34 protein-coding genes and 2 pseudogenes (1 of these 36 running past the window's edge) are annotated in these 42290 nt (G+C 74.5%); 18 read left to right on the top strand and 18 right to left on the bottom strand.

The annotated features are described in order from the left end of the window. Together ABTY61_RS28390 and ABTY61_RS28385 are read right to left on the bottom strand one after the other, a co-directional pair. Nucleotides 1-2056 (bottom strand): annotated as a pseudogene (locus tag ABTY61_RS28390) (MMPL family transporter); the annotation flags it as partial. A gap of 222 nt (nucleotides 2057-2278) precedes the next feature. Beyond that, complete coding sequence (locus ABTY61_RS28385) at nucleotides 2279-4306, bottom strand: NHL repeat-containing protein (RefSeq protein ID WP_350507939.1); 2028 nt, start codon at nucleotides 4304-4306, stop codon at nucleotides 2279-2281. A gap of 283 nt (nucleotides 4307-4589) precedes the next feature. Between ABTY61_RS28385 and ABTY61_RS28380 the strand changes: the two genes are divergently transcribed. The 6 genes from ABTY61_RS28380 (at nucleotide 4590) to ABTY61_RS28355 (ending at nucleotide 10952) form a co-directional block, all read left to right on the top strand. After that, entirely contained in the window at nucleotides 4590-5432 is an 843-nt protein-coding gene (locus ABTY61_RS28380) for an SAM-dependent methyltransferase (protein ID WP_350507938.1), read from the top strand. Nucleotides 5433-5686: 254 nt separating this feature from the next. Next, nucleotides 5687-6778 (top strand): vWA domain-containing protein, encoded by a 1092-nt coding sequence (locus ABTY61_RS28375; protein WP_350507937.1) that lies wholly within the window; start codon nucleotides 5687-5689, stop codon nucleotides 6776-6778. A 252-nt stretch (nucleotides 6779-7030) separates the two neighbouring features. Further along, nucleotides 7031-8131, top strand: a complete 1101-nt coding sequence (locus tag ABTY61_RS28370) for a YncE family protein (protein WP_350507936.1) — start codon at nucleotides 7031-7033, stop codon at nucleotides 8129-8131. 100 nt (nucleotides 8132-8231) lie between these two features. Further along, the gene (locus ABTY61_RS28365; RefSeq protein WP_350507935.1) at nucleotides 8232-9068 is read left to right on the top strand and encodes a maleylpyruvate isomerase family mycothiol-dependent enzyme; all 837 of its coding nucleotides are present in this window, start codon (nucleotides 8232-8234) and stop codon (nucleotides 9066-9068) included. 424 nt (nucleotides 9069-9492) lie between these two features. Further along, entirely contained in the window at nucleotides 9493-9903 is a 411-nt protein-coding gene (locus ABTY61_RS28360) for a peptidase inhibitor family I36 protein (protein WP_350507934.1), read from the top strand. 77 nt (nucleotides 9904-9980) lie between these two features. Further along, the gene (locus tag ABTY61_RS28355) at nucleotides 9981-10952 is read left to right on the top strand and encodes a hypothetical protein (protein ID WP_350507933.1); all 972 of its coding nucleotides are present in this window, start codon (nucleotides 9981-9983) and stop codon (nucleotides 10950-10952) included. Nucleotides 10953-11194: 242 nt separating this feature from the next. Here the strand turns inward: ABTY61_RS28355 and ABTY61_RS28350 are convergent, their stop codons facing one another. Further along, the gene (locus tag ABTY61_RS28350; RefSeq protein WP_350507932.1) at nucleotides 11195-12553 is read right to left on the bottom strand and encodes an MFS transporter; all 1359 of its coding nucleotides are present in this window, start codon (nucleotides 12551-12553) and stop codon (nucleotides 11195-11197) included. 3 nt (nucleotides 12554-12556) lie between these two features. Beyond that, nucleotides 12557-13462: a DMT family transporter gene (locus ABTY61_RS28345; protein WP_350507931.1), complete on the bottom strand. Its 906-nt coding sequence runs from the start codon at nucleotides 13460-13462 to the stop codon at nucleotides 12557-12559. 72 nt (nucleotides 13463-13534) lie between these two features. Here ABTY61_RS28345 and ABTY61_RS28340 point away from each other — a divergent pair, with 72 nt between their 5' ends. Together ABTY61_RS28340 and ABTY61_RS28335 are read left to right on the top strand one after the other, a co-directional pair. Beyond that, entirely contained in the window at nucleotides 13535-14428 is an 894-nt protein-coding gene (locus tag ABTY61_RS28340) for a LysR family transcriptional regulator (RefSeq protein WP_350507930.1), read from the top strand. A gap of 32 nt (nucleotides 14429-14460) precedes the next feature. Further along, nucleotides 14461-14811: a hypothetical protein gene (locus tag ABTY61_RS28335; protein ID WP_350507929.1), complete on the top strand. Its 351-nt coding sequence runs from the start codon at nucleotides 14461-14463 to the stop codon at nucleotides 14809-14811. Between the two features lie 197 nt (nucleotides 14812-15008). On the opposite strand, the gene ABTY61_RS28330 is transcribed toward ABTY61_RS28335, so the two are convergent. From ABTY61_RS28330 to ABTY61_RS28320, 3 genes are all read right to left on the bottom strand, one after another. Continuing rightward, the gene (locus tag ABTY61_RS28330; protein ID WP_350507928.1) at nucleotides 15009-15650 is read right to left on the bottom strand and encodes a dihydrofolate reductase family protein; all 642 of its coding nucleotides are present in this window, start codon (nucleotides 15648-15650) and stop codon (nucleotides 15009-15011) included. A 213-nt stretch (nucleotides 15651-15863) separates the two neighbouring features. After that, a complete protein-coding gene (locus ABTY61_RS28325) occupies nucleotides 15864-17204 on the bottom strand; it encodes a hypothetical protein (protein WP_350507927.1) in 1341 nt (446 codons plus the stop codon). A gap of 86 nt (nucleotides 17205-17290) precedes the next feature. Beyond that, on the bottom strand, nucleotides 17291-17986 hold the full coding sequence (locus ABTY61_RS28320; protein WP_350507926.1) for a hypothetical protein: 696 nt from the start codon (nucleotides 17984-17986) through the stop codon (nucleotides 17291-17293). Between the two features lie 134 nt (nucleotides 17987-18120). Here ABTY61_RS28320 and ABTY61_RS28315 point away from each other — a divergent pair, with 134 nt between their 5' ends. Further along, entirely contained in the window at nucleotides 18121-18663 is a 543-nt protein-coding gene (locus tag ABTY61_RS28315) for a DUF2165 domain-containing protein (protein WP_350507925.1), read from the top strand. 295 nt (nucleotides 18664-18958) lie between these two features. Here ABTY61_RS28315 and ABTY61_RS28310 read toward each other — a convergent pair whose 3' ends face one another. After that, a complete protein-coding gene (locus ABTY61_RS28310; protein ID WP_350507924.1) occupies nucleotides 18959-19780 on the bottom strand; it encodes an alpha/beta fold hydrolase in 822 nt (273 codons plus the stop codon). A 264-nt stretch (nucleotides 19781-20044) separates the two neighbouring features. Here ABTY61_RS28310 and ABTY61_RS28305 point away from each other — a divergent pair, with 264 nt between their 5' ends. Further along, entirely contained in the window at nucleotides 20045-20806 is a 762-nt protein-coding gene (locus ABTY61_RS28305; protein WP_350507923.1) for a DUF8175 domain-containg protein, read from the top strand. A 307-nt stretch (nucleotides 20807-21113) separates the two neighbouring features. Here ABTY61_RS28305 and ABTY61_RS28300 read toward each other — a convergent pair whose 3' ends face one another. Together ABTY61_RS28300 and ABTY61_RS28295 are read right to left on the bottom strand one after the other, a co-directional pair. Beyond that, nucleotides 21114-22046 (bottom strand): hypothetical protein, encoded by a 933-nt coding sequence (locus ABTY61_RS28300; protein WP_350507922.1) that lies wholly within the window; start codon nucleotides 22044-22046, stop codon nucleotides 21114-21116. 312 nt (nucleotides 22047-22358) lie between these two features. Then, nucleotides 22359-23423 (bottom strand): aldo/keto reductase, encoded by a 1065-nt coding sequence (locus ABTY61_RS28295; protein ID WP_350507921.1) that lies wholly within the window; start codon nucleotides 23421-23423, stop codon nucleotides 22359-22361. Nucleotides 23424-23550: 127 nt separating this feature from the next. Between ABTY61_RS28295 and ABTY61_RS28290 the strand changes: the two are divergent. Both ABTY61_RS28290 and ABTY61_RS28285 read left to right on the top strand, forming a co-directional pair. Further along, a pseudogene (locus ABTY61_RS28290) lies at nucleotides 23551-23961 on the top strand (helix-turn-helix domain-containing protein); the annotation flags it as partial. Between the two features lie 67 nt (nucleotides 23962-24028). Further along, a complete protein-coding gene (locus tag ABTY61_RS28285; RefSeq protein ID WP_350507920.1) occupies nucleotides 24029-24406 on the top strand; it encodes an MmyB family transcriptional regulator in 378 nt (125 codons plus the stop codon). A 72-nt stretch (nucleotides 24407-24478) separates the two neighbouring features. Here the strand turns inward: ABTY61_RS28285 and ABTY61_RS28280 are convergent, their stop codons facing one another. Then, nucleotides 24479-25696 (bottom strand): MFS transporter, encoded by a 1218-nt coding sequence (locus tag ABTY61_RS28280; RefSeq protein ID WP_350507919.1) that lies wholly within the window; start codon nucleotides 25694-25696, stop codon nucleotides 24479-24481. A 54-nt stretch (nucleotides 25697-25750) separates the two neighbouring features. Between ABTY61_RS28280 and ABTY61_RS28275 the strand changes: the two genes are divergently transcribed. Further along, the gene (locus tag ABTY61_RS28275; RefSeq protein WP_350507918.1) at nucleotides 25751-26818 is read left to right on the top strand and encodes an ArsR/SmtB family transcription factor; all 1068 of its coding nucleotides are present in this window, start codon (nucleotides 25751-25753) and stop codon (nucleotides 26816-26818) included. A gap of 384 nt (nucleotides 26819-27202) precedes the next feature. Here the strand turns inward: ABTY61_RS28275 and ABTY61_RS28270 are convergent, their stop codons facing one another. From ABTY61_RS28270 to ABTY61_RS28255, 4 genes are all read right to left on the bottom strand, one after another. Continuing rightward, nucleotides 27203-29116: an alkyl/aryl-sulfatase gene (locus ABTY61_RS28270; RefSeq protein ID WP_350507917.1), complete on the bottom strand. Its 1914-nt coding sequence runs from the start codon at nucleotides 29114-29116 to the stop codon at nucleotides 27203-27205. A 484-nt stretch (nucleotides 29117-29600) separates the two neighbouring features. Beyond that, nucleotides 29601-31229 carry a methyltransferase domain-containing protein gene (locus ABTY61_RS28265; protein WP_350507916.1) on the bottom strand — a complete coding sequence of 543 codons (1629 nt, stop codon included), beginning with the start codon at nucleotides 31227-31229 and terminating at the stop codon, nucleotides 29601-29603. Between the two features lie 281 nt (nucleotides 31230-31510). Beyond that, entirely contained in the window at nucleotides 31511-32311 is an 801-nt protein-coding gene (locus ABTY61_RS28260) for a class I SAM-dependent methyltransferase (protein ID WP_350507915.1), read from the bottom strand. Beyond that, nucleotides 32308-33693, bottom strand: a complete 1386-nt coding sequence (locus ABTY61_RS28255) for a hypothetical protein (RefSeq protein WP_350507914.1) — start codon at nucleotides 33691-33693, stop codon at nucleotides 32308-32310. The genes ABTY61_RS28260 and ABTY61_RS28255 overlap by 4 nt, the downstream gene beginning before the upstream one ends. A 364-nt stretch (nucleotides 33694-34057) precedes the next feature. Between ABTY61_RS28255 and ABTY61_RS28250 the strand changes: the two genes are divergently transcribed. After that, nucleotides 34058-35059, top strand: coding sequence for a hypothetical protein (locus ABTY61_RS28250; RefSeq protein WP_350507913.1), 1002 nt, complete (start codon nucleotides 34058-34060; stop codon nucleotides 35057-35059). A gap of 287 nt (nucleotides 35060-35346) precedes the next feature. On the opposite strand, the gene ABTY61_RS28245 is transcribed toward ABTY61_RS28250, so the two are convergent. Then, nucleotides 35347-35568, bottom strand: coding sequence for a hypothetical protein (locus tag ABTY61_RS28245; protein WP_350507912.1), 222 nt, complete (start codon nucleotides 35566-35568; stop codon nucleotides 35347-35349). 45 nt (nucleotides 35569-35613) lie between these two features. Between ABTY61_RS28245 and ABTY61_RS28240 the strand changes: the two genes are divergently transcribed. Together ABTY61_RS28240 and ABTY61_RS28235 are read left to right on the top strand one after the other, a co-directional pair. Then, a complete protein-coding gene (locus tag ABTY61_RS28240) occupies nucleotides 35614-36552 on the top strand; it encodes an alpha/beta hydrolase family protein (RefSeq protein ID WP_350507911.1) in 939 nt (312 codons plus the stop codon). A gap of 331 nt (nucleotides 36553-36883) precedes the next feature. Continuing rightward, on the top strand, nucleotides 36884-37597 hold the full coding sequence (locus ABTY61_RS28235) for a TIGR00266 family protein (RefSeq protein WP_350507910.1): 714 nt from the start codon (nucleotides 36884-36886) through the stop codon (nucleotides 37595-37597). A 252-nt stretch (nucleotides 37598-37849) separates the two neighbouring features. On the opposite strand, the gene ABTY61_RS28230 is transcribed toward ABTY61_RS28235, so the two are convergent. Continuing rightward, nucleotides 37850-38833, bottom strand: a complete 984-nt coding sequence (locus ABTY61_RS28230; protein ID WP_350507909.1) for a hypothetical protein — start codon at nucleotides 38831-38833, stop codon at nucleotides 37850-37852. 520 nt (nucleotides 38834-39353) lie between these two features. Next, nucleotides 39354-40268: an oxidoreductase gene (locus ABTY61_RS28225; RefSeq protein ID WP_350507908.1), complete on the bottom strand. Its 915-nt coding sequence runs from the start codon at nucleotides 40266-40268 to the stop codon at nucleotides 39354-39356. Between the two features lie 68 nt (nucleotides 40269-40336). Between ABTY61_RS28225 and ABTY61_RS28220 the strand changes: the two genes are divergently transcribed. Together ABTY61_RS28220 and ABTY61_RS28215 are read left to right on the top strand one after the other, a co-directional pair. Next, complete coding sequence (locus tag ABTY61_RS28220; protein WP_350507907.1) at nucleotides 40337-40975, top strand: TetR/AcrR family transcriptional regulator; 639 nt, start codon at nucleotides 40337-40339, stop codon at nucleotides 40973-40975. A gap of 270 nt (nucleotides 40976-41245) precedes the next feature. Beyond that, a protein-coding gene (locus ABTY61_RS28215; RefSeq protein WP_350507906.1) for an alpha/beta hydrolase crosses the window boundary here: on the top strand, nucleotides 41246-42290 show its 5' portion. The gene runs 617 nt beyond the window's last position; only the first 1045 of its 1662 coding nucleotides appear in the window; it begins with the start codon at nucleotides 41246-41248; its stop codon lies off the right edge, out of view.

The raw sequence follows: 42290 nt of genomic DNA, 5'->3' as shown, positions 1-42290 counted from the left end.
CCACCACGTGCTCGCACCCGACCACCGCGCCCCCCACGCACCCGATGACCTCCGCGCCGCCGCACAACCCCCGCGCGCTGACCCCCACCCCGGCCCCCCCCCCCCCCGGCCCCCCCCCCCCCCCCCCCCAGGACTCGTGGACGCGCGAGAGCAGGAAGATCTCGTAGTCCATGCTCAGCCCGAAGACGATCGCGAACATCATCATCGGCACGTAGCTCTCGATCGGGACCTTCCCCGCGACCCCGAGCGCCGGCCCGCCCCAGCCCCACTGGAACACCGCCACCACCACCCCGTACGAGGCCGCGATCGACAGCAGGTTGAGCACCGCGGCCTTGACCGCGACCAGCAGGCCGCGGAAGACCGCGAGGATGATCAGGAAGGCCAGCGCGACCACCACCGCGATGATCAGGACCAGCCGGCTGGAGACGATGTCCAGGAAGTCGACCTGGGCCGCGGTGTTGCCGGTCACGTACGTCCTCGCGCCGCTGCCGGCCACCGCGTCGGGCAGCACGGTGTCCGACAGGCGGTTGACCAGGTCGGTGGTGGCCCGGTCCTGCGGGGCGCCCGCCGGGATGACGGTGGCGAACAGCACCGCGCCGTCCGGGCTGGTCTGCAGCGGGGTGGTGCTCGCCGCGCCGGGCAGGCCGGTGAGGGCCTGCTGCACGGCGCCCTGCACGCCCGCCCGGGCCTGGGCGGGCACCGCGCTCTGGTCGACCACCACGGTCAGCGGCGCGTTCGCCCCCGGGCCGAAGGCCTGGGAGATCAGGTCGTAGGCGCGCCGGTCGGTGAAGGAGGTCGGGTCCGCGCCGTCGCCGATGTGCCCCAGCTGGATGGAGAACAGCGGGATCGACAGCACCCCGAGCGCGACCACCCCGGCGACCAGGTAGCGCCACGGGTTCGCCTCCACCCGCCGGGCGTAGCGGTGCCAGCTCCCGCCGCCCTCGCCGCCGCCCCCGGCCTCGGCGATCGGACGGCGCACCGCGAAGCGGTCCATCCGGCGGCCGATCAGCCCCATCAGCGCCGGCAGCAGGGTCAGCGCGCCGAGCACCGCCGACACCACCGTGACGGCCGCCGCCGCCCCCAGCTTGGCGATGAAGGAGATGCCCGACACCGACAGCCCGGACAGCGCGATGATCACCGTGCAGCCGGAGACCAGCACCGCCCGCCCGCTGGTGGCCACCGCCTGCCCGGCCGAGGCGACCGGGTCCACCCCGTCCATCAGGTTCTGCCGGTGCCGGGTCAGCAGGAACAGCGCGTAGTCGATGCCCACCCCGATGCCGATCATCGTCGCCAGGGTCGGCGCGACGGTGGCGAAGGTGGACAGCGCCGCGACCAGCCCCAGCGCCCCGAGCCCGACCACGGCCGCGATCAGCGCCGTCAGCAGCGGCAGCCCGGCCGCGATCGCGCTGCCGAAGCCCACCAGCAGCACCACCACCGCCACCGCGAAGCCGATCAGCTCGCTGGAGCGGTCGTCCGCCGCCGGCCGGGCCAGCTCGCCCAGCGGCCCGCCGTACTCCACCTGCACCCCGGCCTGGCGCAGCGGCGCCACCGCGGCGTCCACCCCGTCCAGGTAGTCGTGGCCCAGCAGCGCGGGGGTGGTGTCGAAGCGGACGGTGATGTACCCGGTCAGCCCGTCGGGGGCCAGCGGCCCGCCCGGCGCGGCGCTCTGCCCGGGCGGCGGCAGCGGGCTCTGCACGGCGACCACGTGCGGCAGCGCCTGGAGCGCGGTGACGGCCTGGGCGATCTGCGGCTGGAAGCCGGCCAGCTGCTGGGCGTCGTGCAGCACCACCTGGGAGCTGGTGCCCGCCGCGCCCGGCTCGTGGGCCTGCAGCACGTCCCGGCCCTGCTGCGCCTGGGTGCCGGGCAGCGAGAAGTCGTCCGAGTAGCCGCCGCCGACCGCCCGGTTGGCGGCCTGGACGCCGGCCAGGGCGACGATCCACAGCACGATGACGACCAGTGCGTGGCGCGCGCACCACTCGCCCAGGCGCCGCAGCGCCGCGCGCCTGGCGGGCTGCGGCGCCGCGGCCGGGGGGACACGGCGGGCGGAGGGCGGCATGGACGGCTCCCGGGGGTCTCCGGCGCGGTGGTGCGCCGAACCGGCGCAGTGTTCCCCGCAGGGCGGGCGGGCCCTCGGGTACCGGCGGGTAGTCGCCCCGACGGCCCCGAGGGCCCCGAGGGCCCGCCCGCCCCTATCGCCCCGACGGCCCCGACCCTTATCGCCCCGACGGCCCCCGGGGCCCGCCCCCCGGGGAGTACCGCTCCCGCCGCCGCCGACCGGTCAGGGCCGTCGGCCCCCGCCGAGCAGCGGCGTGGCCACCGGGGCCGCCGCGCCCACCAGGACCACCAGCTCGTGCCCGCCCGGATTGGCCTGGATCGGCACGGTGCGCCAGTTGTTGGCCAGCCAGACGTTGCCCGAAGGGTCGATCTGGATACCGGTGTTGCGCTCCAGCCCGTCGCTCGTGTACCCGGTGTCGGGCGGGGAGATCGGCTCCCCGGTGCGCACCCCGGGCGGGCAGGCCGACAGGTCGACCCCGCACAGCCGGGCGACCCGGTGGCCGCCGAAGTTGGCCACCCACACGGTGTCGTCCCCGTCGACGGCCACGCCCCAGGGCAGGAACAGCCCGCCGTTGGTGAAGGGCCCGGGCGCCGCAGTCCCGTCCGGCCCGATCATGGTCACCGAGGTGCCCGGCCGCGGGCCGTCCTCGCCGCCGAGCGCGTCCGCCAGGTCGGCCGCGGTGGTGTCGCCGCAGGGCACCGGCAGGATGCCGCTGTTGCTCACCCAGGCGTTGCCCCGGCTGTCGGTGGCCACCGCGAGCGGCCGGCGCAGGCCCGCCCCGGTGACGGTGCGCTCCGGGCTCCCGTCGGGGCCCACCACCTGGACGCTGTCGCTGCCGTTGCCGCTCACCCACAGCCGCCCGGCCGGGTCCACGGCCGCCCCGAAGGGCTTGTGCAGCCCGGGCACGGCGATCTCCCGGGCCCGCGTCGCGTCGCCGTCCGGGATCCGCGCCACGCTGTCCGAGCCGCAGTTGGCGACCCACACCGTGCCGGAACGGTCGGCGGCCATGCCCTGCGGCTGGACGATGCCGGCGCCGCGCCAGCCCTCGCGCGGCGACAGGGCGGTGCCGTCCGGGGCGAACTGCGAGACACTGCGCTCCAGCGGCGCCGGGTTCAGCGGGCAACCCCGGCCCTGGAAACCGAAGTTGGCGACCCAGGCACTGCCCTTGGCGTCGACGGTGATGCCGAAGCCGGCCCCGTACAGGCCGCCGCCCCGGTAGGGGGCGCCGGGGGCGTCCTGCCCGGTGGGGGTGAACTTGAGGACCGTGTCGGCGCCGCAGACCGGCACGGCCGGGTCCGCGCCGTAGCGGTAGTTGTTGCTGACCCAGGCGTTGCCGTCCGGGTCGAAGGCGATGTTGCCGGGTCCGTCGAGCTCGTGCCCGTTGCCGTCGTAGCGCAGCGCCACCGTCCAGGCGTCCGGGGCGGCGGGCAGCGCGGGCCGGTAGCGGTCGGCGGTGGCGGCCAGCGCGAACAGCTCGGCGGCGTTGTGGCCCGGATCGTGGGCGATGTCCACGGCGGCCAGCAGGGTGTTGCGCGGCCGCTCACGGCCCGGCCGGCGGGCCAGGTCCAGCAGCCGGTCGCAGGAGTCGCCGCTGACGCAGGTGGCCAGCAGGTTGGCCAGGGTGTTGAACTCGGCCAGGGTCGAGGTCAGGGCGCCGTTGGGCGCGGAGGCCAGCAACGGGGCGATGCCGCCGGTGCCGGTGTCGGCCAGGTTGTGCGCCAGGGCGGCGCCGTTCTGCAGCCCGGGGGAGGAGCCGGCCACGCCGTCCGGGCCGGTGAAACGGGCCAGGGCGTAGGCCGCGGCCACCGTGGTCCGCTCGTTGACGACGAGTTCGGGCGGGGCCCCGGCGCCACTGAGCACCGCGGCCAGCGTCACCGGCCCGCCCTGCGCCGGCCCGCCCTGAGCGCTCCCGCCCTGCGCCGGCCCGCCCTGCGGGGCACGGGCCGCCGGGCGGCCGAGGTCGGCCAGCACGTACAGCACCGCCCGCGGATCGCGCGGACGCCGGTAGTCCAGGCTGAACCGCCCGTCCCCGCCGCTGCGCCCCCGGGCCAGCACCCGCGCCCGCCCGCCCGGCCCCTCCCCGGCCTGGTACAGCGTCACCTCCGCCCCGCCGAGCGGCGCGTCACCGCTGCGCACCACCCCGCACTGCCCGGCCTCCTCCCACCCGGCGGCCGGCGCGGCGTGCGCGGGCCCGGCGGCGAGCTGGGCCAGGAGGGCGGCGGTCAGCAGGACGCCGCGGTGTCGGCGCATGGGGACTCCGTTCGATCGCAGGACGAGAAGGAAGGGGCCGGCCCCGCCGCGACCAGCGCTCGGCGGGGCCGCCGCCCTCCTACCTGCCACATCCCGGGCCGCCCGCACGCGACCTGCCGCGGGACGCGGCGGAAAATGCCCGGGACGGCCGAGCCGCACCCGCCCGAAACCGCACCCCCGCGCCCGCCGCCGATCGACTTCCCACGCGACACGGCGAGTTGGCTAGACTGCCCCGGCCCGGTGTGATCAAGAAGGGACACTGATGAGCATGGGAGGAACCTGGATGACCACGACCGATCCCGACCCGGCGGAGCCGACGGGAACGCAGATACGCCAGGACATTCCGCACAGTGCCCGGATGTACGACTACTTCCTCGGCGGCAAGGACAACTTCGCCGTCGACCGCGAAGCCGCCGAACGCGTCCTGACCGCCTTCCCCACCATGCGCACCGCCGTGCGGGCCAACCGCACCTTCATGCACCGCGCCACCCGCGCCCTGGCCCGGCGCGGCCTGCGCCAGTGGCTGGACATCGGCACCGGCATCCCCACCTCGCCCAACCTCCACGAGGTCGCCCAGGCCGTCGAACCCGGCGCCCGGATCGTCTACGCCGACAACGACCCCGTCGTGCTGGCCCACTCCCGCGCCCTGATGACCAGCACCCCCCAGGGCCGCACCGCCTACGTCCACGGCGACGTCCGCGACCCCGCCTCGATCCTGACCACCCCCCAGGTCGCCCAGACCCTCGACCTGACCCGGCCGGTGGTCCTGTCGATGGTCGCCCTGCTCCACTTCGTCCCGGACCTCGACGACGCCCACGCCATCGTCAAGCACCTCCTGGACCCCCTGCCGGCCGGCTCCGCCCTGGTCCTCTCCCACGCCACCGCCGAACTCGACCCGCCCGGCGCCTCCAAGGTCGAGGAGATCTACAACCAGGCCGGCACCTCCCTGCGGCTGCGCCCCGCGGCCGAGTTCGCGACCTTCTTCGAGGGCCTGGACCTCCTCGACCCGGGCATCGTCCCCGCCCACCGCTGGCACCCCGACGGCACCGACGAGGCCGACCTGCTGCCGGCCGGCGTCACCGACGCCCAGGTCTCCTTCTACGCCGGCGTCGCCCTCAAGCCCTGACCCGGCGACAAACGACAGGCGCCCGGCGGCAGCACTGCCGACGCGCCCGGCGAGGGGCCCGCGGTCCGACCGCGGGCCCCTCGCCGTGTGCTGTCCGGGAGCCCGCCGCACCCGCCCCGCCCGGGCCCGACGGAATGTCAGTGCCCGCCCCTAGAGTGGAGACATCGCTGGAGGAGACGCCGAAAGGCGCCGCGGGAAAGCCCGCGAAATGACTCCGGAAAAGCATCGCAAGCGCGCCGGAAAAGGGGATAGCCATGTCCACGAACAGGATCAAGCACAAGGTCAACCACGTCTCCCTCGTGGTCGACAAGTCCGGCTCGATGCGCCAGCACCAGAGCCAACTCATCCGCGTGGTCGACGAATTCGTCAAGGGCCTCCAGGAGGAATCCGACCGCCTCGGCCACGAGACCCGGATCAGCCTCTACGCCTTCGACCACGAAGTGCAGAACCTGGTCTGGGACATGGACGTCAAGCACCTGCCCTCCCTGCGCGGCCTCTACCGGGTCGACAACGGCGCCACCGCCCTGATCGAGGCCGCCGTGAAGTCCGTCGACGACCTCAAGAACATCTGGGAGGGCTACGGCGAGCACTCCTTCCTCCAGGTCGTCGTCACCGACGGCGAGGAGAACGCCTCCGGCTGCTCCCAGAGCGGCCAGATGCACACCCGCTTGACCGGCGGCAAGGGCGCCGAGGTCCTGCGCTCCTGGCTCGACCGCATCCAGGGCGCCATGGACGAGCTCCCCGACCACTGGACCTCCGCCATCCTGGTCCCCAACTCCCTGGCCAAGCGCACCGCCCAGGAGTACGGCTTCCCGGCCGGCAACATCGCCATCTGGGACGCCGACTCCAGCAAGGGCGTCGAAGAGGCCATCGGCACCGTCAAGTCCGCCGCCACCAGCTTCCTGCGCGGGCGCGAACAGGGCGTACGCGGCACCAAGAACCTCTTCGCCATGGGCCAGGACCTCAACACCGCCGACGTCAAGGCCGAACTCGACGCCCTGGACGCCGGCAAGTACATCCTCGTCCCCGTCGACGAGGCGAGCCCCATCCGCGACTTCGTCACCAGCGCCGGCCACCCGTACAAGACCGGCTGCGCCTTCTACGAGCTCTCCAAGCGGGAGAAGATCCAGGGCAACAAGCAGCTCGCCGTCGCCGAGAAGGACCCGGCCACCGGCCGCATGACCGGCCGCGTCTTCTCCGGCCCCGCCGCCCGCCGACTCCTCGGCCTGCCCGCCGCGGAGGCCACCGTCAAGCCCGGCGAGAACCCGTCCTACACGGTCTTCGTCCAGTCCACCTCCGTCAACCGCAAGCTCGTCCCCGGCACCAAGCTCCTCGTCCTCCTCTGACGGCCGCCCCCCGTCGTCCGGCCGCGCCCGCCTGGTGAATTCCTCCGGACCGCCTGCGGGCGGCGGACGGACCGTCACCACCGCGCCGCAGTGGGCGGTCACCCTACGGTCACCCATACGTTGATCAGATCTTCGCCCGTATCGGCTAGCCTGCCCCCGGCCGGTCTGCAGATCGTCCAGCACCGACGGCCTGACGGCCTGACGGGCCCGGCCCACGCTCCACCACACCACACGCTCCACAAGGGGGAACCGATGTCCCGCAAGACCACCCGCCGCACCGCCCCGGCGCTCACCACGGCAGCCGCCGTCACCGCCCTGCTCGCCCTGACCGGCACGGCCGCCGCGGCCGACGCACCGCTGTCCGGCACCGAGGCGACCATCGCCGTCGGCGCCCGCAACGCCGCGCCGGTGGTCAGCCCCGACGGCGCCCACGCCTACGTCGTGGTGACCGAGGCCGACAACACCTCCACCGTGAAGGCGGTGGACACCCAGAGCGGCGCCGTCACCGGACGCCTGTCCCTGGGCCCCCTCCAGTGGAGCGCCCACCCGGCGCTCAGCGCGGACGGCTCACGCCTGTACGTCCTCGACGGCCAGCGCCTCAGCGTGGTGGACACCGCCACCCTGACCCTGCTCGCCACCGTCGCCCTGCCCGACCAGCCCCGCCCGGCGGGCTGGACCGCGGGCTCGGCCGCCGGACTGGCCCTGAGCCCCGACGGATCCACCCTGTACGTCTCCCAGAACGGGGCGAGCGCCTACCGGCAGAACGGCCAGGGCCGGATCCTGGCCTTCGCCACCGCGCAGCGGGCGTTCACCACCTCGGTCCAGGTCCCGGCCCCCTACGTCGGCGCCCCCGCGGCCCGGCCGGGCACCGGCGAGGTGTACGTCGGCACCAGCCAGGGCGTGGTGCACGTGCGCGCGGCCGCCACCGCGCCCGCCGTGGCCGGCACCGTCCAGGGCACCGCGACGAACCTGGACTTCAACCTGGCGTTCGCCCCCGACGGCAAGCGCCTGTTCGGCCTCGCCGGGCTCGGCACCGGCGAGAGCACCATCATCGACCCGGCCACCGACACCGTGACCACCACCTTCCACCCCGCCGGCAGCGGCGACTCGCTGGACAACCCGCAGGTCAGCGCCGACGGCACCCGGCTCTACGTCGCCGACACCAACTACGGCACGAGCGCCGCCTCGGTGCTCGCCCTCGACACCGCCACCGGCGCCCCCGTCCCCGCGGACGGCGCCGACAACCTCGACGAGGAGGCGGTCACCGGCCTGGCCCTGGGCCCCGACGGCCACACCTTCTACGTGGGCGGCACCGTCGGACAGGTCGCCAACCTCCAGATCGTCGCCCACTGAGCCACCGAGCCCACCGGGCGAGCGCATGACGGCCGGCCCCCGCCCACCCACCGGGCGGGGGCCGCGCCGCACCCCTGGACAGCGGCGGGGGAGTGGGCCAGTGTTCAGCACTGTGAACGCCCCGCCGCCCCCGCCCCCGTACCGGCCCGACCCCGCGCGCACCGCGCTCCTCGAGGCGGTGAGCGCGGTCGGCGACGAGGCCACCGCCCTGCTCGCCGGCTGCCGCGGCGACACCCCGGTGCCCGGTTCGGCGTGGACGGTCGCCGAGGCCGCCGCCCACCTGGCGATGGCCAACGAGCTGATGGCAGCCCTGGCCGCCGGCGAGCAGCGGTCCTACGGGGACGGCACCCCGGGCTCGCTGGCCGCGGCGAACGCCGCCGCCCTGGCCGAGCGGCCCGAGCGGGACCCTGCCGTGCTCGCCGCGCAGATCGCCCGCCGCGCAAGGGAGTTCACCGCGGCGGCCGCCCCGCGGGCCGGCACCGAGGCGGTGTCCACCCCGCTGGGCGGGATGGACCTGGACACCCTCGGCGCCTACCTGCTCACCCACATGCTGGGCCACCTCTACGACATCGCCCTCGCCCTGGGCCGCCCGCACCCGCTCGACCGCCACCGCGTCGCCCTGACGGTGCCGTTCCTGCGCACCGCCATGCCGCGGGTGGTCGACGCCCGCGCCGCGGCCGGCCACAACGCCTGCTACCGCCTGCGGCTGCGCGGCCTCCAGGGCTTCGCGGTGACCTTCACCGACGGCGCCGCGGTGGTCGGCCAGGAGCCGCCGCGCCGCCCGGACTGCACGATCCTCACCGATCCGGTGGCCTTCTTCCTCATCGCGCTGGGCCGCTACAGCGCCACCGACGCCCTCCTGCGGGGCAAGGTCCTGGCCTGGGGCCGCCGCCCCTGGCTGGCCGCGACCTTCCCCACCCTGTTCACCGCCCCCTGACCGCCGCAGCCGGGCCACTCCCGGTGGAGGCGCCAAGTCCACTTCCCGGCACGGCAGTCGGCTCACCACCGGATCGCGGACGTCCCTCGCCCTGTCGCAGACGATCAGTCAACTGTCCTCAATAGAGAGGGAGTTGAAAGCGGAGTGCGGCTTCCCACGAACTGTTCGCCGCCGCAGCACTCCGTGGGACGGACGGCGAGCGCGCCCACCGCCACCGGGCGGGCGGGCGGGACCTGCGGGGACGCCGTGGGATATCCCGGATCCCGCCCAGGCGTGGTGGGACGCGTAGCCGGGTGACAGCTTCCTGGCAGGCGGCGACGCCAACCGGCGACCGCCCGCCGGCAGGGGGAACCGGCGCACTTCGCCGACAGGCGCAGTCACGCGTCCCCACTGCCCTCCCACGTCACAACCACGGAGGCTCAGCATGCTCGTCAAGAAGGCGGCCGCACTCCTGGCCGCGGCCACCATCGGTGGCATCCTCATCGGCACCACCCCGGCGCTCGCCAGCAGCGGCGGCTGCATCAGCGGGGACGCCTGTCTCTACTACAGCCCCAACAAGGGAGGCGCGTTCTTCGGCAAGAGCGAGACCGGCAACTACGACGGTGCCTACTTCGGCGGCGGCGGCGCGGGCGACGGCCAGGCCGTGATCAACAACGCCGCCTCGGTGGAGAACCTGAGCACCTGGTGGAACCTGCGCGTCTACTACGGCCCGGACCTGTCCGGCCCCAACCAGTACGTCCCGAAGGGCCAGTGGGTCAACCTCGGCCCGGTGCCGTGGAACGGCGGCTCGGTCGACATGCGCAACAACAACCACTCCCAGGGCTGGTGGATCTGAGTCCCCTGCGCACCGCGCCGCGCCGTCCCCGCACCCCGGGGGCGGCGCAGCACCCCGACCGCCAAGGAGTCAGCGAGATGCCCGCCCCCGCCCGGAAAGCCCCGCCGGCCCGCCCACCGCGCCCGCTCCCCGCCGCCCTGGCCGCGCTCGCCGTGCTCGTCGCGTTCCCGGCGCTCGCCGCGGGCTGCGCCGCCGCGCCGTCCCCGGCGGCGGCTCCCGCCACGGCGCCGCCGGCCATCCCCGAGCCGCCCGTCCTGACCCAGGTGGCCGACAGGTCCCTGCCCGTCGAGGCCTACCTGCTCAGCGGCGCGCAGTACCGGCAGCTGTCCACCGCCGAGGACGTCCTCGTCAGCCGGTGCATGCAGGACTTCGGCCTCCCGTACGAACGCCCGCCCGCCCCGGACGCCGAGCCGCCGGGCCAGACCGCGCACCGCTACGACCCGGTCGACCCCCGGGTCGCGGCCGTCCACGGCTACCACCCGGCCGACCCCCACACGGGCGCCAAGCCCGCCGAGCCGAGCATCAGCCCCGACGCGGCCGCCGTCCTGGGCGCCGGCACCGCCGGCGGCCCGGGCACCCCCGCCGCGCCCCGCAGCTACCGGGGCCGCCCCGTCCCGCCCGGCGGCTGCCTCGGCCAGGCCCACGCCCGGCTCACCTCCCACGGCGGCACCGGACGGGACCCGGACCTGGTCGTCGGCATCAACTTCGGCGGCTACCAGCAGTCCACCACCGACCCCCGGGTCAAGGACGTCTTCCAGAAGTGGTCCGCCTGCATGAAGGCCAGGGGCTTCAGCTACGCCACCCCCACCGACGCCGCCAAGGACACCCGCTGGAAGTCCGCCCCCGAGCCCACCCCCGAGGAACTCGCCACCGCCACCGCCGACGTCGCCTGCAAGACGGCCGTGAACGTGGTCGGCGTCTGGTTCACCGTGGAATCCGCCTACGAGACCCAGGCCATCCAGCAGAAGCTGCCGGAACTCACCCGCATCAAACAGGACAACGACGCCATGCTCGCCACCGCCGCCTCCGTCGCCGCCGCAAACCCCTGACAGCCCCTGGCATCCCCGCCGCCGACGCAGCGACCGACGCAGCGACCGACGGAGCGACCGGCGGGCAGCCGCCGGGCCCCGGCCGGGGGGAGAGGGGACGCCCCGGTGCCCGACTCCCCTGCGTGCTCGGGCCGTTGAGGCCTGTCGGGCGGTCACCGGCAGCCCGCGCCCGCCAGGTCCTGCGGGACGGACAGCAGCAGCCCCGGGCCCTCGGCGACCCGCCGGCGTCCCCCGCCCCGGGGTCATCCGCGGCCCGCTCGGCCGGCGGCCACCGGAGCGGGCGCCGGGCCCGCGCCCGGCCCGACCTCCCCGGCCTCCCCGGCCTGAGCCGGAAGCGCCCGCCGGCGGCGCACCGGGGAGAGCAGGACCGGCAGGAAGGCCGTCGCGACCAGGGCGCCACCCACCCACAACGCGACGCGCAAGCCAGCCAGTTGGCCGATCACGCCGGCGGTCGCGGAGCCGACGGCCAGGGCCCCCGACAGCAGGAAGCGGAAGGTGGCGTTCATCCGGCCGAGGAGGGGACCGGGGGTCATCCGCTGGCGCAGGCTCACGCCGAGCACGTTGTCCATGCCGATCTTGAACATGGCCAGCAGCCAGCCGCACCCGGCAAGCCACAGCCAGGCCCCGCGGCCGACCGCCGGCACCAGCAGGCCCGCCGGGGAGAGCCAGAGGCCGGCCAGCGCGAGGGAACGGCCGTGGCCGAGCCGGGCGGCGAGCGGGCGGGCGCAGCGGGCGCCGAGCAGCAGGCCCGCCCCGCCGGCCGCCCAGAACAGGCCCAGGGTGCCCGCGGACAGGCCGAGTTCGCGCAGGAACAGCAGCGGGAGCGTGGTGTTGACGATCTGCGAGCCCAGGTTGGCCAGGGTCGCGGTGAGCGCGAGCGCCCGCAGCTCGCGATGGCCCAGGACGTGGCGCAGGCCTTCCCCGATCTGCTTCCCGAGCCGGGCGGGCCGCCCGGCCGAGCCGGAAGGGGAAGCCGAGCCGGAAGGGGAGGCGGAGCCGGAAGGGGAGGCGGAGGCCGCGGGGGAGCGGCCCAGCGCGGTGAGCTGCACGGCGGAGGCGAGATAGCACAGGCCCGTGGCCGCCAGCGCCACCGGAGCCGTCAGCACCTGGACCAGGCCGCCGCCCGCGCCGCGCCCGGCGACGTTGCCCAGGGCGATGAGGCTGACCACGGCGGCGTTGGCCCGCACCAGCGCCTCCCGGCCGACGAGGTGCGGCAGTGCGCTCTGCGAGCCGACGTCGAAGAAGACGGTCGCCGCGCCGTTCAGCAGCACGACCGCGTACAGCTGCCACAGGGTGAGGGCGTGCTGCCACCAGGCGAGCGGCACGGAGGCCAGGAGCAGGGCGCGGGCCAGGTCCGCGGCGATCAGCACCCGGCGGTGGTGCAGCCGGTCCACCCAGGCCCCGGCGGGCAGGCCGATGAGGAGGAAGGCGGCGGTGCCCAGGGCCCCGAGCAGGCCGGCCTGGGCCGCGCTCGCGTCGAGGGCGCCGACCGCGATGAGCGGGACGGCGACGTAGCCGACGTTGGTGCCGAGCTGGCTGAGCGCGGTCGCGACGAACAGGGTGCGGAAGTCCCTTGCGCGCCACGGGGATCCGGATCGCATCCGCTACCTCGCCCCGGCCGGCGCGGGGGCGCGGCGCAGCCGGGTCATCGCCACCCCGGCGAGGACGACGGCCATCCCGGCGAGGGTCCGCGGGCCCAGGGGCTCGCCGAGGACGAGCGCGCCCAGCAGGAGCGAGACCACGGGCAGCAGGTAGCCGACGGCGGCGGCGTCGGTGGCGCCCTCGCTGGCGATGATCCGGTAGGTGAGGTGGAACGTCACCCCGGTGGCGAGGACGCCGAGCACGGCCACCGCGATCAGCGGCGTGGCGCCGGGGTGCGCCGGCGGCGGGCCGCCCGCGGGCAACGCCGGCGCCGCCAGGGCGGTCAGCGCGGTCGCGGCGAGCAGCTGGGCGGCGGAGAGGGAGAGGGTGGGCGTGCCCCGGCCGACCAGGTGGCGCCGCATGTAGCCGAAGGCGACGGCGTAGCTCAGCGCTGCGCCCAGGACGGCGAGCGCGCCCCAGCCCGCCGGCCCGCCGTGCCGCCAGGGGGCGAAGATCAGCAGCGTGCCGCCGAAGCCGAGCAGCAGCCCGCCCAGCCGCAGCACGCCCGGAGCGCGGTCGGTGCCGACGGCGAGACCGATCAGCAGCGACCACAGCGGGGTCGTCGCGTTCAGCAGGCCGGCCAGGCCGGAGCCGACGCTCTGCTGGCCGAGGCTGAGCAGGGTGAACGGCAGGGCGTTGCAGAAGAACGCGGCCACCGTGATGTGCCGCCAGGTCCCGGCCGAGCGCGGCAGCCGCCCGCCCCGGGCCAGGCACACCGCCGTCAGGACGAGTGCCCCCAGGGCGCAGCGGACGACCGTCACCTCGGCCGGCCGCAGGCCGTCCAGGGCCAGTCGGATCCACAGGAAGGTGGACCCCCAGAGCAGCGCGAGGACTCCCACGCGTGACCAGTACAGGCTTGCGGTTCTCATGGGGGGAACGCTGCCCGGGTCCCATTCGACAGCACAAGCGAAAAGATCTTCACTTCCCTTAAGCTGGGCTACATGCTCGATGTGAGGCGCATGCAGGTACTGCGGGCCGTCGTCAGCAGCGGCTCGGTGACCGCCGCCGCGGCCAACCTGGGGTACACACCGTCGGCGGTGAGCCAGCAGGTCGCGGCCCTGGAACGGGAGGCCGGGACCGCCCTGCTGGAACGGGCCGGCCGGGGCGTGCGCCCGACCCAGGCCGGACGCCTGCTGACCGAGCACGCCGCCACCATCAGCCGCAACGTCGCCGAGGCGGAGACCGCCCTGGCCGAACTGCGGGCCGGACGCACCGGCCGGCTCGCCGTCCGCTACTTCCCCACGGTCGGCGCCCGCCTGGTCGCCCCCGCCGTCGCCCGGGTGCGCCGGGAACACCCGGGCGTACGGATCGACCTGCGGCTGCACGACCCCGACGACCCGTTCGGCGAGATCGCGCGCGGCGGAGCCGACCTCGCTCTGGTCGTCGGCGCCCCCCACGCCCCCGTGCCGGGCGTCCGGCTGGTCCACCTGCTCGACGACGCGTATGTCGCGCTCCTGCCGGCGGACCACCCGCTGGCCGCCAAGCGCGTCCTCGACCTCGCCGACCTCGCCGAGCAGCCGTGGGTCGGCAGCGAACCGCCCGGCCCCTGCCTGGAACCCGTCCTCCAGGCCTGCGCGGCCGCCGGATTCAGCCCCGACGTCGTGGTCGACGGCCAGGACCACGCCACCGCCCGCGGCTTCGTCGCCGCCGGCCTCGGCGTGGCCGTGATCCCGCGGCTGGGCCTCACCGGCCGCCACCCCGGCGTCGCGGTGCGCCGGGTGCGCCGCCCCGAACCGGTCCGCACCGTCCACGCCGCCGTCCGCGAGAGCGCACTGACCCACCCGCCGGTACGGGACCTCCTCGACGCCCTCCGGGAAGCCGCCGCCCGGCCCTGACGGCCCGCCGCCCACGGCCTAGGCTGGCGGGCATGCCCCTCGTCGACGTGACCTACGCGCCCACCGTGCCCGAGGCCTGCCTGCGCGAACTGGCCGAGGTGCTGCCGCACCTGGTCTCCCTGGCCGTGGAGTGCCCCGAGGAGCCCTACGACGGCGACCTGCGACCCGGCGACGTCGAACTCCGCTTCCACCCGCTGGGCCCGCTGGACCGCAGCGGCCTGGCCGTGGTGATCGAGGTCAGGTCGAAGTGGACCGCGAGCCGGGAGGCCGACCGTCAGGAGCGCGTGGACACCCTCCACACGGGCATCCGCACCGCCACCGCTCTCACCGACTTCGGCGTCTACCTGTCACTGCCGGTCGCCGCCTGGTCCCAAGGGGACTGACCACCCCACCCACCGTCAACGCCCCGCCCCCCGACCGCGAACGGCCAAGGGGGCGGGGCATCCCGGCGACGCCCCGCCCCCCGGGTGCCGCCCGGCACCGCTCCCACCGCCCGGCCGCCTCCGGCACCCGCGTGGCCGGCCGGCCGGACGTCGGCCACGCCCTTCCTCCCCGCCACCCGCCCCGGTGGGCGCTCGCCTCAGCGGGGGCCGTCGTGCCCGAGGCCGCGGTCGGGTGCGCCCATGTCACCCGTCCTGGGCGTGCCGTCGGCGAGCCCGTAGCGCAGGTACACGGTGCCCGTGGGGCCGGCTGACGGCGGTTCGAGGAGGGCGAGGTTCGTGGGCACCGCGCCGCCGTCGAAGACCTTCTTCCCGACGCCGAGCACGATCGGGTGCACCCACAGGTCGAGACGGTCGAAGAGCTTGTCCCGCAGGAGGGTCTGCACCAGGTCCAGGCTCCCGACGACCTTCACGTTCTCGTGCCGCTCCCGGAGCCCGCGCACCGCGCCGGCCAGGTCCGGGCCGAGCCGCGTGGACCCGGCCCACGGCAGCTCGGGCGTGCCGCGGGAGGCCACGTACTTCGGGACCCTGTTGAAGAGCTCCGCGATCTCGCCGTCCTTCTGGTGCGGCCAGTACGCGGCGAAGATGTCGTAGGTGCGCCGCCCCAGCAGCAGGGCGTCCGTGCCCTCGTACGCGGCGAGGATCTGCGCCCCGGTGGCCTCGTCGATCAGCGGCGCCTGCCAGCCGCCGAACGGGAACCCCTCCGGGTCCTCGTCGGGGCCGCCGGGCGCCTGCCCGACGAGGTCGAGGGTCGCGAACAGCTCGAGGTGGATGAGTCCCATGTCTGTACTCCCGATGAGTCGGTCGGCCGGTCGAGATATAGACCAGCCCGGACCGGAAAACTCATCGCCGCGCCGACAGCCGGTTCCCGCCCCTGCCGCCCGCCCGCCGCCCTGCCGCCCCGCCCGCCTGCCGCCCCGCCCGCCTGCCGCCCCGCCCGCCGCCCCGCCCGACGGCCACCCGGGCCGGCCGAGCGGAGCGGCCGGGACGGGCCGTCACGCGAAACGGGAGCTGCGCACCGGCCCCGCGGAGCGGACACGGTCGCGCGGGCCCGCGGCAGGCCAGCCGGCCGCCGCCCGGACGGCGAATGCCGCCAAGGCGCCGTCCGGGTCCGGCGGGGTCCCGCCGTCGCCCTGCGGCGCGCTCGGGGCGGCGGCCAGGATCGCCTCGGCGAGCTCCTCGGCCGAGCGCCGGTCCGGCCCCTCCTCCTCGGGCTCGCCGTCCGCACCGAAGTGCAGACCGGGCTCCCACGGGGCGTTCACGATCTGCCCCAGCAGGGTGGAGACATCGGCCGTCACGGCGGGCGGGTCGGTCCAGCAGGTGGCGTGCTCGAAGAGCAGCTCGTCCGGCGCCCGCTCGTTCAGCTGCGCCACCACGGCGGGATCGCACTCGTTCAGGTCGTACGCGACCACCAGCACACCCGGCACACCCGGCCGGTACGGCGCCGCCGGCACACCGAGCAGCCGCGCCGCCGCCAGCCCCAGCGCCCGGCTGCCCCGGTCGGCCAGCAGCGCGACCGAGTCGGGCCGGCGGCCGGTGGCGTCCAGTACGGCGCGCAGGCGCTCCAGGCCGTACCGGCACTGCCCGAAGTCGTCCTGCAGGTACGCCCAGCGGCCGGTCATGCCCTGGTCGAACCCGTGCGGCGAGAGGGTGGTGAGCAGGCCGCCGGTGAGCACCCAGTGCCAACCGCGCAGGTCCCGCTCGTCGGCCGGAGGCAGCGCAGCGGCCCGCTCCAGCATCCGCCCGACCCGCTGCCCCGGGCCCGTCCAGACCCCCTCGGGGGCCGACAGCGCCCCGAACACCTCACGGGCCAGGGCGAGTCGACCGGCCATCAGCGCGTTGTAGACCGTCAGGTACCGGTCCGGCCAGTCGCCGAGCCGGGCGTCGTGTTCGCGCAGCACGGCCAAGGCCTCGCCGTGCCGCTCGCAGCCCTCCAGGGCCGAGACCAGCTCCAGCAGTACCTTGCGCAGCCCGGCCTGCCGGTCGGCCTGCGGCTTGGGCCTGCGGCGGAACAGGCCGGTGCGCGCCGCGGCGGCGGGCGGCGCCTGGACCAGCCGCAGCGCCTCCCGCAGCGCGGGGACGGCCACCGCGTCGATGCCGCGCTCGACGCAGGCGTAGCCGAAGGCGTAGAGCCGCTCGGCCTCCCCGGGTCCGGCCGCCAGCGCCGTCGAAGCCCCGGCCAGGTCCTCGAAACCGGCACCCTTGGCCAACTCGGCCACCAGCTGCGCGACTTCGGCGGGCGGGAGCCGGTCTGCCGCAGAGCGCAGCACCCGCATCGATCCCTGCGAGTCGCCGGACTCGAAGAGCCCCCAGGCTTCGGACAGTTCGGTGGTCATGCGTCTCCGGGGGTCGGGTGTCAGGGGCCCCAGGATGATCCCCGACCCGTCACCGTCCGGGCAACCCGGTTTCCACCAGCGGCCCGTCAGCGCGTCCCGCCGCCGTCCGCCCCGTACTCGCGGTGCACGTCCAGGTAGGGCAGCCGCACCCGCTCCCGCCACTGCGCCACCTGCCCGTGCGCCGCCGACCGCACCGCCGCCGCCTCGGCCGCGTCCTCGACCCAGCCGTACGGGTACGGGCTGCCCAGCGCCACCACCGCCGAGGCCAGGTAACGGGCCATCGCCGCGTCGTCCGCCACCACCAGGGTCTCCACCTCGCCCCGGTCGACCGCGATGCCGATCTCCCAACTCCCCTGCGCCGTCCGCTGCGCGCCCCAGCCCAGCGCCCAGTGCACCTGCTCCGCCGTGACCCCGCCCCCGGGCCCGGGCTCCAGCCCCGCGTCACGCAGCGCGGGGACCACGGCGGCGGGGGAGCCCCAGGGGACCGGCAGCCCGGCGCTCACCGCCACGCCGAGCACCGTGCGGCACGGGTAGGGCGTGCGGCAGCACGCGCAGCACGGCTGCTGCGGCCCGGCGCCACCCCCCTGCGCCCGGGCGGGCTCGTGCAGCTGCACCACGGCACCCAGCAGGTACTGGTGCCGGCCGACCGGCTGCCCCGCCTCCTTCAGGTCCCGCAGGAAGAGCTGCAGCAGCCGGTGGAAGAGCCGACCGGACTCGTAGTCGCCCAACGGCGGCACCGGCACCTGGACCACGCTGTCAATCCTCTGCTCGTCACGACCCATGCGGGCGAGCCTAGATCCCGCCTGCGCACCCCCGCCTGCGGCGCACCCCCCCACCAGCCGGTGCCCGCGCCCACCCACCACCCCTCCGGCCCGGCCACCTCGGCCAACGCCCCGCAGGAGCTAGCCTGTTGCCCATGCCGGCCACCCGCCCCGTACGCCCGGGCCCCACCACCCGCGACCGCCTGCTCGCATTCGGCTCACTGCCCGCGGCGGCAGCCGTCCTCACCGGCACGAACGCCCTCTACCTGCTGCTCGTGGTCTTCGGAAACGTCACCGACTTCGCCACCAACCAGCACTTCGTCCAGCACGTGCTGGCGATGGACACCACGTTCCGCGACCGGCACCTGATGTGGCGCTCCATCACCTCCCCGGGCCTGCAGGACACGGCGTACGTCGCGATCATCGCCTGGGAGGCGCTGAGCGCCCTGGTGCTGACGGCCGGCACGCTCGCCTGGTGGCTGCGGCCGCAGCTGGCGCGCCGGCTCAGCAGCCTGGGCCTGCTGCTGATGCTGCTGCTCTTCGGGGCCGGGTTCATCGGGATCGGCGGCGAGTGGTTCGCCATGTGGCAGTCGAAGACGTGGAACGGCCTGGACGCGGCGATCCGCAACGTCACCCTGGCAGGACTGGCCCTGGTGGTGGTGAACCTGCCGCACCGCACCCGCCCCCCGTCGCCGTGAGGGAACCCGCGCGCGCCCGGCAGGGTCGTACGCCGACCCCGCCTACTGCGAGCTGTTCCGCGCAAAGTCGACATCCTCCCCGCCTCGGGAGGCAGGGGTTCCTCCCGCGCCTGCGGCACTGATGCCCGCGGCCCGCGTTTCGCCGCGACCCTGACCAAAGAGGTCTCCGCTCGCGGCCGGGACCCGGTGCCCGCACCGGGTCCCGGCACGATCGTCGCCCCGGAAAGGCGGGGCCGGATGAAACCGGGTCACCCGGCATGGTCCGGCACGGGTCGCCCGGCGGTTCCTTGCGGACTCACGCCTTCATGAAGTCCAGCAAGTCCGCGTTGAGCTCGTCCTGGTGGCTCACGTACAGTCCGTGGCTGGCGGTCGGGTACTCCTTGTACGTGTTGTCGGGGACCAGCTGTGCCGTGCGCCGCGCGGTCAGGTCGATGTTGGCCGACGAGTCGGCCGCGCCGTGGATGATCAGGGCGGGCACGGTGATCTCGCGCAGGCCGGCCCGGAAGTCGGTGCGGAACATGTTCCGGAAGAGCTGGGCCGTCGCCCACGGTGAGGCGGACATGCACTGCGCGAGCGTCCACTCGATCGTCGCAGGTGACACTTCGTTGCCCAGGTGCGTCGCGAACCAGACCTGGGCCTGGCGCGCGAACCACTTCGCCCGGTCGCGGCGGAACGCGGCCAGTGTGGCCAGCAGCGCCGCCTCCGGCGCGCCGTCCGGGTTGTCGTCCGTCCGCAGCAGGAAGGGCAGCGTGGCCGAGACGAACGCGACCTTCGCCACCCGCTCCTCGCCGTGCCGTGCCAGGTAGCGGGCGGCCTCGCAGCCGCCCATGGAGTGGCCCACCAGCACCGCGTCCCGCAGGTCCAGGTGCTCCAGCAGCGCGGCGAGGTCGTCGGCGACGGTGTCCATGTCGTACCCGCCGGACGGCCGGTCCGAGCGGCCGTGCCCACGCCGGTCGAGGGCGATGCAGCGGTAGCCGCGCTCGACGAAGTAGGGGATCTGGTACTCCCACATGTCGGCGTTGAGCGCCCAGCTGGCGACGAAGACGATGGGCCGGCCGGTGCCGTAGTCCTCGTAGGCCAGGCGGGTACCGTCGGTGGTGGTCTCGAAGTACGGCATGGAGTGCTCCCTGGGTGGCTGTGCTGCGGTGTCCCGCCTCCGGAGATGAGCTTGTCCGAGTTCCGCTGACGGCGAATCAGTCATCTATAGGTACTGGAAGCCGTCCTCGGTCCGGCGCCGGACGCGGCAGGAACGCGGTGGACCGGAGCGCCCACGACCGTTCGGGGCGTTCGGCTGAGCACGTGCAACTCATGCCCAGTCTTTGGGGACGGTGGCATGATCCATGTCGTCAGGATCGACACCACCGGGGGAATCGCCACAACCATGTCAATCAGATCCCGGGCCGCCGCCCTGGCCGCCGTCGCCGGCCTGGCCCTGAGCGCCGCCTGCACGCCCACATCCACCTCGGCAGGCACCGCGCCCACCGAGGTGTCCACGAGCACGGCGGGGACACCGAGCCCGACCACTGCCACCGGCGCGCCCACCGCCCCGTCCACCGCCCCGGCCGCGGCCCCGCCTCCGGCACCGGCGCCCGCCGACGACCGTGGGCCGGGCTGCCGGACCGCCGACCGCGACCAGAGCACGCCGACCGCCACCCCGCCCGGGACGGAGTTCAAGCCGCTGGGCTCGCTGCTGGTCCCCACGTCCCGCACCGCGGGACCCCTCCTCTACGAGGGCGGCTTCTGGCACTGCTTCGCACACACCCCCGAGGGTGCCGCCCGGGCCGCCGCCGTGCTCGCGGCGATCGACACCGGCCACGACGACTGGGAGCAGGCCGCCCGGGCCCAGATCTACCCGCCGAGCGCCGCCACGGACTACGCCGACCACCGGCTCAAGGACCCGCTCCACGCCGGAGGCGTCGGTTCCGTGAAGGTGGTCGCCTTCTCCGTCATGACCTACACGCCCGAGAAATCCATGGTCATGCTGCTCGTCGACCCTCCGGGTGCCCCGCCCGGGGTCCACAACTCCACGACCGCCAACCTGCGCTGGGCTGACGGCGACTGGCGGTTGGACATGTCGGCGGAGGGCCACCTGCCCAAGCTCGGGCCCGGCGTCGGTGGCACCGCGGGGTTCGTGACCTGGTAATCGCTCCGAGCCGTTACCGACTTCGGCGCTTCGGGGTGATCGGCCTGTTCGTGCAGCTGACCGACAGTCATCCGCGCGCTGTGCCGTAGGTATGCGATATGCGGATGGGGGCGGGCCGGCGGCGAAAGGTCGCCGGCGCCGTGAGGCGGTGCGGCCGGAGGCCGCCGGGTTGTTCGCCGATGGGCTGGGGCCGGCGGAGGCCGCCCGCAGGCCGGCGCGAGCGGGCAGCGGTGCAAGCTGTCCGCTCGTTGCCAGGTCCGAGACTCGGAAGCACCGACGGCGGGCTCGTCACCGCGGCATGGGTTCCTCAGCGGCGGGCGGTGCGGCGGCGAGCGAGCGCCACGGCGCTCGTGCCGACGGCGAGCAGGGCCGTGCCGGCGGCACCGTAGGCGAGCATCCGGCCGCCGTCGCCGCCGGTGTGGGCCAGGCTCCCGCCGGCGGCGGCCGGTGCCGCGGAGACGGACGGTGACGGGGACCCGCCGTCGGCCGGGGCGGCCGACGGCGTGCCAGTGGCGGTCGGGGTCGCGGTCGGGGACATGCTCGGACCGGGCGTCCCGCTCGGCGTCGCGGTCGGCCTCCCGGTCGGGCTCGCGCTCGGGCTCGCCGTCGCGGTCGCGGTCGCGGTCGCGCTCGCCGTGGTCGTGGGAGTCGGGGTGGCGGTAGGCCCGGCGGTCGGCGAAGCCGTGGGCGTCACTGTCGGGAAGGCGGTCGGCTCCGGCTCGCACGGGCGGCCGCCGTTCCAGGCGGCGATGAGGCGGCCCTCCTCCGCCAGGACGGGGTCAGGGTAGCGCGGGAGCGGCTGGTCGACCCCGTCGAACTTCTCGCCCCCGAGGTACAGGTCGAGCTGGCCGTAGCACTCCGGCAGGTACGCCGACACGTCGAGGCTCGCCCTGGGCTCGGCCCGGGTGAGCGTGCCGGTCGCCCAGCCGAGGAAGGTCTGGCGGCCCGAGGTCGGCCACGTCGGGCCCTCGGTGCCGTACGTGGCCAGCGAGACCTGGTACGAGCAGTTCGCCTCGGACTCCGCGGAGAAGTCGCCCTCGACCATGATGACGCCGTACGGCTTGTCCAACCGGGGGCTGGCCTGCCAGGTACGGCCGCCGTCCGTGGAATAGGAGACGCCGGCCGCGCCGCATTCGGGCGCTGTCCCGGCGTGCGCGGTGCCGGGTGAGAGGAACGGGGCCCCCGCGGCGATCCCGAGAGCCGTGAGAGCGGGGATCGTCCGGCGAAACGCTTGATACACGATAAACAACCTTTTGGTGATATGCAGTTGACGAATTCCGGCGCCTCCATCCCTGAAGACCCAGCAAACCTATCCGTGCACGCACGGCCGGATGTGCCATGGCTCGGTGGAACTTCCTGCAGAGCCGGGCTGCAGGCTCCTGCAGCGTCAGTGGCATCGGTCCTGGCCAATGCGGGGAGGAGGCGCACGATCGTCCACACCGGCGCGCTCGACCGTCGGCAGGTCGACCGTCGGCAGGTCGACCGCAACGCCGCCGAACTCGTCGAACAGGGCGCCCGGGTGCGCGGTGCGACCGGCCCGCCGGCGGCCGAGTCAGCGGCGGGCCTCGATCCGCAGGTCGCCGGTGGTCACCCGGCGGATGGGCTCGCTCGCCAACAACTCGTGCGGCTGGCCGAGGGCGATCGCGCCCGCCGCGTCGAGCCGGGCCAGCTGGGCGTCCGTCAGCTCCACCACCAGGGCGCCCAGGTTGTCCTCCAACTGGGCGGGGGTGCGGGCGCCGAGCAGCGTGCTCGTCACGCCCGGCCTGCGCAGCGTCCAGGCCAGCGCCACCTGGGCCGGGGTGTGCCCCAGCTCGCCGGCCACCTCCCGGACCACCCCGGCCACGCCGAGGCTGCGTTCGGTGAGGGTGCCCAGGGCGAGGTTGTGGCTCCGGCGGGTGCTCCCGTCGGGGCCGGCACCCGTCGCGCCCACGTCCTCCCGACCGTACTTGCCGCTGAGCACCCCGCCGCCCAGCGGCGAGTACGGGACCACGCCCAGGCCCAGCTCCCGGGCCATCGGGATCAGGTCGCGCTCCGCGGTGCGTTCGATCAGGCTGTACTCGACCTGCAGCGCGACCAGCGGCGACCAGCCGCGCAGGTCGGCGATCGCCTGCATCCGGGACACCTGCCAGGCCGGGGTGTTGGAGATCGCCACGTACAGCACCTTGCCCTGCCGGACCAGGTCGTCCAGGCCGCGCAGCACCTCCTCCACCGAGGTCCGCACGTCCCAGACGTGCAGGTACAGCAGATCGAGGTAGTCGGTGCCGAGCCGCCGCAGGCTGCTCTCCACCGAGCCGAACAGCGCCTTGCGGTGCCCGCCCCCGGAGTTCGGGTCGCCGGGGCGGCGCAGGGTCGAGTACTTGGTCGCCAGGACCAGGCCTTCGCGCTCCTGCTGGGCGAACTCGCCCAGCAGGCGCTCGGAGCTGCCGTCGGTGTAGGTGTCGGCGGTGTCGAGGAGGTTGCCGCCGAGCCCGACGTAGCGGTCGAACAGCTTGCGCGCCTCGGCCCGCTCGGCGCCCCACCCCCATTCGGTGCCGAAGGTCGCGGTGCCCAGGGCCAGCGGTGAGACCCGCAGTCCCGAGCGGCCCAGCAGCCGGTAGTCGTCCAGGGCCAGTGCCATCAGGTTCTCCTGTGCTCGCGTGTGCTCGTGTTCCGTTGCCGGGACCGAGTCTGCGGCGGCGGCCGGCCCCGGATAAGGGGGGGACTTTCCTGGGAAGGCCGGTCCCACCCTGGCAGTTGGACCGGTCATGACGACACGAACCGTGGACACCACCGAGGAACTGGCCGCCTTCCTGCGCAGCAGGCGCGAACGGCTGGACCCGCAGCGGCTGGGCCTGCCGTCGCACCGGCGGGCCCGGCGGACACCCGGACTGCGCCGGGAGGAGGTCGCCGAGCTGGCCGGGGTCAGCACCGACTACGTGGTCCGGCTGGAGCAGGGCCGCGGGCTGCGGCCCTCGGCACAGGTGCTGACGGCGCTGGCCCGGGCCCTGCGCCTGGATCCGGGCGAACGCGACTACCTGTTCGACCTGGCCGGACGCCGCCGCCCCGGCACCGCCGGCGCCCCGGACGCCGGCGCGGCGCCGTCGCTGGCCCGCCTGGTCGGCGACCTCTCGCCGCTGCCGGCCATGCTGCTGGACCACCGCTACGACATCCTCGCCTGGAACCCCGAGATGGCCCGGCTGCTACCGGGCTTCGACGCCGTGCCCCCCGGCCCGGCGCAACGCGATGCGGCTGTGCCTGCTGCACCCGGAGATGCGCGGCTTCTACGCCGACCGGGAGCAGGCGCTGCGGGACGGGGTCGCCCACCTGCGCGCGGCGTGGGCCGCCCACCCGCAGGACCGGGAACTGTCCGGCCTCATCGCCGAGTTCGCCACGCAGGACGAGGACTTCGCCCGCTTGTGGGCCGAACGGGAGGTCAGCGTCAACGGACGCGGCCGCAAGGTGCTGCGCCACCCGGTCGCAGGCGCGATCACCGTCGACTTCGAAGTCCTGCTGCCGCTCCAGGACCCGGAACTGCGCCTGCTGGTCTACCGCGCCGCGGACGAGGAAAGCCGCGCCTCCCTGCACCGGCTGTGCGGCGGTGACCGATGCCGGGAAGAGTGACAACGCACGATACCCGTGGCCCGGGGAACGAAGGTCATCTCGGCCCGGCCGGCCGCCGGTACGGCCGGGAGCTCACCGGGTTCCGGCTGCCGTGCCCGGCTTGAGCCCCAGGACGAGCGGCACCGCCAGCAGGCTGAGCCCCAGCAGGAAGAGCCACGGCCAGGCGGCCCCGAGCCCGAGCAGGAAGGTCAGCAGCCCGGGCCCGACCGTCTGGCCGAAGGTCCAGGAGAGCTGGTACACCGCCAGGTAGCGGCCGCGCCGGGCCGGGTCGGCGAGGGCGACGCTCAGCTCCTCGCGGTACGGGGTGGCCACCGTCTCGGCGGCGTTGTAGAGCAGCATCGCCGCGTACAGGCCCGCCGTGACGGCCCAGCCGGGGGCGGCCGAGAGCAGCGCGAACAGCCCGAAGGCGAGTGCGTTGAGCACCGAACCGGCGGCCACCACCCGGGTGGGGCGGTAGCGGCTCACCCAGCGGGTCACGGCGGTCTGGGTGAGCACCACCTGCGCGGTGTTGAGCACCAGCAGCGAGCCGGCCACCCAGGCCGCCCGGTGCAGCCCCTCCACCAGGTAGGCCGCGAGCAGCAGGCTGAGCACCAGCGAGGCGAAGACGAAGCACAGGTTGACGGCGATCAGCCGCAGGTAGCGCCTGTCCCGCAGCACCACCCCGTAGCCGCCGCCCACCCGAGCGGCGGCGGCCACCGGCCGCAGCGCCGGGCGCCAGCACAGCAGCAGCACGCCGGCCACGGTGTAGCTGAGCGCGTTCCCGGCGACGGTCACCCGGAGCCCCGTCGCCCCGCCCCAGCCGAGCAGCAGCGCCCCGAGCGCACCGCCGAGCGCCAGCCCCGCGTTGCGCAGCGTGCCCGCCAGCGCGAACAGCCGGGGCCGCTCGGCAGCTTCGGCGGCCAGCACCACCAGGCCGGTGCTGGCGGTCCAGTAGGAGGCGGCGCCGACCTGCGCGAGGAACACCACGGCGGCGACCTGCCAGAACTGTCCGGCGGCCAGAAAGGCCAGGTAGGCACCGGCCGAGAGCAGGTTGGCGCAGGCGGCCACCCGGCGGGCGTCGTAGCGGTCGATCAGCGGGCCGACGCACAGCGCGGTGGGCGCTGCGCACAGCCGCCCGAGGCTGATCGCGGCACCGACCTCGGCGAGGCCCAGTGGCGTGGTGCGGACGAAGTAGACGACAGTGAAGGCGAGGAAGAGCCCGCTGCCGAGACTGTCGATCACGTACGAGCCGAGCAGCCGGCCGCGCGGGGCGGGCCGGACCGGGGTCGGTGCGGGAGCTGTGGTGGTCATGCGCCGATCCTCGGCCGGGCCCCGCCGCGGGGCTCAGGATTTCGTCCTGATGGAATGGTCGCCCCACCGCACCGACAGCAGCCGACCTGGGACGGGCCCGTGTTCACCCTGGAGTTCTCCGCGCACGACCTCGCCGTGACGCGCTTCGCCTGCTCCCCGCTTTCCGAGGTCACGCACAGCGTGCAGGTGCTCAAGGAGCCGGGCTCCCACGCCGTCCACCTGCCGTGGGTGCGGCAGGCCCGACAGGCGCTCGCCACCACCGGCTTCGCCCTGCTCGACGCCCTCGTCCCGGTGCCGACCGTCTACACCGCCGACTTCCTCACCCCGGTACCGGAATCCTTCTCCCCCACCCTCGACCAGGAGCTGGATCGCCTGGCCGCCACCGAACCGGCCCGCCTCGCAGCCGAGTTGGACCGATACGGACCCGAACTCCCGCCATTGATAGCAGAGTTCAGGCAGGATCCGGCCACCGGACTGGCCCGCCTCACCACCGAGATCCGCGCCTACTGGGCAGCGGCGATAGCCCCGCACTGGCCACGCATGCAGCAGCTGCTCGAAGGCGAAGTCCTGCGCCGCGCACAGCAGATGTCGGCCGGCGGGCCCGCCACGCTCTTCGCCGACCTGCACCCCCGGGTGAGCTGGGAACGCGGCACCCTGCGCATCGCCCACCGCTGGTACCACGGCGAGCAGCGGCTGGACGGCGAACGCGGTCTCGTCCTCGTCCCCGCCGTGTTCGCCTGGCCCGGCCTCTACACCCAGACCAGGCCGCCGCACCAGCCGAGCCTGACCTACCCGCCGCGTGGCGTGGCCACCCTCTGGGAGCGCCCCGCCCCGGCCCCCGACGGCCTGTCAGCCCTGCTCGGCCCCTCCCGCGCCCTGCTGCTCACCGAGCTCGGCGCCCCGGCCACCACCACCGAACTCGCCCACCGCACCGGCCTGTCCACCCCGAACGTCTCCCACCACCTGGCCACCCTCACGGGCGCCGGCCTGCTCACCCGCCACCGCACCGGCCGCACCGTCCGATACACCCGCACCCCGGCCGCCGACACCCTGCTGGCGGCCGCCACCCAGGGGCCGCTTCAGGGTCAGCCCAGGGCGGGTCTGTCCGGCGGACCGGTGTAACCCGGTCGGGTCGAGTTGACGTCGGCCGGCGCAGAGACGGCCGTCGAAGGCGATCCCGAAGGCGTTCAACGCTGCCTTCCGGCACGTCATCCAGCCCCGTGGAGGCGTCGAGGACGCGGTGACCGCTGCTGGGGACGACCATCAGGAGGTCGTTCCCGCGGTCGGGGTCGACCCCGAAACCGACGCCGGGCAGCCCACCGACGGGCGCTCGCCGCGCGTCGAGTGGGCTGGGTGGGGCGGGCTGGGTGGGGCGGGCGGTGTCAGGTGGTGAAGGTCTGGTGGCCGAGACCTCCGCCCTGAGGGATGTTCGACGAGAGGCGAGAGCATGCCGGCAGGGTCCGACACCGGGTGTGGGACGTAGAGGTCGCCGTTCCGGGTGCTCGTTCAGGGGGTGACGATGTTGAAGAGTGGGTTGAAGTCCTCGACGAGGTCGGCGTAGGCGGTGAGGGCGGAGGCGTCTCCGTCGAGGCGGACCAGGTTCTTGCGGGCGAGGTCGTCCGCGGTGGCGGGGGCGGTCAGGGTCTGGGCGAGGGCTGTCTTCGGTCCGGTGATGGTCAGGTGTGGGGGCTGCTCGGGGGTTCCGCGGCGGGCGTTGAGGACGCCGCGGCGGATCCGGATGTACCAGTCGCGGTCGGCCTCGGGAGCGTCGCTGAAGTGGAAGGCGATACGGACGTCGGCTTCTGCTGCGCGTTCGCCGATCACGTGTACGGCGGCGTAGTCGAAGAGCAGGTCGATGGGCATCGCGGCGATGGTGTCCTGGCTGGCGGTGACGACGGTGGCCTCGGAGACGCCGTCGCGCAGTTCCTGTGCGGCGGAGAGGTAGATGCCGCGCCACTGGGGTCCTTCGGCTTGGTAGCCGAGTTGCTCGTAGGCGTCGGCTTGCAGGTGGCGGGCCTGGGTGTGGTCGGGCTGGGCGAAGACGAGGGCGTGGAGGATCTGCGCGGCCCAGCGGTAGTCGGCGGCGTCGATCGCGCGCCGGCCCTCGGTGAGGATGGCGTCCGCGCCGATGAGTTCGACCAGGCGGCGGGCGGTCTCGACAGGGGTGTGGGGGTTGAGGCTGACGGGGTCGCCGTCCCACATGCCCAGTTCCTTGGTGAACACCGCGCGGACGTCGTGGTGGAGGGTGCCGTGGTAGCCGCGGCTGGCCCAGTTCCGGCCGAGTTCCTCGGGCAGTTCGATGGCCTCGGCGGCCTCCAGGGGGGTGTGGCCCTGGTTGGCGAGGCGCAGGGCCTGGTCGTGGATGTACTTGTAGGTGTCGCGCTGGGCTTCGAGGAAGTCGGTGACGGGCTGGTTGCCCCAGACGGGCCAGGTGTGGGTGCCGTAGTGGACCTGGACGTCGTCGCCCCAGCGCTGGAGGGTCTCGTCGAGGTAGCGGGCGAAGTTGCGGGCGTCGCGGGTGCGGGCGCCGCGCAGGGTCTGGATGTTGTGCAGGGCGTGGTTGGCGTTCTCCGCGCAGGTGAGCGCCCCGAGTTCGGGGATGAAGATGTGCATCTCCTCCGGGGCCTCGGTGTCGGGGGCGTAGAGGAACTCGAACTCCAGCCCGGCCAGCTCGCGTCGGGTGCCGGTCTCGGTGATCGGGTCGGTCGGGGAGAGGTAGGAGATGCTGAACCCGGGCGGCAGGGTGATCCCGATGCCGCAGGTCACGCAGCCTTGCGGCCCCTTCGGGAGCAGGCTCTGGAAGGCGTAGGAGGCGCGGCGGGACATGGCGTTGCCGGCGATGACGTTCTCGCCGATGGCGTGCTTGTCGAAGGAGGCGATCGTGCCGGGCGCGAGGATGGGGACCTTGCCCGAGGCCACGTCGGCGGGGTCGACGAGTGCTTTGACGCCGCCGTAGTGGTCGGCGTGGGTGTGGGTGTAGATGACGGCGGCGACGGGTTTGTCGCTGACGTGCTCGCGGATCATGCCCAGGCCCTGGGCCGCGGCCTCGATGGACTCGGTGCAGTCGATGACGACCAGGCCCTTGTCGCCCTCGACGAACGTCAAGTTGGCGATGTCGTTGTTGCGGACCTGGTGGATCCGGTCGGCGACCTTGAACAGCCCGCCCTTGGCCAGGACTTGGGACTGGCGCCACAGGCTCGGGTTGACGGTGTCGGGACAGGGCGCGTCCTCGGCCAGGTAGGCGTAGTCGGCGGGGTCGAACAGTACGTGCCCGTCCTCGCGCAGCAGCCGGCCCGGCAGCGGGGCGATCAGGCCCCGGTCGGCGTCGGCGAAGTCCTGCCGGTCCTCCATCGCGTAGCGGGTGGTGGCGTGCTGGTTCGCCGCGGCCGTGGCGGCCGTGGCGGGCTTGGCGGAACTCATGGACGGAACCCTTCTGCCGGGGGCGCCGTCGGCTGGACGCACCCGCAGGGTGGACGAGGACCCGCACCGCGCCGCGATCAACAGGCCCAGCGTGACCGCCGAACGGCTCACAGCCGCCGATTACGCCGAAGGCGGCATGTCACCGGGGTGGCACCCGAGCCCACCGGAGAACCGCTGGTGCCCGATCCCGGCGAACCGGTGGTGCCCGATCACCCCGCAAGACTTCCGGGCCACCCGTTCTGCCGGGCTTTCTCCGCCTTGTCGGCGGCCTTCTCCAGGGCCTTCTGATCGGGCCTCGCCGCGAGGGCGAAATCCCACGGGTTGACCACGACCCGGTACGCGCCCCGGCCGGCGGGTGAGGGCTGTGCTCGGCGGGTTGAGTCCACGTCGGTGTCGGGCGGTGCCGCCGCCGCGCGGGGTCGGTGCGCGGTGGCGGCCCGTCGCCGGGGGCGGGGTGTGTCGTCGCGGTGATCCGGGCGGGTGGTCAGCGGGTGGCGGTCAGGCCGGTCAGGAACGGGTTGGCCAGGGCTGCGTCCCAGAAGTCCGGTGTCCGGTCGGCGCGTTCGCGGTCGGGTACGGCGGGCAGGTGCCAGGTGAGGTCGCGCAGGCCGGCCTCGTGGAACGCCTGTCGGTGGGTGGGGGCGTCCCACTGGGAGATCGAGAGGGGGATCTCTCCCGCGGGGGTGAGGAGGGCGATGTCCAGCAGGTGTCGGCCGGTGGCGGGGACGGCTCGGTGCAGGGTGAGGCCGTAGGGGGTCCAGTCGGGGCCGGCGGGGTCGTATCCGGGGTTGACGGTGATGGCGACCAGCCGCCCGCCCGGGCGCAGTGCGCGGGCCGCGCCGGCGGCCATGGCGGTGAGGTCGGCGGGGCTGTGGGCGTAGTTGAGGAGCCAGACGGCGGTGACGAGGTCGAAGGTGCCGAGGTCGGGCAGGTCGAGGGCGTCGGCGACCTGGTAGGTGACCGGCGTGGAGGGGTCGGTGGCGGCTCGGGCGTGGCGGACCATCTGGGGTGAGAGGTCCACGCCCACGACCTCGGCGGCGCCGAGGTCGTGGGCCAGGCGGGCGTAGGCGCCGTAGCCGGTGGCCAGGTCCAGTACCCGGTGCCCGGTCAGGTTCCCGGCCAGTGCGCGGAACAGGTGCTGCTCGGGGACGGGGAGGGCGGCGGTGGTCTTGTACTGGCGGTACAGGTCGCCCACGGTGTCGTACCGGGGGGCGTCGGTGGGCGTGTCGGCGCGGTGGGGCGTCGCGGACCGGGTGCCCGGTGCCTGCGGCGCCTTCGCGGGCCGAGCCGGCCGGTGCGTGGTCGTGGGGTGGTGCCGGGGCGATGCGCCCGGCCGGCGGATGCGCAGGAGGTCCTGGTCGCAGGTGAAGGAGAATCCCGCGGCGTGGTCGGCGAAGTGCTCGGTGATGTACGCGCGTACGTCGGCGAGCGGGGGAAGGGCGGGCAGGAGGTCGAGGGGGGCGAGGTTGAGCATGAACTCCGCGACCGCGAGGGCGGTGTCGGCGTTCGTGGTGCGGATCGTGGCGCCGATGCGTTCGACGGTGGCGTCCTCGGGCCGGGCAAGGCCCGCTTCGAGGAGTTCGGCGCGCAGCCCGGTCAGGTCGAAGGTCGCGCCGGTGAAGTGCCGGACCATGGCCAGGCAGTCGCTGGCGGGGTTCTGCAGCAGGACGGCGAGTTCGCCGTCGTCCGCGACCCACTCCAGCATGCGGGCCGCGGTGGGCAGCCATTGCTGCCTGGGCAGGTAGTACAGCACGTGCGAGCACAGGACCAGGTCGGCCCGCTCGCCGATCTCGGCCTGTGCCACGGTCTCGGGGACGAGGGCCGCGGACGGGCACGCCCGGCGCAGGGCGTCGTGCAGGTGTGCGCTCGGCTCCACGGCGATGGTGCGGGTGAAGGCGGGCGCGAGGTGGCGGGTCGTGCCGCCCTCCCCGGCGCCGACGTCGATGAGCAGGCGGCGGGCGGGCAGGGCGGCCGCGAGTGAGGACAGGCGGGCCTGTGCCGCCGACTTCTGGTCGGTGGCGGTCAGGAACGCTTCGAAGGCGCTGCGGTAGTCGTCCCCGAGCGGGTCCAGGACCCGGACCGGGCCGGTGGTGGGGGCGGTGGTCGGTGACATGGCGGTATGTGCCTATCCGTGCGGAGCAAGGGGCCGGCCGCCTGGGGCGGGCTCGGCCGGGAAAGGGTGTCGGCTGGTGCGAGGGCGCTGCGGCGGTGGGCCGGGTCCGGTCCCGTCGGCTCGCGGCCGTGTCCGGCCCGGGCGGGCGGTGTCGTGGACGTGGGCGGCCCCCGGGTACGGCCCGCTGGTCGGACGTGCGGGACCGGTGTCGCCGCGGCGTGACCGGGATGCGGGTGGTCGGCGGTGCAGTGGCGTCGTGGTGGTCCGCCAGGCCCGCGGCCCTAGGCGGGTCGGCGGGCCCGGGTGGTGATCATGCCGGGTGACAGTCGGGCGAAGCCGTCTGCTCCGAGGTCGGCCAGGGCCCGGTCCAGGGTGGCCGCGTCGAGGGCGCCCGTGGCGAGCAGGCGCTCGCGCATCTGTTCCCAGGTCAGGTGCCAGAACCGGGCCACGGGGGAGTGGCGGTCGGCGGAGGGCAGGTGGACCTCGACGCTGAGGTCGGTGAACCCGTGGCCGGCCAGGAGCGCGGGGGTGGTGGTGACGCGGGTGATGTCGGTGCCGATGGTGGTGTGCAGCACCGTCCACATGGTGTTCATGACCTGGCCGTAGGGGGTGTCGAGCAGGGCCGGGGTGGTCAGGTCGACGGAGTCGGAGACCATGATCCAGCCGCCGGGTTCGACGAGGTCGGCCAGGCGCTGCAGCACGGCGTCGCGTTCGCGCAGGTGCATCAGGAGGAAGCGGGCGTGCACCAGGTCGAAGCGGTGGGTCGGGTCGAGGAAGTCGGCGGACAGGTCGCCCTGGACGGCGTGGAGGTTGTCGCGGCCGCGGGCGACGGCCTCGAGCATGCGGGTGTCCCGGTCGGCGGCGGTGACGTGGCCGGCGGGGAAGGTCCGGGCGAGCCAGTCGGCGATGGAGCCGGAGCCCGCGCCGGCGTCCAGGCAGCGGGAGGTGGGCGGGAGCCGCAGCTGCCGGATCTGGCGGCGGCTGACGTGGTCGTAGGTGTCCGCGATGGCCCGCAGCCGGTCGGCTTCGCTGCCGAGCGACTGGGTGAAGATCTCGTCACCGTAGAGTTCCTCGGCGATCACGGTCGTGCTGAATCCTTTCCCTTGACGACGGACGGACTCGCGTGGTCCGGTTCCGCCTCGTGGAGCACTCTCGCGGGCAACCGGGCGGGACGGCCGAACGACTGGGGCCGGGCCGCGCGCACCCCGACGGCCTCGCACAGCGCCCCGATCCGCCCACCGGCCGCCGCGGTGACGGGCCCGCGCAGCGCCGCGTCGTGGGCGCCGGTCAGGGCGATGGCCGCTGCCTCGGCCTCGCAGCCCCACACGTCGTGCGGCTCGGCGAGCCCGGCCAGCGCCCCGTACCGGTAGCCGGCGCCGCGGCGCGGAACCCCGGGGACGTGGGCGGTCGATCCGACCGGCCACAGCAGCACACCGCCGCGCTCCTCCCACTGGGTGCGGTCCACGCAGCCGGGCTGGCTGTCGTCGATCAGGACCGTCCCGGCCAGATCGACTCCGGCGGCGACCCGTTCGAGGTCGAGCCGCTCGGTGATCGCCGAGACGACCAGCCGGCAGGAGGCGAACACCTCGCCCACGCGGTCGGTGACCCGCACCCGGCCCGCCACCCCGGTCCTGGCCGCGACCCGCTCCACCCGGCCCAGCCTGCTCGGCCGGTCGCACGCGAGGATCGGGACATCGGGGAACTCGCGCCGCAGCGCGTCCAGGATCGAGGCCCCGATGGACCCGGCCGCGCCGACGACCCCGACAGCCAATGATTCGTTGACGAAACGTTTCTGGACGACGTCGCGCGCCAGCGCCCGGATCAGCTCGACCGTCCCGCCATGGCCGGTGGTGGTGACCAGCCCGGGCACCGCGATGCTCCGCCCGAAGTCGGTCAGACCCGGCAGCGTGGCGCCCAACCCCACGACCGTGGCACCCAGTGCGCTCCGGCAGAACTCCGCAGTGTCCTGGGCGACGGCCTGGGCCGCCGACCGGACCCGCTGCTGCCCGACGTCGGCCGCCAGACCCCCGTTGACCGGCGCGAGCACGACCCCGCCCGCCCAACTCCCGCCCTCATAGCGGCACAGCAGCGCCGGCGGAAGAAGCGACAGCAGGCGCCGCACGACCCACGCGTCAGCGCCGAAACGCGGATGCAGCAGCGGCAGGAAGTCGGAGAACTCGTCCACGTGCAGCGCGTCGCCGTCCGCCATCCGGCTCGGAACAACGAACGCCCAGTCCAGGGCGCCCGCTTCGCCGCCCGCACCGCCACGGTAGGCGGCGAAGGCGCGCTCGACGAAGCCCACGGTGGCCTCGAACGCGTCGGCGTGGTCCGGGAAGCAGCCGCTCTTGCGCAGGAGCGTCTCGAGGCTGTCCAGGCACCGCAGCGCCCCATCCCGGCGGTAGGAGCGGTAGGCCGGCAGCGGATCCCATAACTCGGGGTAGTGGTGCAGGAGTTCGCTTCTCATATCCCAAGGTGCGTCAGAAGTCATGCCGGTGATCAACTCGCATCCCCGGCGGGAGTTCCAGAAGCCACGCCACCCGGAGGAAAGTTTCACCCCCTCCGGTGACCTCGGCCCACGGGACGGTGACGCGGCTGGTGCCCCGTCGTCAGCCGGTGTGTCGGGCGTCAGCCGGGACTTCCCGTTGCCCTCGTGTAGGACCCGCCGGCGGTCAAGCCGGGAGCCACCGCCGGGCGGGCGGCCCTGGCGGGTCAGAGACCTGGACTATGACCTCATAGGGAACTGTGTGCTACTCGGAGTCGGTGAGTGTACGGAGAATTCTTCTGCACCGCTCATCAACGGACGAGGGAACCACGTGCAGTTGAGAAGAATGGCCGTCAACACCGTCGTCGCCGCCGGGGCCACCGGGATCATCGTGGCGGCCGCCGTACCGGCCGCGACGGCCGCGACGGGGGAGTACCGCCCGTCGCCTTCCGTCACGCACCCGTCCGGCCCGGCGGCGGAGCCGTCCCCGGCCGCCTCCCCGACGCGGGCCGCGCAGAAACCGTCCCTGGAACTGCGCGGGCTGCCAGGCGAGTTCGTACCCGGCGCCGACTGGCGGGAGTTCGCCATCGTCTTGCACCATGCGGACACGGCCAAGGAGTTCAACAGGTTGGTGTTCCAGGTCCACGACACCCAGTGGGTGGGGCTCAAGTCCGATCAGATCAAGGTCCAGTACTTCCTGGACGGCCGGTGGCAGCCCGCCCGGTCCTTCAACGACCCGACGGACAACTGGCAGGACTTCCCGGTCCCGGTCGAGGAGGGGCCGATACCGGCGGACGTCACCGAGATACCGATCCGGTTGAAGTTCGGAGCCGGCAGCCCGTTCACCGACCGGATCGACATCGGCGCCACCTCGTACTACGGCCCCACCGAGATCGTGGAGATCCAGCCCCTGAAGGTCATCCGGCTGGTACCCGAATCCCCGGGAGAACCCAGTCCCACCGCCAGTCCGACCGCCAGTCCGACCGGTGACCCGGGAGAACCCAGTCCCACCGCAAGTCCCACCGCCAGTCCGACCGCCAGCCCGACCGGTGACCCGGGAGAACCCAGTCCCACCGCAAGTCCCACCGCCAGCCCCACCGCCACCCCGGAAGAACCCAGCCCCTCCGGAAGCGGCGGACCATCCGCCACGGCCGCTCCACCGGCTCCCGGAGGAGAAACCGGCTCCGGACCCAGCCCCTCCTCCGGACCGGCCGCCCCGGCACCCGGCGGCGAACTGGCCAGCACCGGCGCGGGCGCCGTCGGCACGCCGCTGATCGCCGGTCTCATCGCACTCGGCTCGGGCATGGCACTCGCCATCGCCGCCCGCGTGCGACGGCGACGACACTGAACCCAGCGGCTGCCGTCCCGGCCGTCACGGCACCCCCGGTCGGCACCGCCGCCACCTGGGACGAGTTCATCGCCGGCAAGGCGAAGCCGTAGCCGAGAGAGCTGGGGCACGGCCTTGTGGGCCGCGCCCCCGCCACGTCCGCAGGCCGACTGCCGCCCCCGCGTCGCCCGCGTCGCCCGCAAGGCCGCGTCGAGCCTCCGCCGGCATCCCGCCCGTCCGCCGGGTCGTGCCGCTCACCCCGGTCGTCGCCCGCGACGTTGCCGCCAGGCCGCCGCCCCACCGTCGTGTCATGAGGCGGGCCCACGCTGATCGACGACATGGGGGTGGAGCCGGCTGCGGGTCTTGACCCGGTCCTCGCGGGTCGGTGTGCCCCCGTACCGGTCGGCCGACACCGCGTGGGAGGCCTGCCGCCAGGCTTCCTCGACGCGGGCGGACCGGGCGAGTTGCTCCTCGCTCAGGCCCTGGGGCGTGCCGTGCTCGCCGTGTCGGCCGCGGCCATGCCCGCGCACCGAAGGTTACCTTTCGGTACCTGTCGGGTCCCTAACGTCGACGCCATGGAATCACCTTCCGGCAAGGGCCCCACGCCCACGCCCACGCCCGACCGTCGGCTCATCGCCGTCAAGCCCATCACCGTTCCCACCGCCGACCGCGGCATCGACCTGCAGGTCAAGGTCACCGCACCCGCCGACGGCAGGGACTTGCCCGTCATCGTCTTCTCCCACGGCAACGCCTGGTCGATGGACGGCTACGAGCCCCTCGTCGACCGCTGGGCGGCCGCCGGGTTCGTCGTGGTCCAGCCCACCCACCTGGACTCCCGCCGCAACCGCATCGGCTTCGACGATCCCCGTTTCGCCACCATCTGGCGCGTGCGCATAGCCGATCTGCACGCCGTCCTGGACGGCCTCAGCGCAATCCTCGACCAACTCGGCGGCCTGGCCATCCGCGTCGACCGCGATCGCGTCGCCGTCGTCGGGCATTCCTGGGGAGCCCAGACCGCCGGAGCCCTCCTGGGTGCCCGCGTCCTCGACACCGAGGGCAACCCGGGCGAGGACTTCTCCCACCCCGCCGTCAAGGCCGGCGCACTCATCGCGGCGACCGGTACCGGCGAGACCCTGACCCCCTTCGCGCTCAAGTATCTCCCGTTCGCACGCCCGGACTTCTCCGTCATGACCGCTCCCGCCCTGGTCATCGCCGGCGGAAAGGACCGGTCGGCCATGTCCACCCGCGGACCGGACTGGTTCACCGACGCCTACCACCTCAGTCCCGCCCCGAAGCGACTGCTCACCGTCGCGGACGGCGAGCACCTCTTCGGCGGAATCTCCGGCGAGGCCGCCAAGGACACCACCGACGAGGATCCCGCCCGCGTCGCCCTCGTCGCCGACGCCGTCTCCGCCTACCTGCACGACGTCCTGAGCTCCGACGCGAGAAGGTGGCGGGCCCTGCAGGACCGGATCAGCCGCAGCACCGGCGCCCTCAGCACCGAGAGCAAGTAGGCGCTCCGCGGCCGGGCTTGTGATCCGACAGGTCGTCCTGGAACCTCAGGCGCCAGGAGACGGCCAGGGACGACGGCACCTTGTCCGCGTCCGGCACCGCAGGATCCTGCGGGGGTGTCCTGCAGCAGAACAGGGCCCGCCGCCGTGCCGCCCGCAGGACGACCGCCTGAGCGCGGCGACCTGTCCCGCCTCGCCGGGACCGGTCCCGGCACCGACGTAGGGACGACCATCGGGGCGTGCCGCCGGTGGGCCTTCCTCACCGTCGCCGAGGGGGGTAGCCTGCCGCCCGGGGGCGGGGCCGAAGTGCGGCGGGTCCGGGGGAGGAACGACGATGCAGGCCGTGGTCAACGGGGGCACGATGCCGGTGCTGGAGATCCGGCTCGGCGAGGGGGAAGCGGTCGTCACCCCCCACGGAGAGCTGTCCTGGATGTCCTCGAACATCCAGATGTCGCAGACCACCAACACCGGCGGCGGCCGGGGCGCTCTGATGAACGCGCTGAAGCGGGCCGTCGGCGGCGGCGGGCTCTTCCTCACCCAGTACCGGGCCCAGAGCGGCTCCGGTCTGGTCGCCTTCGCGGCGAAGGTCCCCGGCCACATCGTGCCGGTGAACGTCGCGCCCGGGCACGGCGTCATCGTGCACCGGCACGGCTGGATCTGCGGCACCCCCGGGGTCAGCCCCACCGTCGCGCTCCAGCAGTCCTTCCGCGGCGGCCTGTGGGGCGGCGAGGGCTTCGTCCTCCAGCGCCTGCAGGGCCAGGGCCGCGCCTGGGTCGAACTCGGCGGCGAGATCACCCAGTACACCCTGGCACCGGGTCAGACCATGCTGGTGCATCCCGGCCACGTCGGGATGTTCGACGAGTCGGTGCAGTTCACCATCACCCGGGTCCCCGGCATCGCCAACAAGATCTTCGGCGGCGACGGCATCTTCCTCGTCGCCCTCACCGGCCCCGGCCAGATCTGGCTGCAGAGCATGCCCGTCTCCGGCCTCGCCCACGCCCTTGAGCCCTATCTCGCCCGCGACGGCGCAGCCACCGCCCGGGGGTGAACCACCAGGGGCGCGGGGAACCGCGCGACCATCCGCCACGGCCCCGGTGCGGGACGATGCCCGGCTTCCGCCCGGGGGAGCGGGTCGTCGCCGACCGCTTCCGGCTGCGGCCCGGTCCCGGTGTGCCGGTGGTGGACGGCCGGGAGGTGCCGTCGCGGGACCGGGGCCGTGAGCCCCGGGGACTACCGGCCCGGCGCGGTGGGTTCCTCGGCCCCGCCGCGGGACCTTCAGGGGCGGACGATCCGTCGCCGGTCAGCTCTGCTGGTAGAGGACCGCGCCGGTACGGCAGTCGAGGTCGACGAAGACGTAGAGGCAGCCCTCGCCGCCCCAGAGGTCGGCGCCGCCGTTCATGGAGGCGAAGACCATCGCGCGGCCACAGAGCGGGCAGTCGGGGCGGTCCGGGTCCTGGATCCAGTCGGGGTGCCCGCCCAGCGCGGAGCCGCCGTCGTGCCAGGCCGATCCGCTGCCGCCGTCCGGCCGGGCCGGCCCGAGCACCAGTCGGGTGGGGTACGGGTCCCAGCCGTCGAGCGTCGGGCCGTTGAACGAAGGCCGCACGTTGTGCTCCAGCCAGCGGGCGCCGCCCGACCCGTCGTAGGCGCTGAGGATGATGTCGAAGTCGGTGCACCGCGGGCAGCACAGCACGCGGACGTGGTCCGGGCCGGTGAGGCCCAGGGCACGGGCCGCGGCCGAGCCGGGCGGGAGGTCGAGGGCGGCGTGCAGTTCCATCCCGCACCAGGGGCAGTGCTCGCCGGACGGGGTGCCGAACACCGGCGGGCCGTCCGGGCCGCCGGCGGTGCCTTCCGGGGCCTCGATGTCCTCGGCGTCGACCGGGAGCAGTGCGAAGGCGGGGCCGAGAAGCAGGTCACGGCGGGTGCCCGACGGCGTCAGCTCCCATCCGGCGTCGCGGGTGTGGACGCCGACGTCCTCCGCAAGCTGCCACCGGCGGAACGCCCTCTCGGCGTCGACCGGGTGGGCGTTGGCCACGCAGTCGAGCAGCTCGCCGAGCGCGACGCCGTCGGCGGCGTCGGCCAGCCGGACCAGTTCCCCGGTGGTGGCCTCGTCCGCGCCCCGGTAGACCTCGCCCCGACCGAAGACCCCCGCCGCGATCAGCCGTGCGTGGTGCGGGGCCACCCGGCCGGGGTCGGAGGCCGCCGCGTCGGCCAGCTCCCGCACGGCGTCCTCGTCCCCCGCACAGCATTGGACGACCAGGTCCTCGATGTTCTCCTCCGTCAGCATGCGGCGCACCCTACCCGGGCGTGCGGACAACCCGTCCGCCGAGGCCGCAGCCGCCGAGCAGGCGCGCACCCGCTCCGGGTGGCGCCGACCTCGACCCGGCCTCACCCCCCCCGGCCGCCGCCGTCGTCGGCGTCGGCGTCGGCGTGCAAAGCCGCGGGCTGTTGTCGCCGCCTGCGCGCTGCCGGTGCCGGTGCCGGCTGGGAGGCTGCGCGCCGCAGTCGGGCCGCTCGCCGGCGCCGGCCCAATGGCCGCACGGCTGCGAGGTGCTGAGCGACGCCGAGATCAAGGAGATCCTGCCGCAGGCCGGCGGCATCAAGCGACAGCCGGTCAAGGTCACCATCATCAACTTCAACCCCGGCCGGCCGACCGGGTCGAACGGTTCGACGTCACGACCAAGGACGGCATGCCGTGCCCGTCGCCGACGAGGTGGAGTTCGAGCGGGCGCGCGGAGGAGTCGAAGGCGCCGCGCGACGACCGGCGCCACCGGCCCCGGCGCGGCCTCCGGCGCCGCCCCGCCCGGTCAGCGGCTCAGGGCCGCGGGGAACCCCACCCCGGTGAGCTGCTCGGAGGCGTCCCACAGCCGCCGGGCCCGGGCGTCGTCGCGGGCGTGCGGGCTGAGCCGGGCGGGGGAGGGGTAGCCGCGCAGTTCGCCGCGGCCGTCGGGGCCGGTGTAGCTGGCGCCGGGCAGGGGCTGGGTGGCCGCGTAGAGCGAGGGCAGGGCGCCCTGCTCCTCGGACTGGGCGATCAGGCGGTTGGCGATCGCCATCATCAGCCGCTGGCCGGCGCCGGCGGTGCCGCTCTGCAGGTTGGTGGCGGCGTAGCCGGGGTGGGCGGCGTGCGCGGTGAGCGCTGAGCCGGCCTCGGTGAGCCGTCGCTGGAGCTCCCTGGTGAAGAGCAGGTTGGCCAGCTTGGACTGCTGGTAGGCCCGCCAGGGGCTGTAGGGCTTGGACTGCCGGCGCGCGTCGAGGTCGTCGAAGTCGATGTCCACGCCGGGCCTGCGGTGGGCGTTGGAGGCGACGGTGACGACGCGGTCGGTGAGGTGCGGCAGCAGCAGGTTGGTGAGGGCGAAGGGGCCGAGGTGGTTGGTGCCGAGCTGCATCTCGAAGCCGTCGGCGGTGCGCGCCTCGGGGATCGCCATGACGCCGGCGTTGTTCACCAGGACGTCGAGCGGGCCCTCCCAGTCCGCGGCGAACCCGCGGACCGAGGAGAGGTCGGCGAGGTCAAGCCGCCGCACCTCGGTGCTGCCGGGGAGGTTCCGGGCGAGGGCCTCGCCGCGGCGGGTGTCCCGGACGGCCAGCACGACGTGGGCGCCGGCCCGGGCCAGTTCGCGGGCGGTGACGGCGCCGAGGCCGCTGGTGGCGCCGGTGACGACGATCGTGCGGCCGTGCTGGGCGGGGAGGTTCGCGGCGGTCCACTTGCTGTGCGAGGTGCTCATGTTCTCCAGGCTGCCAGCGCCCCCCGATGTTGTCAATGGCAACATCATCGTTTTGTTAGCATCCGGGCATGTCGGAACGGACCTACCACCACGGCAACCTGCGCACCGAGCTGCTGGACCAGGCGGAACGCTCGGTGATCGCCTCGGGCGTGGAGGACCTGTCACTGCGCGCGCTCGCCCGTGACCTCGGCGTGAGCCACGGCGCGCCCCGGCGGCACTTCGCCGACCGGGCGGCACTGCTGGAGGCGCTCGCCGTCCGGGGCTTCGAGAACCTCTCGGAGCGGATCGCCGACGCGCTGGCCGACACCGGCCCCGACTTCGAGGCCCGGCTCCGGGCGATCGCCCACACCTACATCGCGTTCACCGCGGGGCGGATGCCGATCGTGGAGCTGATGTTCGCGAGCAAGCACCGGGAGGGAACGGACGCGACGCGGGCGGCGGCGCACGCCGCGTACGCGGTGCCCTTCGAGGCCGTCGCGGCCGCCCTGCGCGGCGGCGAACTCGCCGCCGCCGACGAGCGGGCCGCGGGACGGCTCGTGTTCGCGACGCTGCACGGCCTGGCGGTCCTGCTCAACAGCGGCATGATCGCGGACGACGACGTGCCCGCCGTCGTGGACGCCACCGTCGACGGGCTGCTCACCGGCCTGCTCCCCAGGGCCGGGGGCCCCGACCTCGGCCTCAAGCACACTGCTCCGAGCGGGAGTTGACCCTCCGCACCCACTGAACGGCGCCCGGCAGGGCCAGTTGGGCCGGCCGGGCGCACCGGCCGCCCGACGACGGACCGCACCGGCCCGCTTCCGGACGGCAACCGCCCCCGGGCCCTGCCGGATTGCAGGCCGGTGGACCCGCGGTCAGCATGAAGAACGTCGCCGTCCGCCGGACGCCCCCGCCACCCCACCCCACCCCGCGCAGGCGCGGTCCACCCCCGCGATCGAGGCGTCCGCCCCCGCCGACGACGGCGATGTCGGGAGGCAGCCATGCTCAACGCACCGAAATCGCTCGGATCCTCATCGGCCGCGGCCCTGCTCGCGGCCACCCTGCTCCTGCCCTCCACCGCCGCCCACGCACAGACCCCCGCGCCGCCCGCCACCGGTTCCCCCACGGCGACGGCCGAGACGCCCCGACTGCACTGGGGCCGGTGCCCCGCCGCACCGCAGGGAGCCCCGAGCCTCGACGGCTACCAGTGCGCCACCATGAAGGCCCCGCTGGACTACGCGAACCCGACCGGCCGCACGATCGAGCTCGGCCTGGTCAAGCACCCCGCCACCGGATCCGCCGCACCGCTCGGCACGCTCTTCTACAACCCCGGCGGCCCCGGCGGGCTCGGCTCCGTCTTCCTCCCCGGCGGAATCAACGGCTTCGGCACCGATGTGCTCGCCAAGTTCGACATCGTGTCCTGGGACCCGCGCGGCATGGGCGGCCTGAGCTCGCCGACCGTCCAGTGCTTCGACACCGAGGACCAGGAGGGCTCCCTCCTCGCCCCCGTCTCCTTCCCGCCGCTGACCGGCGCCCAGCAGCAGCAGTGGACGTCCGCCTACGGGCAGCTCTTCCGGGCCTGCGCCGGGCGCGACGACGCGCTGCTGGCCCACGTCTCCACCGCGGACAACGCCCGCGACCTCGACCTGATGCGCCGAGCCGTCGGCGAGGACAAGCTGTTCTACTACGGCACCTCCTACGGCACCTTCCTCGGCGCCACGTACGCCAACATGTTCCCGTCGAACGTACGGCGGATGATCCTCGACGGAGCCATCGACCCCACGGCCTGGACCGACAGCACCTCGCCCCCCAGCACCTTCGTCCGGGCCGGCTCCGACCTCGCGACCGCGGCCGTGGTGAAGGACTTCCTCCGGCTGTGCGGGAACAGCACCACCCAGCAGTGCGCGTTCTCGGCCGGCACCCCCGACGCCACCAGCGCCAAGTTCCAGACCCTGCTGGCCCGCGCCGGACAGCAACCCCTCGTGGTCGACCCCTCGCAACCCGGCGTCACCGCCGGCGACCTCGTCGCCCTGATGGCCAACAGCC

The organism is Kitasatospora sp. NPDC096128 (assembly GCF_040303105.1).
Lineage (GTDB): Bacteria > Actinomycetota > Actinomycetes > Streptomycetales > Streptomycetaceae > Kitasatospora.
The sequence above is the reverse complement of the archived record's forward strand: the minus strand, read 5'-3'. Positions and strand labels throughout refer to the sequence as shown.

Coding starts and splice junctions, on each gene's coding strand:
- ABTY61_RS28385 (WP_350507939.1), bottom strand. CDS start 4,306: ATGCGCCGACACCGCGGCGTCCTGCTGACCGCCGCCCTCCTGGCCCAG.
- ABTY61_RS28380 (WP_350507938.1), top strand. CDS start 4,590: ATGACCACGACCGATCCCGACCCGGCGGAGCCGACGGGAACGCAGATA.
- ABTY61_RS28375 (WP_350507937.1), top strand. CDS start 5,687: ATGTCCACGAACAGGATCAAGCACAAGGTCAACCACGTCTCCCTCGTG.
- ABTY61_RS28370 (WP_350507936.1), top strand. CDS start 7,031: ATGTCCCGCAAGACCACCCGCCGCACCGCCCCGGCGCTCACCACGGCA.
- ABTY61_RS28360 (WP_350507934.1), top strand. CDS start 9,493: ATGCTCGTCAAGAAGGCGGCCGCACTCCTGGCCGCGGCCACCATCGGT.
- ABTY61_RS28355 (WP_350507933.1), top strand. CDS start 9,981: ATGCCCGCCCCCGCCCGGAAAGCCCCGCCGGCCCGCCCACCGCGCCCG.
- ABTY61_RS28350 (WP_350507932.1), bottom strand. CDS start 12,553: ATGCGATCCGGATCCCCGTGGCGCGCAAGGGACTTCCGCACCCTGTTC.
- ABTY61_RS28345 (WP_350507931.1), bottom strand. CDS start 13,462: ATGAGAACCGCAAGCCTGTACTGGTCACGCGTGGGAGTCCTCGCGCTG.
- ABTY61_RS28340 (WP_350507930.1), top strand. CDS start 13,535: ATGCTCGATGTGAGGCGCATGCAGGTACTGCGGGCCGTCGTCAGCAGC.
- ABTY61_RS28335 (WP_350507929.1), top strand. CDS start 14,461: ATGCCCCTCGTCGACGTGACCTACGCGCCCACCGTGCCCGAGGCCTGC.
- ABTY61_RS28330 (WP_350507928.1), bottom strand. CDS start 15,650: ATGGGACTCATCCACCTCGAGCTGTTCGCGACCCTCGACCTCGTCGGG.
- ABTY61_RS28325 (WP_350507927.1), bottom strand. CDS start 17,204: ATGACCACCGAACTGTCCGAAGCCTGGGGGCTCTTCGAGTCCGGCGAC.
- ABTY61_RS28320 (WP_350507926.1), bottom strand. CDS start 17,986: ATGGGTCGTGACGAGCAGAGGATTGACAGCGTGGTCCAGGTGCCGGTG.
- ABTY61_RS28315 (WP_350507925.1), top strand. CDS start 18,121: ATGCCGGCCACCCGCCCCGTACGCCCGGGCCCCACCACCCGCGACCGC.
- ABTY61_RS28310 (WP_350507924.1), bottom strand. CDS start 19,780: ATGCCGTACTTCGAGACCACCACCGACGGTACCCGCCTGGCCTACGAG.
- ABTY61_RS28305 (WP_350507923.1), top strand. CDS start 20,045: ATGTCAATCAGATCCCGGGCCGCCGCCCTGGCCGCCGTCGCCGGCCTG.
- ABTY61_RS28295 (WP_350507921.1), bottom strand. CDS start 23,423: ATGGCACTGGCCCTGGACGACTACCGGCTGCTGGGCCGCTCGGGACTG.
- ABTY61_RS28285 (WP_350507920.1), top strand. CDS start 24,029: ATGCGGCTGTGCCTGCTGCACCCGGAGATGCGCGGCTTCTACGCCGAC.
- ABTY61_RS28280 (WP_350507919.1), bottom strand. CDS start 25,696: ATGACCACCACAGCTCCCGCACCGACCCCGGTCCGGCCCGCCCCGCGC.
- ABTY61_RS28275 (WP_350507918.1), top strand. CDS start 25,751: ATGGTCGCCCCACCGCACCGACAGCAGCCGACCTGGGACGGGCCCGTG.
- ABTY61_RS28270 (WP_350507917.1), bottom strand. CDS start 29,116: ATGAGTTCCGCCAAGCCCGCCACGGCCGCCACGGCCGCGGCGAACCAG.
- ABTY61_RS28265 (WP_350507916.1), bottom strand. CDS start 31,229: ATGTCACCGACCACCGCCCCCACCACCGGCCCGGTCCGGGTCCTGGAC.
- ABTY61_RS28255 (WP_350507914.1), bottom strand. CDS start 33,693: ATGAGAAGCGAACTCCTGCACCACTACCCCGAGTTATGGGATCCGCTG.
- ABTY61_RS28250 (WP_350507913.1), top strand. CDS start 34,058: ATGGCCGTCAACACCGTCGTCGCCGCCGGGGCCACCGGGATCATCGTG.
- ABTY61_RS28240 (WP_350507911.1), top strand. CDS start 35,614: ATGGAATCACCTTCCGGCAAGGGCCCCACGCCCACGCCCACGCCCGAC.
- ABTY61_RS28235 (WP_350507910.1), top strand. CDS start 36,884: ATGCAGGCCGTGGTCAACGGGGGCACGATGCCGGTGCTGGAGATCCGG.
- ABTY61_RS28230 (WP_350507909.1), bottom strand. CDS start 38,833: ATGCTGACGGAGGAGAACATCGAGGACCTGGTCGTCCAATGCTGTGCG.
- ABTY61_RS28225 (WP_350507908.1), bottom strand. CDS start 40,268: ATGAGCACCTCGCACAGCAAGTGGACCGCCGCGAACCTCCCCGCCCAG.
- ABTY61_RS28220 (WP_350507907.1), top strand. CDS start 40,337: ATGTCGGAACGGACCTACCACCACGGCAACCTGCGCACCGAGCTGCTG.